The sequence below is a fragment of the Psychrobacter sp. genome (assembly GCF_030454045.1).
GTDB lineage: Bacteria > Pseudomonadota > Gammaproteobacteria > Pseudomonadales > Moraxellaceae > Psychrobacter.
The window spans coordinates 1-49063 of record NZ_JAKDJE010000016.1 but is presented as its reverse complement, the minus strand read 5'-3'; the positions used below and the strand labels follow the sequence as shown (position 1 = coordinate 49063).

43 protein-coding genes are annotated in these 49063 nt (G+C 45.7%); 27 read left to right on the top strand and 16 right to left on the bottom strand.

The window, feature by feature from the left end:
* Positions 1 to 425: 425 nt before the first annotated feature.
* From L0G63_RS04940 to L0G63_RS04910, 7 genes are all read left to right on the top strand, one after another.
* On the top strand, positions 426 to 749 hold the full coding sequence (locus tag L0G63_RS04940; RefSeq protein ID WP_301449632.1) for an H-NS histone family protein: 324 nt from the start codon (positions 426 to 428) through the stop codon (positions 747 to 749).
* Positions 750 to 979: 230 nt separating this feature from the next.
* Entirely contained in the window at positions 980 to 1807 is an 828-nt protein-coding gene (gspN, locus tag L0G63_RS04935; RefSeq protein WP_301449631.1) for a type II secretion system protein N, read from the top strand.
* Positions 1808 to 2704: a type II secretion system protein N gene (locus L0G63_RS04930; protein WP_301449630.1), complete on the top strand. Its 897-nt coding sequence runs from the start codon at positions 1808 to 1810 to the stop codon at positions 2702 to 2704.
* A 78-nt stretch (positions 2705 to 2782) separates the two neighbouring features.
* Positions 2783 to 5038, top strand: a complete 2256-nt coding sequence (gene gspD, locus L0G63_RS04925) for a type II secretion system secretin GspD (RefSeq protein WP_301449629.1) — start codon at positions 2783 to 2785, stop codon at positions 5036 to 5038.
* A gap of 513 nt (positions 5039 to 5551) precedes the next feature.
* A complete protein-coding gene (locus tag L0G63_RS04920) occupies positions 5552 to 6538 on the top strand; it encodes a TatD family hydrolase (protein ID WP_301449628.1) in 987 nt (328 codons plus the stop codon).
* A 69-nt stretch (positions 6539 to 6607) separates the two neighbouring features.
* Complete coding sequence (locus L0G63_RS04915) at positions 6608 to 7489, top strand: tRNA threonylcarbamoyladenosine dehydratase (protein WP_301449627.1); 882 nt, start codon at positions 6608 to 6610, stop codon at positions 7487 to 7489.
* Between the two features lie 21 nt (positions 7490 to 7510).
* A complete protein-coding gene (locus tag L0G63_RS04910; RefSeq protein ID WP_301449626.1) occupies positions 7511 to 9310 on the top strand; it encodes a GAF domain-containing hybrid sensor histidine kinase/response regulator in 1800 nt (599 codons plus the stop codon).
* Between the two features lie 218 nt (positions 9311 to 9528).
* On the opposite strand, the gene efp is transcribed toward L0G63_RS04910, so the two are convergent.
* Positions 9529 to 10101: an elongation factor P gene (gene efp / locus L0G63_RS04905; protein WP_058025610.1), complete on the bottom strand. Its 573-nt coding sequence runs from the start codon at positions 10099 to 10101 to the stop codon at positions 9529 to 9531.
* 162 nt (positions 10102 to 10263) lie between these two features.
* Between efp and epmB the strand changes: the two genes are divergently transcribed.
* The 8 genes from epmB (at position 10264) to L0G63_RS04865 (ending at position 21051) form a co-directional block, all read left to right on the top strand.
* Positions 10264 to 11271 (top strand): EF-P beta-lysylation protein EpmB, encoded by a 1008-nt coding sequence (gene epmB, locus L0G63_RS04900; RefSeq protein ID WP_301449625.1) that lies wholly within the window; start codon positions 10264 to 10266, stop codon positions 11269 to 11271.
* Between the two features lie 290 nt (positions 11272 to 11561).
* Entirely contained in the window at positions 11562 to 13310 is a 1749-nt protein-coding gene (locus tag L0G63_RS04895; RefSeq protein WP_301449624.1) for a hypothetical protein, read from the top strand.
* A 330-nt stretch (positions 13311 to 13640) separates the two neighbouring features.
* Entirely contained in the window at positions 13641 to 15728 is a 2088-nt protein-coding gene (locus tag L0G63_RS04890; RefSeq protein ID WP_301449623.1) for an EAL domain-containing protein, read from the top strand.
* 42 nt (positions 15729 to 15770) lie between these two features.
* Positions 15771 to 16232, top strand: coding sequence for a cytochrome c family protein (locus L0G63_RS04885; protein ID WP_301449622.1), 462 nt, complete (start codon positions 15771 to 15773; stop codon positions 16230 to 16232).
* Between the two features lie 69 nt (positions 16233 to 16301).
* On the top strand, positions 16302 to 17309 hold the full coding sequence (locus tag L0G63_RS04880) for a MoxR family ATPase (RefSeq protein ID WP_301449635.1): 1008 nt from the start codon (positions 16302 to 16304) through the stop codon (positions 17307 to 17309).
* A gap of 107 nt (positions 17310 to 17416) precedes the next feature.
* Entirely contained in the window at positions 17417 to 18433 is a 1017-nt protein-coding gene (locus L0G63_RS04875; protein WP_301449621.1) for a hypothetical protein, read from the top strand.
* On the top strand, positions 18430 to 20661 hold the full coding sequence (locus L0G63_RS04870) for a DUF3488 and transglutaminase-like domain-containing protein (RefSeq protein ID WP_301449620.1): 2232 nt from the start codon (positions 18430 to 18432) through the stop codon (positions 20659 to 20661). Before L0G63_RS04875 ends, L0G63_RS04870 begins: the two co-directional genes overlap by 4 nt.
* Before the next feature lie 102 nt (positions 20662 to 20763).
* A complete protein-coding gene (locus L0G63_RS04865; protein ID WP_301449619.1) occupies positions 20764 to 21051 on the top strand; it encodes a DUF4031 domain-containing protein in 288 nt (95 codons plus the stop codon).
* A gap of 92 nt (positions 21052 to 21143) precedes the next feature.
* Here L0G63_RS04865 and L0G63_RS04860 read toward each other — a convergent pair whose 3' ends face one another.
* Positions 21144 to 21341 carry a DUF302 domain-containing protein gene (locus L0G63_RS04860; RefSeq protein WP_301449618.1) on the bottom strand — a complete coding sequence of 66 codons (198 nt, stop codon included), beginning with the start codon at positions 21339 to 21341 and terminating at the stop codon, positions 21144 to 21146.
* Positions 21342 to 21451: 110 nt separating this feature from the next.
* On the bottom strand, positions 21452 to 22318 hold the full coding sequence (locus L0G63_RS04855; protein ID WP_301449617.1) for a LysR family transcriptional regulator: 867 nt from the start codon (positions 22316 to 22318) through the stop codon (positions 21452 to 21454).
* Between the two features lie 296 nt (positions 22319 to 22614).
* On the opposite strand from L0G63_RS04855, the gene L0G63_RS04850 reads away from it, so the two are divergent.
* Positions 22615 to 23739 (top strand): S-(hydroxymethyl)glutathione dehydrogenase/class III alcohol dehydrogenase, encoded by a 1125-nt coding sequence (locus L0G63_RS04850; RefSeq protein ID WP_301449616.1) that lies wholly within the window; start codon positions 22615 to 22617, stop codon positions 23737 to 23739.
* A 152-nt stretch (positions 23740 to 23891) separates the two neighbouring features.
* Here L0G63_RS04850 and L0G63_RS04845 read toward each other — a convergent pair whose 3' ends face one another.
* Positions 23892 to 24587 (bottom strand): haloacid dehalogenase type II, encoded by a 696-nt coding sequence (locus L0G63_RS04845; RefSeq protein ID WP_301449615.1) that lies wholly within the window; start codon positions 24585 to 24587, stop codon positions 23892 to 23894.
* A gap of 28 nt (positions 24588 to 24615) precedes the next feature.
* The gene (locus L0G63_RS04840) at positions 24616 to 25269 is read right to left on the bottom strand and encodes a DsbA family protein (RefSeq protein ID WP_301449614.1); all 654 of its coding nucleotides are present in this window, start codon (positions 25267 to 25269) and stop codon (positions 24616 to 24618) included.
* A 390-nt stretch (positions 25270 to 25659) separates the two neighbouring features.
* Between L0G63_RS04840 and L0G63_RS04835 the strand changes: the two genes are divergently transcribed.
* The 6 genes from L0G63_RS04835 (at position 25660) to L0G63_RS04810 (ending at position 32456) form a co-directional block, all read left to right on the top strand.
* Positions 25660 to 26316, top strand: a complete 657-nt coding sequence (locus L0G63_RS04835; RefSeq protein ID WP_301449613.1) for a 2Fe-2S iron-sulfur cluster-binding protein — start codon at positions 25660 to 25662, stop codon at positions 26314 to 26316.
* The gene (locus L0G63_RS04830; protein ID WP_301449612.1) at positions 26313 to 27305 is read left to right on the top strand and encodes a xanthine dehydrogenase family protein subunit M; all 993 of its coding nucleotides are present in this window, start codon (positions 26313 to 26315) and stop codon (positions 27303 to 27305) included. The genes L0G63_RS04835 and L0G63_RS04830 overlap by 4 nt, the downstream gene beginning before the upstream one ends.
* A gap of 2 nt (positions 27306 to 27307) precedes the next feature.
* Complete coding sequence (locus L0G63_RS04825) at positions 27308 to 29731, top strand: xanthine dehydrogenase family protein molybdopterin-binding subunit (protein ID WP_301449611.1); 2424 nt, start codon at positions 27308 to 27310, stop codon at positions 29729 to 29731.
* A gap of 124 nt (positions 29732 to 29855) precedes the next feature.
* Positions 29856 to 31130: an XdhC family protein gene (locus tag L0G63_RS04820; RefSeq protein WP_301449610.1), complete on the top strand. Its 1275-nt coding sequence runs from the start codon at positions 29856 to 29858 to the stop codon at positions 31128 to 31130.
* Between the two features lie 32 nt (positions 31131 to 31162).
* Positions 31163 to 31837 (top strand): nucleotidyltransferase family protein, encoded by a 675-nt coding sequence (locus L0G63_RS04815; protein WP_301449609.1) that lies wholly within the window; start codon positions 31163 to 31165, stop codon positions 31835 to 31837.
* A 16-nt stretch (positions 31838 to 31853) separates the two neighbouring features.
* The gene (locus L0G63_RS04810; protein ID WP_301449608.1) at positions 31854 to 32456 is read left to right on the top strand and encodes a GNAT family N-acetyltransferase; all 603 of its coding nucleotides are present in this window, start codon (positions 31854 to 31856) and stop codon (positions 32454 to 32456) included.
* A 5-nt stretch (positions 32457 to 32461) separates the two neighbouring features.
* On the opposite strand, the gene L0G63_RS04805 is transcribed toward L0G63_RS04810, so the two are convergent.
* From L0G63_RS04805 to L0G63_RS04780, 6 genes are all read right to left on the bottom strand, one after another.
* On the bottom strand, positions 32462 to 33139 hold the full coding sequence (locus tag L0G63_RS04805; RefSeq protein ID WP_301449607.1) for a methyltransferase: 678 nt from the start codon (positions 33137 to 33139) through the stop codon (positions 32462 to 32464).
* A gap of 376 nt (positions 33140 to 33515) precedes the next feature.
* On the bottom strand, positions 33516 to 34130 hold the full coding sequence (locus L0G63_RS04800) for a hypothetical protein (RefSeq protein ID WP_301449606.1): 615 nt from the start codon (positions 34128 to 34130) through the stop codon (positions 33516 to 33518).
* Between the two features lie 67 nt (positions 34131 to 34197).
* Complete coding sequence (locus L0G63_RS04795) at positions 34198 to 34827, bottom strand: hypothetical protein (protein ID WP_301449605.1); 630 nt, start codon at positions 34825 to 34827, stop codon at positions 34198 to 34200.
* 99 nt (positions 34828 to 34926) lie between these two features.
* A complete protein-coding gene (locus L0G63_RS04790; protein ID WP_301449604.1) occupies positions 34927 to 35676 on the bottom strand; it encodes a PhnD/SsuA/transferrin family substrate-binding protein in 750 nt (249 codons plus the stop codon).
* A gap of 3 nt (positions 35677 to 35679) precedes the next feature.
* Entirely contained in the window at positions 35680 to 36174 is a 495-nt protein-coding gene (locus L0G63_RS04785; protein ID WP_301449603.1) for a PAS domain-containing protein, read from the bottom strand.
* An 82-nt stretch (positions 36175 to 36256) separates the two neighbouring features.
* The gene (locus tag L0G63_RS04780; protein WP_071002172.1) at positions 36257 to 36619 is read right to left on the bottom strand and encodes a roadblock/LC7 domain-containing protein; all 363 of its coding nucleotides are present in this window, start codon (positions 36617 to 36619) and stop codon (positions 36257 to 36259) included.
* A 214-nt stretch (positions 36620 to 36833) separates the two neighbouring features.
* On the opposite strand from L0G63_RS04780, the gene L0G63_RS04775 reads away from it, so the two are divergent.
* Positions 36834 to 37586 carry an IS5 family transposase gene (locus L0G63_RS04775; protein ID WP_301449602.1) on the top strand — a complete coding sequence of 251 codons (753 nt, stop codon included), beginning with the start codon at positions 36834 to 36836 and terminating at the stop codon, positions 37584 to 37586.
* A gap of 131 nt (positions 37587 to 37717) precedes the next feature.
* Here L0G63_RS04775 and hutI read toward each other — a convergent pair whose 3' ends face one another.
* From hutI to hutU, 5 genes are all read right to left on the bottom strand, one after another.
* A complete protein-coding gene (hutI, locus tag L0G63_RS04770; RefSeq protein ID WP_301449634.1) occupies positions 37718 to 39013 on the bottom strand; it encodes an imidazolonepropionase in 1296 nt (431 codons plus the stop codon).
* 77 nt (positions 39014 to 39090) lie between these two features.
* On the bottom strand, positions 39091 to 40122 hold the full coding sequence (gene hutG, locus L0G63_RS04765; protein ID WP_301449633.1) for a formimidoylglutamase: 1032 nt from the start codon (positions 40120 to 40122) through the stop codon (positions 39091 to 39093).
* A gap of 42 nt (positions 40123 to 40164) precedes the next feature.
* Positions 40165 to 41727 (bottom strand): histidine ammonia-lyase, encoded by a 1563-nt coding sequence (hutH, locus tag L0G63_RS04760; RefSeq protein ID WP_301449601.1) that lies wholly within the window; start codon positions 41725 to 41727, stop codon positions 40165 to 40167.
* A 128-nt stretch (positions 41728 to 41855) separates the two neighbouring features.
* Positions 41856 to 43220 (bottom strand): YjiH family protein, encoded by a 1365-nt coding sequence (locus L0G63_RS04755; RefSeq protein ID WP_301449600.1) that lies wholly within the window; start codon positions 43218 to 43220, stop codon positions 41856 to 41858.
* A gap of 71 nt (positions 43221 to 43291) precedes the next feature.
* Positions 43292 to 45004 (bottom strand): urocanate hydratase, encoded by a 1713-nt coding sequence (gene hutU / locus L0G63_RS04750; protein ID WP_301449599.1) that lies wholly within the window; start codon positions 45002 to 45004, stop codon positions 43292 to 43294.
* 292 nt (positions 45005 to 45296) lie between these two features.
* Between hutU and L0G63_RS04745 the strand changes: the two genes are divergently transcribed.
* From L0G63_RS04745 to L0G63_RS04730, 4 genes are all read left to right on the top strand, one after another.
* Positions 45297 to 46049, top strand: coding sequence for a UTRA domain-containing protein (locus tag L0G63_RS04745; protein ID WP_301449598.1), 753 nt, complete (start codon positions 45297 to 45299; stop codon positions 46047 to 46049).
* A 342-nt stretch (positions 46050 to 46391) separates the two neighbouring features.
* The gene (locus tag L0G63_RS04740) at positions 46392 to 47228 is read left to right on the top strand and encodes an amino acid ABC transporter substrate-binding protein (protein ID WP_075106829.1); all 837 of its coding nucleotides are present in this window, start codon (positions 46392 to 46394) and stop codon (positions 47226 to 47228) included.
* The gene (locus tag L0G63_RS04735; protein WP_301449597.1) at positions 47228 to 47965 is read left to right on the top strand and encodes an amino acid ABC transporter permease; all 738 of its coding nucleotides are present in this window, start codon (positions 47228 to 47230) and stop codon (positions 47963 to 47965) included. Before L0G63_RS04740 ends, L0G63_RS04735 begins: the two co-directional genes overlap by 1 nt.
* 76 nt (positions 47966 to 48041) lie before the next feature.
* Positions 48042 to 48785: an amino acid ABC transporter ATP-binding protein gene (locus tag L0G63_RS04730; RefSeq protein ID WP_301449596.1), complete on the top strand. Its 744-nt coding sequence runs from the start codon at positions 48042 to 48044 to the stop codon at positions 48783 to 48785.
* Positions 48786 to 49063 lie beyond the last annotated feature (278 nt).

Sequence of the window (49063 nt, the reverse complement as noted above, 5' to 3'; positions counted from 1 at the left end):
TGTTTTATGATGTTTGCCCTAACCATAACAATTTTATTTTGAGCTGACTATATATTGAGTCATTTAATACCCATAAAAATACGTGCAAATTGAACGTCGTTATGATTTTTATTTTATTAAAGTTTGCGCTTGAAGATATTTATAAGCGGCTTTAATAATAAAAAATTGTTTGGTTTAAAAAAACCAAGCAATTACTATCGATTGATTTTTGTTATATCAGGTATAATGGGTGCTTGTGGTGATAAAGAATATTTTCACTGTCTATTTTTATCAAAAAGATAATGAATAATATTTGATTAATAAGAGACACATTGAGCGCTTAAAAAAGCATTTTCATTTAATGATGAATAAAGCATCATTCAGGTTCTCAATACAAACCATATTTTATTGAGATGATCATCTTTTATCCAACCTTTGGACTTACTATGAGTAAAAATAACGCAATTGATTTAGACAACTTGAACGTTGATGAGCTACGTGCCATCAGCGAAAATGCTCAACAGCTTATCGCTAAAAAACAACACCAGCGTTTGTACGATGCTTATATGCAATTTGAACAAATTGCAGAAGACAGCAATGCGACGATTGAAGAGATCTTAAAAGCAGGTGAAAAACTAGAGAAAAAACGCAGCATTAAATACCGTAATACCGCTAATAAGGAAGAGACTTGGACTGGTCGCGGACGTAAGCCAACATGGTTGGTAGAAGCGTTAGCAGCAGGTCGTGACCTTGAAGATTTTGCTATCTAATAACAATGGTTTGAGTCACAGCATCGAGCGCGGCTGAGATATCAACTATTATGGATAATGGTGTACTTACAATCATTTAGCCATAAAAGATAGCGATTGACAAAACAAAAAAGCCAGTATCTATATTACCAATACGTTGGTAATATAGATACTGGCTTTTTTTCTGTCATCTATAGGTCATTGTTTGTTATGATAATGACGTTTTTGTCTGATATAAGAGTTGTGCAACCGTGGCCCAAGTATCTGAGTTGTCTCATAAGCGTCCCCGCAAGCTTTGGTGGCTGATCGGATTCGTATTGTTTGCGCTATTTGCCCTATTGCAAATGCCAGCGGCATGGCTACTGCAAAAGTATGCACCCAATACGCCTTACGTGCAGCATGTGTCTGGTAATGTATGGCAGGGCTCTGCTATTTGGCAAATTCCTATATCCTCGACGCCGCTCACAGGGATGGCCGAATGGTCATGGCAGCCATGGCAACTGCTCACAGGCAAGCTTGGCGCAGATGTGAATATCAATTCAGAGCAAACGAGGCTAAACGGACAGGTAAAGCTGGGGCTGAACGCATGGCAAGTTGATGATATGAGCGGAAAGATTGCCCCTGAAACGTTAGCAAGTGTGGTTGATTGGCAACTGCCTAACACGCCCATTCAGGTCAATGGAGTGTCGTTAGAACGTCAATCTGGTGATAAAGCGTCATCTACGAGCGAATCTGCTAACAATGCGGCAGGGTTTCGTGAGGCATCAGGACAGCTGACATGGGTAGGCGGTGAAGTGGGCTATCCGAGTGGGGGTAAGGTTTTTTATATCACCATGCCTGCGTTACGTGCTGAGCTGAGTGCTGAGCAAAAAAACAATAAAAATCTGCTACATATCAATCTATTGAACAACCAAGATAAGCGCTTAGGCGATCTGTATATAGACGGGGACAATATGCTAGATGTCAGTCTGACTCAGCGCCTACTAGAAAATATGCCTGAATATAAAGGACAAGCACCGCAAGACACGCCAGTCGTTAGTGTGCGCCAGCCACTGCTCACTGGTCTGGGAGCGCCATAAATGTCTGATATTGCTGCAAGTCTAAAGCCTGTCGTGAATACTCTCAATCGTTTCTCAGGGTGGTTGTTGCTACTGGCAATTGCTTGGTTGTGTTGGACAGCGGCGCGTCTGTTATGGTTATTATTAGCAGCGCCCTTAGCACCTGCTTTGCCGCTAGCTCCTTTGCAAAACAATACAAAGTCTGCCAATGACTATAGTGGTTTGTTTGCGATATTTGCTGATCCTGCCCCTATTGCAGCGGCAGTCCAGCCACCACCTAATGTTGAGCTTAAAGGCGTACTACTCGCTATACCGGAGAGTATGTCTTCGGCGTTGCTGAACATAAATGGTGAGGTGAAAAATTACCGAATTGGTGATGGACTAAAAGACAGCGACTATATCCTTGTCGCGGTTGACTGGAATTCGGTTATTATCGCGGATGCCAATGATAAAGAAACCGTTATTAGCATGCCAGAGGCCATGCCGCTAAATCAAGGTGATATGCTAGCAGGCGCGGTTAGTAACCAGCGTCTACCCAATAACAATATGCTGCCGACAGCGCCCCAGACCCTACAATATACGCCTCCTGAGCCTGCAGAGACAACGGATGAGAACAATCCGCAATCAGCTATCGAAGAAGCCGTCACCGCGCTACAAGAAAATCCTGCCAGTTATTTGAGTAGAATGGGCGTGATGGCCTCAGGTGAGAGCTACCAAGTCACCGCAGCGATGCCATCGAAGTTACGCAATCGACTGGGACTGGAGCCAGGTGACAAAGTGTTGACAGTAAACGGGCAAAATGTAGGTAACAACCCTGCTCAGGATGCAAGCGTATTGCAGCAAGTACAGCAAGCAGGCGAAGCACAGATCGAGGTTCAACGTGGTGAGCAAGTGATTACAATCCGCCAGCAGTTTTAATCAGGCGGACGGTTAGTAAAGATTGCTCGTTAAACACTCAGTACATATGACGTAATATCACTGTAGGTAACTATCAATATGGTAAGTTTTCATCAATTTTCAGCCACACCGTTACACCGTATCCTGCCGCGTTTGATGCGCCTGTGTCGTCCTCTGTGCCTAGCGGTACCATTGTGGGCTGTTGGTATGGGCCTTGCGAATGCTGAAAGCTGGAAGGTAAACCTACAAGATGCCGATATCAAAGCCTTTATTAATGAGGTGGCAACCATCACTGATCAAAACTTTGTCCTTGATCCTCGTATCAATGGCAATGTGACTGTCATCTCAAACAAAGCCTTATCGCGTGATGAGATTTATCAGCTGTTTTTAAGTGTGATGCAAGTCAATGGGATTGCAGCGATAGAGACAGGTACGACAATCAAACTGGTACCTGACAATATCGCCAAGCAGTCTGGTGTCGCTGTTGATTTACGCGGCAATAGTGTCGGTGAGTCGCTCGCAACCCGAGTGATTTATTTAACAAACACTCAAGCAGCAGAAGTATTGGGCGTTATAAGACCTTTAATGCCGCAGTCTGCACATGCAGCAGCGGTGCCTGGTGTAAACGCGCTGGTGCTATCAGATCGTGCTGATAGCCTGAATCAACTCACCGCACTTATCCGTGATTTGGACAGCAACGTCAATGACAGTCTACAAGTGATACCACTACGCCACGTCGATGCCGAACGTATGATGGAGCTGATTAGTGCCTTGGTGGCAAGCGCTGGTAGCGGACAAGCACAAGGTGGTAATAATCAACTCAAAGTGATCGCTGATTCATCAAGTGATCGGTTGCTGGTCAAAGGCAGTCCTGAGATGATCGCGAAAGTACAGGAGATGGTTAATCAATTAGATACCACACCGACAAGACGATTAAGTGGGTTACGTGTCTTTCGCCTAAAGTATGCCAGCGCCAGTCATATTGCTGATATGCTACGAGGCCTTTTGGCCAATCAATCGATTAATAGTGCTGGAGCCACCTCAACGTTAGAGTCCGCTTCTTTAAATGATGCCAGCAGTACAGGTGCCGCTATCAATAATGCGGCGAGTGACAGCATCGGTAGTAGTAGCACAGCCGTTGTACCGACCAGCAGTACCAGTGGTGCGGGCACAGGCGTTGGTGGAAAACCCTTTAGTATCATCGCTGATGAGACGCAAAATGCCGTTATCGTCAATGCAGATCCTGAGCTCATGTTTGAGATTGAAGATGCGGTCAACCAATTGGACAGTCGCCGCGCACAAGTCTTAATTCAAGCTGCTATCGTTGAAGTCTCAGGTGATGATGCAACCCAGCTAGGCGTTCAGTGGGCGCTTGGTAATGCCAATAGTGGCTATGGCGTCGTCAACTTCAATAATGTCGGTGCTAGTGCGACCACCTTGGCCGCTGCCGCATTGGGTGGTAGTGCTGCTGCGGGCGCCGCAGGTATTAGCTCCGCTGCCAGCTCTATCGTTGGTGCATTGGTTGGGATTGGCGATAGCCGAAAAGACAGTCAGGGTAATACGGAATTTTATGGTGCCATTTTGCAGGCACTCGACTCTTCTACCAGTGCCAATCTATTGTCCATGCCGTCTATTTTGACATTGGATAATGAAAAGGCCAGTATCTTGGTTGGTCAAAACGTACCTTTTGTCACAGGTTCTTATACTACTAGTGGTAACAACTCAAACAACCCTTTCCAGACCATTGATCGTCAAGATATTGGTATCAATCTTAACGTTATCCCTCATATTGGTGATAATGGCACCGTACGTTTGGAGGTCTCACAAGAAGTATCTTCCGTCGTACCAGGTACTACTGGCAATGCTAGTGGTTTGACTACCAATAAAAGTCTCATTAATACAACGATTTTAGCCGATGATCAGCAGACCATCGCCCTAGGTGGTTTGATGCGTGACAATAGCACCACACGCCAGCAAAAAGTTCCGGGCTTAGGAAATGTACCAGTGATTGGCAGGTTGTTCCGCTCTGACAATGACAGTACTCAAAAGAGTAACTTGATCATATTTTTGCAGCCAACCATCTTACGTGATGGTGGCGCGGTTGCCAGTGTGACCGAGCGTAAATTTAACCAGATGCGTGTACTGCAATTGGTCATCGATAAAAATGGTACGATCAAACAGCTCCCTTTGAGCGGAACACAGGGCTGGGATGGTAATGTCGATGCAGACTATGAATTGATGCCGCTCAACCCCCTTATTCCTAAGCGCAATCAAACACCCAGATCAACCTCTCAAGGATTTACCAAGGTAGACAGTCCTAACAGTGGTATAACGACATATCCTCTAAATCGCTAAAACTGTCACAGATTGCTATTTTAATCCACTCATTCCTCTCAATTAGTACAAGCCAATGTACGGTGTAATAAATAAACGTTACATCGTACATTGGCTTGCGTATTCGTAACACAGCTAAACAGAGCGACCGTCGTATTTTACGTATACTAAACTTTAGTGAGATAAAAATAGGCATGCACATTTATATCCATAAAATTGTTGCTGTATCAATAGGTAGAGACAGTCATGGCAAATCATAAAAGGGGTAAAAGTTGGCTGGTCTTGGGTGCTGTGGCCACCGCCTTATTGATTATTCCTCGGCGTAGTAGTCGAAAATCCGATAAGGTGACTGACACTAATATCGCAAATTTAAAAAATAAGAATGCTCATCACGGGAATAAGGATACCCAGTAGGGGCGCATAGCGCTTTATAGTAAACGCTGCATCGCTTGAATAAGCTGTTACTACAACCATGTGTATAATATGATGGTTGATAAGGTATTTTGCTAAACACGTTGTTTTTGGAGTGTATTTATGTCTGGTCCTGAGTCATCAAATAGGGCAAATCAAGCCTTGAGCAATTGTTATCCGCTCATTGATACCCATACACATTTCGACGCGCCAGTATTTGATAATGATCGAGAGCAACAGGTTCAAAGCGCTTACCATCAAGGTATACGTCATCTTGTGCTGGTTGGTTATCTTTATCAGCACTTTGAGCGCATGTACGATACAGAGCAATTGATTGATCAGTTATCAAAGCGTTTTGACATAGACACTGGCGAGCATAACGAGTCTGATTTCTGTACCCATATTGCGCTAGGCTTACATCCTTTTTATATCGAGCAGCATACTGATGCTCATTTGATAGAATTGGCACAAATGGTTGCTGCCTGTCGACCATTAGCCATCGGTGAAATTGGCTTGGATACCTTTACTGACGCAATGAAAGAGCCTGATGTTTTTGATAAACAAAAGCGGTTCTTTGAGGCGCAGCTAGATACCGCTGTGACCCATCAGTTGCCAGTGATGCTTCATATTCGTAAGGCGCACGCCGAAGCGCTCGCTATATTAAAAGCGCATGAATACGATGCTCATACATTGGGCGGTATTGCGCATAGTTTTAGTGGCGGTGAGCAAGAAGCCAAAGCTTTTGTAAAACTAGGGTTTAAGCTTGGTGTCACAGGTCAGGTGACCAACCCAAATGCCAAAAAACTGCGCCGTGCTATTCAGGCCGCTGTGGATACATATGGTATCGAGTGCTTGGTGATTGAGACAGACTGTCCAGATATGACGCCGATTATGTGTCAAAATTCAAATAGTCAGCATTCAGCCGTTGGACAAAGCCCAGACAATGAATGGGAGGCAGCCCACGCACATGATAGGAATATTCCTGCTAATTTGCCTTGGGTATTGTCGAGTTTAAGTGAATTATTGGGTGTCTCACAGGATAAACTTGCTAAGCAGTTATGGCAAAATAGCTGCGATGCCCTAAAAGTAAACTGGGCCTACCCAACATAATTATTAAACTTATACTTAAACGATGAAGCAAGCACAGTCAAAATATTTAAAAAGAGTATTTAAAAAGCTATGAATGAAACCAGACAAATTGAGCACCCAGTCGTAGAGCCAGTCACTACCGAATATGATAATGTACAAGCTAGCGTAGATGAAAAAAATGAGCAGTATGACCGCCGCTTTCAAGGTACGCGCACGCTTTATGGCACATCCGCTGTCAATACGTTTGCAGCGTCGCATGTTTATATCATTGGGGTAGGCGGCGTTGGTTCTTGGGCGGCAGAAGCGCTGGCACGTACGGCAGTCGGTATGATTACCTTGATTGATTTGGACGTTTTGGTGGCCTCTAATGTCAATCGGCAGCTACCGGCGTTAGACAGTACGTTTGGTCAAAGCAAAATTGAGGCAATGGCGGCACGTATTAAGGAGATCAACCCTCAAGTCACCTTAAATCTCGTTGATGATTTCTTGACCGTCGAAAACGTCGCAGCGCTACTGCCGGGTCGCCACGAAGCGAAAGCAGCCGCTGATCAAGGTAGACCTACTGTAATTTTAGATTGCGTGGATGATATGAATGCCAAGCTGGCGATTGCCCTACATTGCCGTTTTAATAAATTAAAGCTGGTTTGTGCAGGCGGTGCAGGTGGTAAGATAGATCCAAGTCAAATAAGAGTGAGCGACTTGCGCGACAGCTATCAAGATCCATTACTTGCCAAATTGCGTAACAAGCTGCGCCACGAAAAAGGCATCAACCGCGAGCTAAAAGAGAAGTTTGGTATCAAATGTGTTTATTCTACCGAGCCACCACATGTGGATAAGAGCTGCCAAGTAGGCGGGCTACAATGTGGTGGTTATGGGTCGGCAGTGGTCGTCACATCGGTGGTCGCAATGATTATGGTGAATGAAGCGTTACAATTATTGATAAAGCAGACGAGTCACCAATCGAGCGTCTGATATTATTTAATGGAGTCGATCTTGTCTATATCTAACTCACCTAAAAGCAGCTACCCAGTAGCGGTAGATGAAGTAGAGCGTATCAACAAGTTGAAAAAATATCAGGTACTCAATGAAGATGAGGAGCCTGCATTTGATCGACTCGTTGCACTCGTAAAGCTGTTTTTTGATGTGCCAGTGGTAACGATCACTTTTATGGATGAGGAAACACAATATTTAAAAGCAGCCTGCAAATTCGATAGTATGCCTGAAAGTGTCAGTATGGCACCACGTGAGACGGCCTTTTGTAATTATACGATATTGTCCAATGAGATGTTGATAGTAGAAGATACATTAGAGGATAGTCGTTTTAGCCAAAACCCAATGGTTGTCAATGTGCCCTATCTACGATTCTATGTTGGTGCACCGATCATTTTGCATGAGGGCAATAAAAGTTACCGGTTAGGTTCATTATGCCTGATGGATACCAAGCCCAACCATAGCTTTAGTGACCAACAAAAAGAGATATTGGCGCAGTTTGCGATGATGGCAGCAGATGCGTTGAAGCTACAGGATAAAGAACGTGATGCCAAACATGCCAATGAGATGAAATCTAACTTTTTGGCCGATATGAGTCATGAAATACGAACACCAATGAACGGTATTATTGGTATGGTAGAGATGCTAGGTGACACTGAGCTTAGCGCTGAACAGCGAGAGTATGTAGATAACATCAAAGTCTCTAATGAGCATTTGATGGTGATTATTAATGGGATTTTGGACTTATCGAAAGTTGAGTCTGGAAAAATGACTATCGATTCTATCCCACTCAATTTATCTACATTATGTAATGAGGTGGTCAGTCTATTTTCTATTAAGGCACGTCAACGAGGTTTGACGCTAGATTACCATTATACCGAGTCGTTATCACCTTATGTAAAAGGGGATCCGGTACGTCTCAAACAAATCATTGCAAATCTTGTGAATAATGCAATCAAATTTACTCGTGAGGGCGGGCGAGTGAGCATTGATGTCAAGCATATGGATAACTGCTATTGTGATGCCATAGCAGAAACGGATGTCGATGAAGATAAGCAAGGTGATAGGGATGAGAGCGCGCAGCCTCATCATTCCAATAAAAATATGACGTTATGTATTGAGGTGACAGATACTGGCGTTGGCATCAAACCTGAGTCACTAGAAGCCATATTTGATGCTTATGGACAAGCCAATAAATTCACGCATCGTCTGTATGGTGGCACAGGTCTTGGACTGTCTGTCTGCAAGTCTTTAGTCGAACTGATGGGTGGTCATATCCGCGTCAATAGTACGGTAGGTGTCGGGACTACTTTTCAGGTTTTATTGCCGCTACCAACCATTGACGAATCTAAGTACGAAACGTGGCAAGGTTTGAATGATCTGACAATGGAAGAACCCAGTCACGAACGTGCAGGTCATATCTTATTGGTCGAAGATGATACCGTCAATGCAATCATTGCCAAAAAAGCACTGACCAATAGTGGTCATAAGGTTACTCATGTCACTGACGGTCAACAAGCGATTGAAGCTTTTGCCTTGTTTCCCAAACGTTATGATGTCATCTTGATGGATCATCACATGCCGATTTTGGATGGTGTACAGGCCACTATTAAGCTGCATGAGCTTTATGACCCTCAAGACCTACCACCTATTATCGCTTTGACTGCCAATGCGATGGATGGAGAGCGCGAGAAATACTTAAAAGTGGGTATGCAAGATTATTGCACCAAACCTTTTAAAAAGGAGCAGCTAAATGCTTTGGTACAATATTGGTTGATACAAAAGCAATTAGAAGAAGAGTAGGTCACAGGTTGTTATCATGATAATTGCCATGACAATGACTATTAAATATTAGGCGCGACTAACTAAATACTAGGCGCTACTAAACGTTAAAGGCGACTATGCGACAATAAATACAGCCGCTGTAAATACAAAAAAGCTTAACCGTTTATATAGCGGTTAAGCTTTTTTATTAGTGATCAACACAACAATTTTGGCGACCAATCACGCTTATCGCGCTATTAGTTTACGCGAGTTTGATAGTCACCAGTACGCGTATCAACACGGACGATTTCACCTTGCTGTACAAATAGCGGTACACGTACCACGGCACCAGTTTCTAGCTTAGCCGGCTTGCCGCCGCCACCTGAGGTGTCACCGCGTACACCAGGATCGGTTTCTGTGATTTGTAATTCAACAAAGTTAGGCGGCGTTACTGATAAAGGTGTACCATTGAACAAAGTAATGGTGCATAGAGCATTGCTGTTCTCTTTTAACCACTGTATCGCGTCGCCCATCGCGTTTTTGTCAGCTTGAATTTGCTCAAAGCTTTCAGGGTGCATAAAGTGCCAAAACTCACCATCATTGTATAGATAGTTCATTTCCGTATCCATCACATCAGCCGCTTCTAAGCTGTCGCCTGATTTGAATGTTTGCTCCAGTACTTTACCACTACGAAGATTACGCAGCTTAACGCGGTTAAAGGCTTGACCTTTACCAGGCTTAACAAATTCGTTTTCAAGAATGGCACAAGGGTTGCCATCAAGCATGACTTTTAGACCAGCTTTAAATTCATTAGTAGAAAAACTTGCCACAAGAGACTCCTAGGGGTTGTAGATATGGTAATAGAGAGAGATAGAGCTGACTGTACCAAAAGTTGCTGCCAAGCCAAGTGCTTACGTATTAGCGGTATACTTTGATAGGGTAGACACTAAGGGCGTATAATATCCGATTTTGGGTACAGGTAGTAGGCTGTCATGATAAACCATTTAATCACACAAAAAAACTGGCAAACACAATTATCGGAAGCCATTACGTCTGTTGACGAGCTGCTCAGTCTCCTAAAGCTCGACTCACTACGTGCAGAGGTCTATGTGCCTACGCATTTTGTGCTGCGTGTGCCGCGCGGCTTTGTGGCAAAAATGACTGTGGGCGACCGTCATGATCCTTTACTAAAACAAGTCCTACCAGATAAGCGTGAACAGATTGCGGTCACTGGCTATGTGGCGGACCCGTTAAGTGAATACAGCCAAAACCCTGTCAAGGGTATGCTCCATAAGTACCAATCAAGAGTGCTTTTGACGATTACAGGTGCTTGTGCGATTCATTGTCGTTACTGCTTTCGCCAGCATTTTGATTACAGTGCCAACATGCCCACGGCGGATGCAAAAGAAGCCATTATCCAATACATTAGCGCGCATCCTGAAATCAATGAAGTGATTTTGAGCGGGGGTGATCCTTTAAATGTGACCAATAGACGTCTGTTTGCATGGTTGGATACTTTGGAGTCTATCCCGCAGCTGACGACGATTCGACTACATACCCGTCTACCACTGGTCATACCAGCGCGATTGGATGGTGAGTTGTTAGACAGATTGTCCCAAAGTCGCTGCCGTATTGTGATGGTGATTCACTGCAATCATGCAAATGAGATTGATGAGCTAACCGCAGAGCACTTGCAGCGTGTTCGATCTGCTGGCGTGACATTATTGAATCAAGCCGTACTATTGAAAAATATCAACGATAATACTGAAGCTCAGGCTGCATTGAGTCAGCGTTTGTTCGACTCTGGTGTGTTGCCGTATTATCTACATGTTTTAGATAAGGTGGCTGGTGCAGCACACTTTGATAATGACGAGCGGTCTGCAATTGAGCTTTACTGGTCACTATTAGCAGCATTACCAGGTTATTTGGTACCCAAGTTGGTCAGAGAACTGCCGAATAGACCTTTTAAGGTGCCAATTGATATTTACAAACATATTTAATGCAGGCAATATAGGGTTGCAGAAAAAACCTGTTAAAAAGAGACGATTGTTGATAAAAATTGGTCAGTGACTGATTTTTTATAAGAAGGGGGTCACGGTATCAGGCATTATATTGATAGAACGGCTAAAATATATTGTCTAACAATAAAACGTCTATCGCTCATACCCATAGCCTCTTTAAAACAATACATAGTTTGCATGCTTTTTACCTGATATTGCTCTACTTTGCGTGGTTGCATATAGCCTCTTGTCAACTTACTCAGAGTGACCAACAGTGAGTAGGAATACTGATGATAACTTTCTCTATGTTTCAAGAGGCTCTCTCGTTTAAAGAGCCGTCATTATTACAACAAACATCGCAAGCAACAAATCGAATCGTGGATGGTGATGCCAAGCACTTGCTCAAACTGTTGACAATGCTGCCGCTACAAACCCAAGAACAACAAGCTGAGCATTTAAAAAACATTATGTCGGTATTACGCACGGCTAATATAGAGGAGGGGCAACGTCTCAAGTTGATGTTAGCTGCAACCGATGCAGCAGATAAGTTGATTGCGACGCTGCGGCAGCAATATATTTATGAAACAGGGGCGTTAAGTGATACCCATCTGGCATATGTTGCCGAAGTTAAATCGCTACATTATCTGATTATTTTAGCGTTTGATGAGGTGGTACGTCGTCAAAACCTAACTGCCAGCATTCGAAAAAAGAGACCCAAAAGAGGCTTGCCATGCTATTTTAATACCAATAAAAAGCAATCTAATCTCCTTGCTACTGCGATCTATCACTCGCTACAGAGGTATCATAAGTTACTGTGCGAAGATGCACTTTGCTATCAGCAGCCGTCAGATTATCTTTGGTATAACATCAATCAACTGTATCACCTGTCTTATCAGCAGCGTGTGTCTCATATTGATTTAGAAACACATATCGTCACACCGTACACAAATAATATTCATCAGCTCTATTGCCAAATCTGCTTACATGATTTGTTAAATGTACGGGCCATGCGGCGACCTAATATTTTATTGGTGCAGCGCTTGTTGCCTGAATGGTCGCAGCATATAGAGGCATCGATTGAGCCCACGACGGAGACACGAGTATTTGTCGACTTGCAAAGCAATCAGCCACCAAGATATCTGACGGCAAGCTCTGATATCAACCCTTATGAAGATCACTATGACTGCCTATTCTTAGAGCTGACCCCTATGGTGCAATATTTTGATTCACGTAGGCAGGTATCCATTGAGGGCAGTAGTATAGGCATCGGGCATGGCCTGCTGAATACGATATCGATGACCATCCGTTATCGTTACTTACAGCCGCAGCTCACCTTGCCCAATAAACATAGCATCAAACACCATGCAAGTTTGATGACTGGGTTTAACAGTATTTACCAGCGCATTGGCCGTTCAGTCAGCTTTGCAAGCTTAATTGCCGCAGAGTCCTTGCCGCTAGAAGAGCGCCCACGTTATGACACCCTGGATTCCGAAAAAAATAGTGATAACATACCGAATGTAGAGGTGTTCGGCGCTCATGACAGCTCATCGTTATTTCGAATAATACGCTTGGCATCAAAAGCAAACATTTTGAATCAGGAAAAGGTTGCCGAAGAAGGTATCGACATAGATACGGAAAAAGCTGAGCTGACTGCAAAGTTACCCTTACATATTATGAGCTTGTTTTTGCTCTCTCAGACTGAGGTAGCAGAGCAGCCCGACTGGTCAATAGGAGTCGTACGCTGGATGCACCTTGATACTCAACACAAAGAGGTTGAATGGCAACTGCTTGGTCATCAGCTCGTGGCGTGCGGGTTACGTCTGGAGGGAGAGGGAAAGCGGAGCCGTCATTTTGTGCCAGCGCTCCTTTTGGGTAAAGATGAACGGCTACAGACCATAAGCTCGCTGATCATACCATCGTCTTATTTTCAGACCAACGATAGAGTCGTTATGCGCATCGACCATAAACAAACCCATTTGCGTTTGGGCCGTAGACTGATACTGACTGATGAATTCAGTCAGTACGAAATAGCCCAATAATGACTCTTTAGAATATGGCCGAAAACCAGAGAATTTGAATCAATCAGCAAGACAGACCGTGTTTTATTTGGATATCAATATTAAACAAATCAGGTCATAAGTTAAACTGCAGGCAGAAGAATTATTGTCTATAATGATGACATTATTACTCTAATTGGTACGATATCTAGGGCGGTAAAAAATACCACGGCAACCAAAACTCAGTCAACATTATGATAATTACTGAGTCTACTTTTTATAGTGTTTTCTAGGCTAGGTGAATTTTTGGAAACAATGTAAAGTGTCGAGAATCAGAGATGAAGATACAACCATAAGATTAAAAGGTTACCTATGCACACTCAGTCCATCTTGAATTTATTAGTGATTAATGACGATCAGCTCTATGCTGAGCGTCTTGTACATTTGCTGAGTCATTATTATGAAAGCGTGAATTTAGGATTCTTGGACGACAAAGAAGAGCTGCTAAAATCATTGCGTCAGTCGTGGGATGTTTTGGTATTTGGTAATGCTTATGAAATGAGTTTCACCGATGTGGTAGGTATCATTCAAGAGCGAAGTATTGATTTGCCGATGATCTACTTGATGACCGATGAGCTGGTAGCAGCTGCCTTCAATGAAGAAGGTCTACCGGCCGTGATGAGCGGTACCATGGTCAAAGCACTCAAAGCTGACCAAGAGATAGCGGTTGTTATGGCTATCTGTCTACAGCATGATAGTCTACGTAGTCGCCGTGACCTTAAAAAACTACGCCATGTTCTCTCAGAAGCAGAACAACGTGCCAACGTACTCATCAAGAACTCAAAAAGTGCGGTCGCTTATATAGATGAAGGCATCCATATTTTTGCAAACGATCCCTATCTTCAATTGTTCGGCTTTCGCTCAATGAGTGATGTCATAGGGGTACCTGTGATTGATCTAATTTCAGGTGGCGATAGTGTCAAAGGATTTAAGCACTTTCTGCGTCAGTTTGACAAAGGCAGCCGCGAGGACGTGGAGTTCAATTTTGAAAGTGTGCGTACCGATGGCAGTACGTTTGAGGCAAAGCTCCAGCTGGCGTCGGCCACCTTAGAGGGTGAGCCAGTCACCCAAATTATTATCCAGCAAAATGCAAGCAACAGTGCAGAGGTTGCCAAACGTTTAGCGGAAGCTGAGCGTAAAGACAACCTAACAGGCGTCAATAATCGTCGCGGCTTTGAGGAGCAGATGGTCATTGTGCACCAACAAGCAACCCAAGGAGAGCTGACAGCAGCCTTGCTATACGTGCAGCTTGATAATATTGGAAAGATAAGAAGTAGTCTTGGTCTACAAGGCGTAGATGCAACGGTCAAACAAGTTGCCTACACACTCGATGAGTTGGTAGTAGATGGGCATATTAGCCGATTTAGTGATACGACCTTTATGATACTGGTCAAAGACCAGACGAGTGCAGAGCTTGAAAAGCTTGCTGAAAAAATTAGCGCACGTATCAGTGAGATGCTCATTGAAGTTGACAAGCGTACGACCAGTACGACCGTCAGTATTGCGATCGTCAAAATAGAAAAAAATACCGCAGCACCTGCCGTAATAATAGAGCGTGCTATGGATACGATCAGCCAGATTATGGTTGAAACCTCTAATCACGGTGGCACCTATCATTTATACGACCCAAGTGAGCATGCCAATAATGATGATCATGCGCTGGCTGAGTCTTTAATCGATGCCATTACCAATAACCGCTTTGAGCTATCGTTCCAGCCGATATATGACATCAATGAAGATCGCAGCGACTTTTTTGAAGTATATTTGCGACTGCCGTTGGCAGATGCTGATAATACAGTACTCACACCCGATCAGTTTATGGCCGTGGCCAAAAAGCACAAACTGCTTGAGAAGATAGATCGTTGGGTGCTCATCAATGCATGTAAAAAAATAAATGATGTACGTAAAGAGCATCCTGCAGCCAGATTATTGGTGCAATTAACCAGTGCTTCATTGATTGATAAAAAATTGCCGCATGTTGCAAGCCAATTAATAAAAGCTGTCGGTGGAAAGGAGGGTGTTTTAACCTTACAGTTCAACGAAAAAGACATCTCGGATCATCTCACGGTTGCAAAATCCCAGTTTTCTGCTCTTAATGAAGTCAGCTGTCAGATGGGCATTACTAATTTTGGTTCTTCTGCCAAATCTGTCGAGATTGCCAACTTAGTGCAGCCAAATGTTGTGCGTTTAGCGCGTAACTATGTACAAGACATACATTCAGCGGACAATTTGGACACAGTTAAGTCGCTTATTACGCGTACTAATGAGGTAAATGTCAATGTGCTGATGCCTTACATCGAGGACGCTGCTACCATGTCTGTCGCTTGGAGTGTGGGTGCGCGTTACTTGCAAGGATATTACTTAGAAGAACCGAGCAAAACGCTAAAGATCGCCAGTTAACCAATAGCGATGCTGTATAAGCTGTATTGTTCAAAGATTGCCATGATGTCTATTAGCAATAAATACCAAATAAGCAGTCTTCTCACCGCCGTTTTATTGCTCACTGCTTGTGAGCATACACCGCCTGATCATCGCGACCCTGTGACACTACCACTATATGTCAATGGAGATGCAGATAATGGCTCGTTAATTTATCAAGATGCTTGTGGTCAATGCCATCAGCTCAATGCTGGACTCAATAAAAAAGGCCCACAATTGATGAACATATATGGCGCGCCCGCTGCTGAGCTAAAAGATTATACTTATAGTAAAGGACTCACAGAGTCTGGTTGGGTATGGGATGCAAAAACACTGGACTCGTATATTGCCGATGCACAAAAAGCCATGCCAGATTCAAAGATGCTATCAGATCCTATGCCAGATGCAAAAGAGCGCGCAGATGTCATTGCCTATTTATCAACCCTTCGGGCTGATGCGCCGATCGCTGTAGATGAAAAAAACTGACCTTAATCCATGATTGTTATGACCCAAAAAATGAGCCGATAACTTACTATGACCTATGCAGCCAGTGATATAGCGCCATCATCTACCTATCAAAAAACCACGGAGACGTGTGATGACTCCATGCCTAGTACCGCCGATTTGCAAATCAATCAGCAGAAAATTGCGCAGTTGATGACGCAGTTGAATCAAGTCGTATTAGATAAGCCGCAAGCCGTCAAATTGGCAATCAGTGGCATACTCGCAGGTGGTCATTTGCTATTACAAGACTTGCCTGGCATGGGCAAAACAACGTTGGCTCAAGGGTTAGCGCAGTTATTAGGTCTAAGTTTTAGCCGAGTGCAGTTTACCAATGATATGTTGCCTGCTGATATCTTAGGCATGAGTATCTATGATCAAAGCAAGCTGCGCTTTGAGTTTCGTCCCGGTCCCATTTTTACTCAGTTGCTACTCGCCGATGAAATCAACCGCTCCAGCCCCAAAACGCAAAGCGCGTTACTTGAAGCCATGGAGGAGCGACAAGTGACGCAAGATGGACAAACCTATGTGTTGCCGCAGCCTTTCTTCGTCATCGCCACCCAAAACCCACTACAACAAGCCGGCGTCTATCCGTTACCTGAATCACAGTTAGATCGGTTTTTGCTGTGTTTATCCTTAGGGTATCCATCCGAGATGGCAGAGCGAGAGCTGCTAAAAGGTCAAGATCGCCGTGAGTTGTTAAAAGATTTAGATACGGTGCTTGATACTGAAGCTGTCCTCTTAGCACAACAAGGTGTAAAGCAGGTCTATGTGGCAGACGTGGTATTAGATTATCTACAAAGGCTGGTTGCAAAAACGCGCGCAAGCCAAGAGTATCATGGTTTATCACCACGCGGCGTACTATCACTACAGCGCGCAGCGCAGGCTTATGCTTATGTGTCAGGGCATATGGAGATGACACCTGAAGACATCCAAGCGGTTTTTGCTGCCGTCGCTGACCACCGTCTCGGGCAGCGTTTTGCCCCCGCACAAGTGACAGGCGGACAGGTATCGCAGACCATCGCCCAACGTATATTAGCGGAAGTGCCTGTTGTCCTCTAAGACCTCATACCCTGCCCAACAAGTATTCTACATTTTAAAGCTTTATCATCGCTCCCATCAGTCAAAGGCTAATATCACAGCCAATCATCAGCCAAAATAGGGTTGTCATGAGCTTGCTACCAAAAGCCTTAACAGGACCAACCACTTCAGCGATAGGGCGTTGGTTTGCCTCGCGTGCGCCCAAAAATGATCGCGCGACACTCAACCTGCGTAATGTTTATATTTTTTTTAGTCGTGAGGGTATGCTGTTTGCTGTGCTATTAGTGATTACTTTTATTGCAGGCATCAACTACGGCAACAACTTGGTATTGGGTTTGTGTTTTTATCTGGTCAGCGTCTGGCTAATCAGTTTTCATGTGACTTTTGCTCATATATCTGGCTTACAAGTGCGTTTGCTGGAGGTCACTATGACAGAGGCGGGGACACCTGCTTGGGTGACGCTACAACTAAATAGCGAAAGCCGTCAGCCACGGCGGCAATTGTGGTTCGAGTTTGAGCCATCAGTCGATCAAACAGATGAAACCAATAAAAAAGAGCAGCGCTCCGTACTCGTGACAAAGCTACAAGGTGAGCAAATCATCCGTCTACCTGTTCAAACGCGTCATCGTGGCCTACTTGAACTACCAAGGCTCACTATCAAAACAGTCTATCCTTTAGGTATCATGCGTGCTTGGTCTTACGTCTATTTTGCACGAAAATCTTGGGTATATCCAAAGCCTGAAGCGTTTGATTGGCAAGCGCAATATTCGGCTGCCAGTGTGGAGGATCTACCAGTCGGTGGCCAATATAAGCAAGGACAGGATGATTTTGAGCGGCTAGACAGTTATATTGAAGGGGAGTCGCTGGCCCGTGTCTCTTGGGGGCATGTGGCACGGGGTCAGGGCATGTTTACCAAGCACTTTGCCGACCCTGTGGGTCATGAGCAGACGCTTGATTATGCAGACATGCCAGGTGCTCATCATGAGCAGAAGCTGGCACAGTTGGCTCATGGAGCGCTGATGCTGGGTCAGCTATCTGTGCCTTTTAAAATGCGCTTACCTAATGAGACTACCACGAATGCAGAGATGGGTGAGGGTGATGCATTTGTGCAAGCTTGCTTGCTAAGGCTGGCAAAAGCACCATGAATGAATCTAACCAGTCCTCTATAAGCGAGTCTTCAAACACGCTAAGCTTTGCGCAGTTAGCACTCGGTCAAAGCACTCACGCAAAAAGCGGTACCGCCATTAATCATAGATGGTACCAGCGACTATTGGGGTTGCCAGCCTATTATTGGGTATTGATTGCCCAAATAGCGGTCGTGTTGCCACACGCAGCGCATCTGCCACTGTGGCTGATCGGCTTTGCTACGGTCAGTATTGTCGCCCAGTTACCCCGTATCAAGCGTCGACTTAAAAAAATATCGCATCTGAAACGTGTCTATCAAGGCATGCAAATGCTGGGCTTTTTGCTGGGTCTAGTAGGTCTATGGCTGACGTATAACACAGCGTTTGGGCTGGATATGGGTGTGGCATTTTTGGTGTTATGTCTCGCTAGTAAGCTTTGGGAGTTGTATCAGCGGCGCGATGCTTATGTGGTGTTGAATTTATCGCTATTTGTACTGGCGGCCTTATTTTTAATGGATCAAGGGTTGCTGACAACTTTAGAGGTGGTACTGGGCGCTGTTATTCTCCTGCTGGCGTTTATTGCCTTAAACGACGATAGCAATGATGACGGTGATGGGCGTCTGCGTACCTTGGGGGTGTTAGGGATTGGGGCGTTGCCATTATTGGTCGTGCTATTTTTATTCTTCCCTAGGCTGCCGCCACTCTGGTCAGTACAACTATCAGCTCAGCAAGCGACCACAGGTGTCTCTGACAGCATGTCCCCTGGTGATTTTGCCAATTTAGGTCAGTCGACTGAACTGGCTTTTCGTGTAGAGTTCGCCGATGATCGCCCGCCGCGTCAGCAGCTCTACTGGCGCGGTCTTGTGTTTAGTGATTTTGATGGAGTTACCTGGCGTCCAAGCAATCAGGTAAGTCAATGGTCAGTGAGGTCACAAGCCCCTACATGGATCCAAAATGCCTTTGCTACCGTGCCTGATCAAGTGCAAGCGGCACCTACTCGTTATCAAGTGATCCTAGAACCTACTCAGCAAAATTGGCTATTTGGACTCGACTATCCATTTACTCAGCAGCCAGATATCAACATCACCTCAAACTTTACATTATCAAAAGATCAGCCAGTCACGCAGCAGCTGCGTTATGATGTATTGCAGTTTGCGCCGATGCGTATTGACCCGATTATGACTGATGCATCAAGACGCCTAAATCTGGCACTACCAGCAGAGGGCAATCCGCAAGCACGCGCGCTTGCTAAGCAGTTATTTGTACAATCAGGCTCAGATCCAGTGCGCTACATGGCTGCTATCGAGCGCTGGATCAATCAAACAGAGTTTCGCTATACGTTGTCACCACCACGACTCAATACTGATCGTATCGATGAGTTTTTGTTTGAGACCAAAGCAGGGTTTTGTGAGCACTACTCTTCAAGCTTTACCTTTATGATGCGCGCAGCTGGTATTCCAGCGCGGGTAGTAGCAGGCTATCAAGGTGGTGAGCTGAGTCAAGGTGGTGATGTTTGGGAAGTGCGTCAAAAAGATGCGCATGCATGGACTGAAGTTTGGCTCGAAGGCCAAGGCTGGGTACGTGTCGATCCCACGTCATTTGTGGCGCCTGAGCGAGTTGAGCAGGGTATGAATGCGATGACCCAGCAGCAAGGCGCAGCCATGTTTGGCAGTGGTGCTAGCGCGCAAATCAGCTACCAGCAGTATCAAATGGTACAAACACTACGTCGCTTGTCTGACCAAGCCAGTTACTATTGGCAAAAAGACGTGGTTGGTTATGATCAAGACAAACAAGCAGATTCGCTACTAAAGTGGTTCAACATCAGCTCCATCATGCAGCAAGTGATTTGGTTAGCGGCCAGTGCTATTATCGTTATGACTACCTTAGTATTCATCATTTGGCAGCGCCGCCGTAAACGCTGGCATCCAGCAGATTTGCCGCTTGCACAGCTCTCAAAACGTATCGGCAAACGTGATAAATTGCTGGCTCGAGAAGTTAATGAAGGACAGTTGGCATGGCTTGAGCGTTTAGCATCTTCTATCGATAGTCGCTTAGATAACGATACTCACCGTCATGCAAGTCGTTTAACAGACAGTGAAAACCCGATAGCGATTCAGTCAAAACTGATTGAAATTAAGCAAAACTATCGTCAGTTACGTTATGGGCGTTTGAGTACGTTTAATACCAATCACAGTGAGTATCAAAAACTACTTAAGCAGCTGAAAAAAAATGTACGCGATCTACTGTGATTTTTCAATCACTTGGTATTGAGATTGGACGTCTTAATTATTATATGTCTGATAGATTGCTTTAGAACTGTTCAATAAAATGAGTTAGCAAGAGAGTGTAATATGGCGGTATATGTAGATTTTGTGCAGATAAAGTTCAAAGGCTATAAATGGTGCCATATGCTTGCGGATAGTTTGCAAGAGCTGCATGATTTTGCAGCATTGATTGAGGTAGATCCACGTTTATTCCACCGCACCGCAAGCTACCCGCATTATGATATTACCGTGCAAATGCGCGAAACAGCCCTTGAGAAGGGGGCGCTGCCTGCCGACAGGAAAAAAATTATTGAATGTGCCAAGAAGCTAAAAGTAGAGCTACAGTCCGAAATGTCGTTATCTGATAGTGACTGATGCAGCTTATAAGTTACACAAAGAAAAAGGTGGGTAGAGATTTTGCTCACCCACCTTTTTTTTTGCTTAGATGATACTTTTCTCGTTTGGTATTATTTGGCAACTGCCGCCGTGCTGACAGCGTTGAGCGCTTTTGAGGCATTATCAAGCTCAGTATCACAGCCTTTGATATGGTGGCGTGTCTTTAGGTAGTCAGGATTGTTGTATGAGAGCCAGACGTTTTTATTGGCATCTTCACTGATTAGGATTTTTTGTGGTAAATCAATGGCAACGGTTTGCTCGCAATTCATCAGAGACGATCTTAATCATGGCGATATCCTTGAGCGATTCATTAGTGAGTCATGGCGAATATCCATTGTGCGTCATCAGGCAGGGGATGGCAATATATTCCAATCGATCGTTACACCAAGCGCTCTGCCAAATAGTCGACCAGTAGTCTGATTTTTGGCGATAGTTGACGGTTGTGTGGGTAGAGCGCCCAAATGCTTTCTTTGGGTTCTCTATAGTCGTCGAGTAAGCTCACCAACGCACCCGATGCCAGATGTTTTTGTACGTAGTAATCGGGCAGTTGTACGATACCCAGCCCTTTTAACGCCGCATCAACCAGACTATAACCGCTGTTGCACTGTATGGTACCAGAGACGCGCAAGTTCTTTTCTGTACCATCTTCGACAAAGTGCCAATAGTCGCGCGTACCCAATAGGCAGTTATGTTGACTGAGATCGTCAAGCGTGCGCGGTACCCCGTATTGATTGAGGTAGGCTGGTGTCGCACAGACAAAATTGGTGCGCAGGCTAAGCTTTTTTGCCATCATCGTAGAGTCGCGCAACTTACCAATACGAATGGCCAAATCGTAGCCACCCTCGATTAAATCAATTTTTTGGTTACTCAAAAAAGCGGTCACCTCAATGTCCCGATATTGCACCATAAAATCATTGATTAAGGGCAGCAATTGTTGCTCGCCATAAGTCACAGGCGCAGTCAATTTGATTCTGCCTTGAGGTTTTGATTGTAAGCTACTCACGGCTTGTTCAGCGGCATCTAGACCATCAAGTACGCTGCGGCAATGCTGATAAAACACGCGGCCCTCTTCGGTGAGTGAGACCTTGCGCGTGGTACGATATAGCAGCTTGATCTTCAGTCGTTGCTCTAGTGCGCTGATCTGGCGGCTGACCTGTGCGGTCGAGATACCAAGCGCTTTTGCGCCGCGCGTAAAGCTCTCGTACTCTGCCACGCAGACAAACTCACTAATCCCTTCCCAGCGCATGATTATTACCAATATGTAAAAGATATTTGCAAATATAGCATATTGTTATCTTATCAGAAATAAATATAATGGTTAGTATCAATGTAAATAGAGGCTGCTTTGTTACCATCGGCGCTTGCCTACAAAGGGTAAGCAAGATAAGCTCTGTCTATCTTTATCCGTTTTAGTTATAAACATCAGGATGATTAAGACGAGCAGATAGCCTTATTGAACAAAAATAATGATTGGGCGTGAATGACGTTTTAAGTTTACGCTACGTCACAATCCATCAATAACAATCAAAAAGAGAGATTCCTATGTCAGATGAATTTATTAAATCAAAAGCCGCCATCGCTTGGGGCCCAAACGAGCCACTATCTATCGAAGAAGTAGACGTCATGCTACCGCGTAAAGGTGAAGTATTGGTAAAAATCGTGGCCAGCGGTGTGTGTCACACAGACGCCTTTACCTTATCTGGTGAAGATCCAGAAGGCGTGTTCCCAGCGATTCTAGGTCATGAAGGCGGCGGTATCGTTGAGCAAGTCGGCGAAGGCGTGACCAGCGTGCAGGTTGGTGATCATGTTATCCCGCTATATACCGCAGAGTGCGGCGTTTGCAAAATGTGCCGCTCAGGCAAAACCAATCTTTGCTCGGCGGTACGCGAGACGCAAGGTAAAGGGTTGATGTCAGATGGCACGACACGTTTTTATAAAGACGGCGAGCCTATCTATCACTATATGGGTTGCTCAACGTTTTCTGAATATACTGTGCTACCAGAGATTTCTCTAGCCAAAGTCAATAAAGAGGCCCCATTAGAAGAAGTTTGCTTGCTTGGTTGCGGTGTGACCACGGGCATGGGCGCGGTCATGAATACAGCAAAAGTTGAAGAGGGCGCAACGGTTGCCATCTTTGGTCTAGGCGGTATCGGCCTGTCAGCAGTGATTGGCGCTGCGATGGCAAAAGCCCAACGTATCATTGTCATCGATATCAATGAAAGCAAGTTTGAGTTGGCCAAAAAACTGGGCGCAACCGATTGTATCAATCCAAAAGACTACGACAAACCGATTCAGGAAGTCATCGTTGATCTAACCGATGGCGGTGTGGATTATTCGTTTGAATGTATCGGCAACGTCGATGTCATGCGTTCCGCGCTAGAGTGCTGTCACAAAGGTTGGGGTGAGTCGGTCATCATCGGTGTCGCTGGTGCTGGCCAAGAAATCTCAACCCGTCCGTTCCAGTTGGTGACAGGTCGCGTCTGGAAAGGCTCAGCGTTTGGCGGTGTGAAAGGTCGTACAGAGTTGCCAGGCTATGTAGAGCGCTATCTGGCGGGTGAGATTCCTTTACAGGATTTCATCACCCACACGATGCCAATCGAAGATGTGAACGAAGCGTTTGACTTGATGCATAAAGGTGAGAGCATCCGTACGGTTGTTAATTTCTAAGCGTCGTTACTGACAGTAATATCAAAATCACAGTTTTAACCTGATGACGCTACAATAAAAAAAGCTGCTTCAATTTTGAAGCAGCTTTTTTTTTGCGTTGTGGTTATTATAGCAACAACATAGGCTCAATGAGCACCCAGCTAGCGCATGATTTAAGCACGGTTTTTGTCAATGAGTTGATCCGTCAGCACGGACAGATCGTCTGCAATCAAATCTGGTGTGGGTACATTTGGCGCACTAAGTAGCTTATTATAAGGGCGAGTCAAAAACGCACCGTGGCAACCTGCCGCTTGCGCGCCGATGGTATCCCAAAGGTGACAAGCAACCAGACACAACTCTGAGGTATCAACACCAAGCGTATCAGCCACCATTTGATAAGTCTCAGGAGCAGGCTTGAACTTATTGACACTCTCAACACTAAAATGCTGGTCAAAATACTGACTGAGTCCCGCCTTTTCTAATGGGGTTGGCGATGGGCTACTCGCTGAATTGGTCAGTGTGACCAACCGAAACCCTGCCTCACGCAGACGAGTCAGTGCTGGCGCTGCGTCAAAGTGAGCAGGCAATGCACTCATTCTTTCTTTAAATTCGCTAATGTCATATGCCGTCAGCGTCACTTGCCCGATGTCCGCAATCATCTGTAATGCACCCACGCCAATCTCACCAAAGGGCGTATACAAATCAGACAGCGTCATGGTTTGAGAGTAAAGCACTAACTGAGCGAACCATTCACGCAGCACCGTTTGCTTACCAAACACCCGCGTAAAAAAAGGAGTGAGTGTGTTGATATCGAGTAGTGTTTCATTGACATCAAACACAATGATCGAGGGAAAAGATTCAGAAGACATAGCGCATCCTTTTTATACATAGGGTAATTTAGTCGGTCATATCTGCCAGTTGCTCTAATATGCTGACGTAGTTTTCAACCCCTTGCGCGCCGCTGACCAAATGGCGCTCATTAAAGACAATCGCGGGCACACTTTGAATGCCTTGCTGTTGCCAATGCTGCTCTTCTGCTCTCACTTCTTTTGCAAAAAACTGTCCTTCTAACACAGCCAGTGCTTCACTACGCTCAAGTCCAACTTCTGCGGCAATATCAGCAAGCACATTGATATTAGAGATGTCTCTGTTGTCGGTAAAGTGCGCTGCAAATAACGCTTGCTTGAGCTCATGCATATATCCTTGCTGATCAGCGAAATGCAGCAGCTGATGCAGATTAAAAGTATTGTGCATGCGCGTGTCGTCATTGAAGTTGAACTCAAAGCCAACCTCACGACCCGCTTCTGTCATTCTGATTCGGCTAGCATCTGACTCTTCTTTAGTCGAGCCGTACTTTTCGATGATGTGTTCACGCAAGTTTTGCCCCTCGCTTGGCATGTGAGGATTCAGCTCAAATGGGTGCCAATGAATGGTGTGTTTTGTGTTGGTTTGCTTTAGAGCTTCTGCCAATTGGCGATAGCCAATCACGCACCAAGGGCAGACGACATCTGAGACGATGTCTATTCGAAGTGGTTTTTGTGATGATTTCATATGTCCTCGCAGGCATTATTATTTATTTTTTATGAGGGTATTTTATAGCTAGGCATATCAGCCAAAGCGACTTGGTTGAATCAGCTTTGGATAATATCACTCAGTCAATATTAAGAGAATAAGGTCTATATTTAGGAGTTTGGTCAGTGATATCTAGTGATTATAAACCAATGAGCAGTATTGAGGTTTAGATAGGTAAATGATTATCAATAACTCTTCAGTCATTGCCGCCGCTCATATCCAACATGCGAGTGGATTAGAAACTACACTCTAACCACTACAAAATAAAAACAAAGCAAGTTTTTTGGTACGCCATAATGGATTTATTGCCGCCGTAGCTATAAGGCGCTTTTTTCACCCATTATATTCATCTGCCAGCGAGAAGCCAGCATGTCTACCTTGACGTTAACAATCAATAAGCAGGATTATCAGCTCGAGAATCTTGACGCCCGTACGACACTGCTCGACGTCTGTCGTCAACACTTACAAATTACTGGACCCAAAAAAGGCTGCGACCACGGCCAATGCGGTGCTTGTACCATGCTCATCAATGGTCGCCGAGTCAACTCTTGTCTCACACTTGCTATCATGCATGATGGTGATGAGATTACGACCATCGAAGGCATCGGTATGCCGGACTCACTATCGGCGCTGCAACAAGCGTTTAAAGACAACGACGCTTTTCAGTGCGGATATTGCACCCCAGGTCAAATTTGTTCAGCGACTGCCTTAATAGAAGAAGTAAAACAAAATTGGCCAAGCCATGTGAGCACAGACTTACAACATCCTGATAGCCTTCTGGTACAAGAAATCGCTGAGCGCATGAGTGGTAATGTCTGTCGCTGCTCCGCTTATCCCAATATCATCAAAGCCATCTCACAAGTGCTTGAGAATGAAGCATCAGCGTCTACTTCTAAAACAGTTGACAACGCTGCGCAAAACTCAAGCGTAACAGGTATTTGGTCACCGCCGTCAAGCGAGGCTCAGTTCCATAAAGCCTCAGCGAATAACAAAACAATAACAGGCAAGGCAGGAGACCACTCATGAAACGTTTTGAATATAGCCGCGCTGATGCACCTAAGCAAGCCGCAACCTCTGCTAGCAGCAAAGACGCTTCTTTTATCGCAGGTGGTACTAACTTATTAGATCTCATGAAACTAGAGATCGAAACCCCAATCAAACTGGTCGATATCACTCGTTTAGAATTAGAGAAAGTAGAAACGACTGCCGATGGTGGTTTACGTATTGGAACACTGGTGACTAATAGCGATTTGGCCGCGCATCCTGAGGTGATTGCAAACTATCCGGTATTGTCCCGAGCCATCTTGGCAGGAGCGACTGGTCAGCTACGTAACAGAGCGACAACGGGCGGCAACTTTTTGCAGCGTACTCGTTGCTATTATTTTTATCAAACAGACAGCGCTTGTAATAAACGTGAACCGGGCACAGGATGTCCTGCTATCAACGGGGAGAACCGTACCCTAGCTGTTTTAGGTACCAGTGATTCATGTATTGCTCAGCACCCATCCGATATGGCAGTGGCAATGCGCTTACTGGATGCCACGATAGAGACAGTTAAAGCAGATGGCTCGACTCGCGCTATCGATGTGAAAGATTTTTATTGTTTGCCAAAAGACACGCCGCATATCGAAAATGTGCTAGAAGCAGGCGAGCTGATTACTCATGTTGTATTACCTGCCCCTATTAAGGGCATGCATACCTATGACAAAGTGCGTGATCGCGCTTCTTACGCCTTTGCACTGGTATCTTGTGCCGCAGTCATCGATGCTGACGACAATGGCAACCTAAAGACAGTACGATTGGCGTTCGGCGGCATCGGTACCAAGCCATGGCGTAATGAAGAGGTTGAGGCACTATTAATGGATACCGATGGCAATAGCGACGTTATCACGCAGGCCGCTGATCTATTATTGCATGATGCCAAAGGTAATGGTCAGAACGACTTTAAAATACCGTTGACGCGTCGCCTACTAAAACAAGTTATTCAGCGCGCACTAGCGGGCGAGGGAGCATAATCATGGCACTATTAGAATCAATCACCCAGTCAGAACCAACCAAAAAACTGACCATGGATGAGCCTGTTGAAACGCTATTTAGCACAACGGCAAGCAAGCTAGTTGGTAAGCCAATCAACCGTGTTGATGGTTCCCTAAAGGTTAGCGGTCAAGCGAAATACAGTGCCGAAATACACTTGGACAATCAAGCCTATGGTGTATTGGTAGGCGCGACCATTGCTAAAGGTCAAGTTGAGAGTATCGATAGTGACTCTCTAAAAGGCATTCCTAATATTATTAAAGTTGTGACCGATCCTGAGCACTTTTTGCGTAACTCTCAACAAGGGACAAAAACTAAAGCACCCAAGCAAGGGGTTAGCGAGATTTTTTATCATGGTCAGCCTATCGCTGTCGTGGTTGCTGAGACTTTTGAGGCGGCAAGAGAAGGCGCTAAAGCGCTGAAAGTGACTTATAAGGATGAGACTGACCAAGCGGCACTGAACTTTACCCAAGAGCTCTCTAACGCCCATGCGGTAGATGAAAAAAAAGGCTCTGATAAAAATAATGTCCAAGGCGATCCAGACCAAGGCTTAGCTGATGCGGCAGTGACCGTTAATCGCTTTTATCATACCCCAAGTCAGAGCAACTCACCGATGGAGCCCCATGCAACGTTGGCTCATTGGGAAGGCGATAAGCTCGTTCTGTATACTTCCAATCAGATGCTCGCTTCTTGCAAACAGCAAGTCATGGATGCTCTGGACCTAAATAAAGATCAAGTACAACTGATCGCACACTATGTGGGTGGTGGGTTCGGTAGTAAGCTCGGTATTGCTCCTGAATCTATTGCAGCGGCGATTGCTGCGAAAGATCTGGGTCGTCCTGTGCTAATCACTATGACGCGTTCACAAGTGATGGAAGCAACGGTCAGACGCTCAAACACGCGTCAGCGTATCGCAATCGGCGCGAACAATGACGGCGTGATCGATACATTGATTCACGATACGATCTCTAGTAATTTGCCAGGTGAGGCTTTCTTTGAGCCAACTGCTCTATCTACGCACCATCTATATAGCGGCAAAAACCGCCGTGTGAATTATGAGATGGTAGACATGAACCAAGTGTTGTCAGGTTCTATGCGTGCGCCTGGCGAAGGGGTAGGTATGATCGCGCTTGAATGTGCCATGGATGAGCTTGCCACACAGTTGGAGATTGATCCGGTTGAACTACGCCGTCGTAATGAGCCAGAGCAAGATCCGAGTCAAGATATTCCTTTCTCAACGCGCCAATTGATTGCCTGTATGGAACAAGGTGCTGAGCATTTTGGTTGGAGTGAGCGAAACGCTAAGCCTGCCAGTCAATTAGAAGGTGACTGGTGGATAGGTACAGGCATGGCGGCGGCTGCCCGTGGTAACCAACTACAGCCATCTGAAGCACGTGCAACCCTACAGGTAGATGAGTCAAAAGCACTTGGTATCAAAGCAGTTATCGAGACAGACATGACAGACATCGGTACAGGGTCTTATACGGTGTTTTCTCAGGTAGCGGCAGACCTGTTAGGACTGCCTATCGACCATGTTGAGATGAAACTAGGTGACAGTGCATTGCCACCAGGATCAGGCTCAGGTGGCAGTTGGGGTGCTGCGAGTGCGGGTAGTGGTGTCTATCTTGCTTGTGAGCAGCTGCGTGAAATGCTAGCAGAAAAAGTTGGTCTGTATCCTGACAACATTCAGTTAGACAATGGTCAAATCAAGAAAACAGGCGAGCATGCTTTAACGGCAATGGAAGCTGCCAAAAAGAGCGGCCAATCATTTGCTGACAGCACTATTGATAAGCTATCGCAAACCACAGGGCTTACGCTATCAGGACAATCAGCATCACAAGAGTATGATTTTGATAATACAGAGTCTTATGCGCTTGCGGATGTGGTCGCTGACTATGATGAGCAAAAAATCACTGCCAAAGGCCAGATAAAACCGGGTAAGAACGGTAAGAGCCATCGCCAAGCCTCTTTTGGTGCGAACTTCGCTGAAGTGGCTGTTCACAAAGTCACTGGTGAGGTTCGGGTGAAACGTATGACAGGTGCATTTGCCGCTGGTCGTATTCTGAACCACAAAACTGCAACGTCGCAATGCTATGGCGGTATGGTGTTCGGTATTGGTTCAGCGTTGATGGAAGAAGTGATTCATGACAAACGTGACGGTCGTCTCTGTAACCATGACCTTGCCGAGTATCATGTGCCAGTTAATGCGGACGTACCGCAGTTAGATGTCATATTGGTAGAAGAAGATGATCCTTATACCAATCCAATGCACATCAAAGGTATCGGTGAGACGGCTATTGCAGGTGCTGCTGCCGCGATTGCCAATGCTATCTATAATGCGGTCGGTGTGCGTGTTTATGACTTCCCGATTACCCTCGACAAGCTGCTTTATGAGATGCCAGAGTAGTTTTATCAGCTTATGTATGACAAGAACCCGCTTACTGAGCGGGTTTTTGTAACTGAGTCGGTAGTATATTTTATTACTAGCAAAAAATTCACTAACAAAAAACAATTATTAAATAAGAGGCATTATGAATCAAGTCGCTGACATTCTGAAGCTGGCAAGCGAGGCTCAGCAGCAAGGTGTTGATGCTGTATTGGCCACTGTCGTTCATACAGAAGGCTCAGCGTATCGCCGTGCTGGTGCCATGATGCTCATCTGTGAAGATGGTCGTTCGGTCGGAATGATCAGCGGTGGCTGCTTGGAGCCTCACATCATCAAACGTGCCTTTTGGCTCACGCGTGACGGTGCCAATGTGCAGGTTTATCAGACGGGTGATGACATTGAATATGCCGAAAATGGTCAAGCGCAGGTAGCGATCAACAAAGAAGCTGGCGATACAGACGACTTGGATGGCCTGGACTTTGATGAGTTGAATTTTGGGCTTGGTTGTAATGGACGTGTACATGTGCTGTTTGAGCGTCTGGCAACAGCTGCACCATTTTTAGAATTAATTCGTCAGGTTCGGCGCATGCAGCAGCCAGTTATGGTCGCTACTTTGATTCGCAACAACGGTTGTCAGAATACCGAGCTGCAAGTTGGCCTGCGTATCAATCTAGACGAATATCACAATTCGGAAAATTCACCAAAACAAGAGATAATAAACCCTTCGAATATAATTGCCGATATTGTAGAAAAGTTAGCAGAGTACAAGCTGTCTGAGAGCAATACTGAATACGTGACCATAAAAACGGATGAGGCAACCACCGAGTGGCTTGTACAACGCTTACAACCTCAAGTGCGCCTGCTCGTTTGCGGGGCAGGAAACGATGTGATGCCATTGGTGACCATGGCCAAGCTACAAGATTGGCATGTCACAGTCATAGATAGCCGCGCACAATATGCGACCCGTATGCGTTTTCCTCAAGCAGATGCAGTGATGGCGCTATCTTTAGAGGATAGTGATACCCTGCTAAAGCTGAGTAATAACGCAGCGGTCGCTCTTATGTCACATAGTCTGACCCAAGACCGCGCTCGCTTGGCGATATTGCTAGCACATGCGCAAAACTATAGATACTTAGGACAGTTAGGGCCGCGCTATCGTACCGAACGCTTAATCAATGAGATAAGCGCTAACATGGATCATCCTGCTATCTTGGATACTGGCGTTCAAAAACTGCATTATCCGATTGGCTATAAGCTAGGAGGAGATGGTCCAGAGGCACTCGCACTGGGTATCATGGCACAGATAAATGCAGTCATGCACGATCAAACTGCATCAGTAGAAGGCTCTCACAGTAGGGTCTCGAATTCAGAAGCAAGCGTTGGTAATACGGATGCTGATATTGTGCCGAGTACCGTATGAGTAGTATCGTCTTAGAAGACAAGGACAGATAGGTGCAAAATCATGCGGTCATCATGTTGGCAAGTGGCCTCAGTCAGCGCCTTGGCCAACCTAAGCAGCTGCTCGTTAAGAATGGCGAGCTATTAATTGTGCACATGATCCGATCGGCAATGAGCACCAATCCGCAAGCCGTCATCATTGTGATTCCTGATAAGCATCCTGCAATTGCTAGTGTAGTTACAGAGTTGGCTGTGCAATATCCAGCGGTTCAAGCGGTAGTAAACCCAAAACCTGAAACTGGTATGGCGGACAGTTTGCGTTTGGGTATTGAGAGCATAGCGAGTCTTGGAAATTCGTCAATCGAGCGCGTACTTATCATGGGGGTTGATCAGGTTCTATTAGATCAGTCGCATTTAACCGCATTGCTGGTTGGTGATCGGTCTGTGGTAGCCAGTAGTTATCATAGCTGGACGTATTCAGATGAATTAAGCACTACAGAGCCAAAAAATATCATCGGCTTACCGCTAGTGATTGATACAGGTTTACTCAGACAATGGCAAACTGAATTGACAGGTGATAAAGGCTTGCGTCATTTAATCAGAGCATTACCGCCAGGCCAAATACATACAGTGATCAATAAGCAGCTCAGTTATGATATCGATACGCCAGCACAGCTAGCGTTTGCTCAAAAAAAAGGCTGGCTTGATCAGCACTCTGAACGAATATGAATAGTAAGCGACTGACATGACAAGCATGATAGAAACCAAACGTCTGTACCTAAGACAGTGGCAAGCAAGTGATCTTGCGCGGTTTGCCGAGGTGAATGCTGATCCTGAAGTGATGGCATATTTCCCTAAACTATTAACCCCTGCATTGAGTAATACCATTAAACTATTAACCCCTGCATTGAGTAATACCATTGCCAATAAGTGTCAAAAATTAATTGAAGAACATGGCTGGGGATTTTGGGCGGTGGCTCGTAAAGATGGCGCAGATAAAAGCGATGACTTTATCGGTATGGTTGGGTTAAATAACGTTCATGACGAAATGCCCTTTGCTCCTGCTGTCGAGATCGCTTGGCGTTTGTACAAGGATTATTGGGAGCTAGGCTATGCCACCGAGGCGGCGCGTGCAGCGCTGGATTTTGCGTTTACCGAACTGGCACTGGAGGACGTGGTATCATTTACGGCGGTCATCAATCAGCGCTCGCAACTGATTATGCAGCGTATTGGTATGACTGATACGCAGGACAACTTCCCTCATCCGATGCTCGATGCTGATCATCGACTGGCTGAGCATGTGCTGTACAAGATTACGCGTCAAGAGTGGCAAGCGCTGAGCGTATAATGGCTTTATTGATCAGATACGGCCGATCTTGAAAACGTCAAAATATGCCCTTTAAAAGGTAACGCTAGATAAGCGGTGTTTTCAGGTTTGACGTGCTGACTGCTAAAGCCAAACTCAATCATCTTATTGGTTAGCTTGTTTTTACGCCCGCGTCCAGGGTCAACGACGATGACCTCACAAGTTGGCAGCGCATGACGTTCGATAAACTCGGCCAATATTCCAATATGTTGGTCTTCGTAGAGCAGGTCGCTACCGATAATAATATCAAATTTACCAAGGTGGCTATTGTTCTCTGCCCAATCCAAACGCTCAAAATTAATCTCTTTGTTATTATTTAGCGTGGTATTTCTATCAAGGAAATACTCAACGGTCGGATGATAATCCGTCGCTGTAATGTCTGCTTGTCTATGATTGAGCAACAGACTCGATAGCGCCATGCCGCAGCCCACCTCCAATATCCGTTTGTCCTTAATATCATATTCCAACATATGATTGGCTAATACCAAGCTTGACAGCCAGATTACCCCAAACATCGGCCAAGAAGCGGAGCAAATACCCAAGTTTAATGCCTCATCATCGGGGTCACTAAATTGTTGATTGTCACGCAGGGTGCAGAGGTGAATGTCGGTGTTGCCAATTTCAATCGTTTGATAGCGCACGCGCACAGTGGTCAGCGAAGTCATAAACTGTCCTAAAAAATAAGCAAAAGTGCAAAGGTTGGCAAAGGTTGCCACTGTCGATGAGGTAGAACGTTGGAATAGGGTATCTAAATCTTAGAAATAGTAGAAAATGAGCGTTTGTAGAAGTTATTGTTTTAGAAAAGACTAGGCAGCGCCAAGAAAAGCGTCTTACAAGTGTGAGGAGAGTATGACCTAAATGATGACAAGTTATTGTTAATTCTGAAGGTATTGTTATTGCTGGATAAAAGGGCTGGTGAAAGCGGACGGTAAAAGAAGCGTATGAGAGATGTTGAATGGCTTTTATGCTGGCATGATAGGCTTGTCGTTTATTTTGACAAGCCCATACAAGAGAGGATTAAAGCTGGCGTGTGCTGCTGAATCAATTTAGAAATTTGAGTCCAGAGGTCTTAAGTGCCCAGACCAGCTCTACAAAGGCGCGACTGTTGGTTAAGGGTTCGCCATCGATGATGAGCACATAACCTGCACTATCAATCCATAAAAACACAAAGCTGGTTTCAGGAATGAGCAAGTCAACTTGCTGAAAAAACGAGATCGCTTGGCTTTCTACTGCCCAGCCGCGCTGCTTTTGGCGCAGCATAAACCCTGAAAAGTCAGCGGCGGCAACACTGAGCATGTCCGCTTCTTCTTGACTGTAGCCAATGCGAGCCAGACAAAACCCTTCATCAGAGCCAATTGCGGCACGGCGTTTGCCAGATAAGCTCGCGACTACGTAAGGCAAAAACTGATCCAATGGTAGATTGGGCGCTGGCAATAGCAAAGACAGTTTTTCGATCCAGCCTTGCTCGATAAAGCTTTGTAGCCAAGTATCAGAGTAGCGCTGTAACCAATCAGCGGCGAGTAGTGTCTGTCCATAAGACAACAAGTCTTGTAGCGCCAATTGCTCATCAGTCGGCTCATTCTGTGAAAACGCCTCAAAAATACCAGCAGGCGTTAAGGTTAGATAGGTCTTATCGGCATTCAAATAAGAAGACATAGCGGCTACCTTAGCGATGAAAAAGTGGTAAAAAGTGATAGAAGTTAAGTTATAAACGCATGACAGTTTATGATGTCGTGGTAGGCTTGATGGTCTGATCCAAATGCTGTTGGCAGTTATCCCAGCGTTGATCAAATTGCCAATCACTTTTGCCTAAGCTAAACCATACTAAGGAAAACGCCAGACGATCATTACGGACAGTACAATAGGCAAAAAACTCATTTTCAATTTGCTCAATGGTGCCCCAGTCTTGGCTAGCACGTGCTTGCATCAACTCGCTTGTGATGTCTCTTGCGATCTCTCTGGCGTCATCACTACTGATACGCAAGCGTTGCTTTTGCTCATTGAGCGAAGGCGATATAAGGACACTCCAGCGAGTGGCCAGCATACTGTTACGCTGAATGTATCTTTTTTTGTCAATACACTCGCGAAACCCTTGCTTGGCCTCAGGGGTCAAACGGTCTTTGATACGCGTAAACAAATTATTGACATCGTATGGAATGTCAAACCAGCACCCATAGAAAAAATCTGCTACCGCGCCCTGTAGGGGTTCTTTTTCGGTAAGTAATAAAGCGGCGTTGATGCGCTGCTCATGAAAATGACGGTTGTTGGGTGCCAAAAACACTTTGCGTGAATAAAACCGAAAGACTCGGTGCGCCACTTTCTCGTTTTCTTTGATCAGGTCTGAATCAGACATAATGGTCTCCTTGTGTCATAGCCGTGACGACAACCAGCGCCTCAGGCTATGAGCTCATTCAGCAAAACAACCTCTGATAATATGAGTGTCAATGAGCCATCAATCCAGCAATGTCTGCATCAAATCAATCATAAATTCAGCATCCTCTTCACTCATTGCCTCAAACCCTTCAGGCATACCAAGCTCAGTTAAGGCTTCTTTTCCATCATCATCGCTATGCAAATCCAGAATGGATTCTATAAAAATTTGCGCATCTGGAAAGTCGTCTTTGATGAGAAGCACATGACTGATATCAGCCAAATCACTTTCGATCAGTACCGATAGCTGATCTTTGGTCAGACGAGAAAAACCGTGAAATACCTCTGCCAAAAAGAACGCTGCCTGCGCATCGCCTTTGATGACTTTACGCGCAGCTGCTTGATAGGTCTCAGTGACATCCCAGCTCAGATCAGACTCTTCTATATCGACAGCCTCAAGCAGGCGCAAACCGATCAGCTTGACATCTCGGTTGTTTGCCATCGCGATGGTGGCACCAGCTTTGATATCTTCTAAGACATTGATGTCGCTGTTGGCACCAGCGGCGATGACCATTTCGTCAGATTTGCCGATAGGACGTGCAACCGCACGGTAGCCTTGCTCACGGATGAGAGCAGCGGCATCAAAAGGGTTGGCGTAGATAATTTGAATATCACCTGCCTCAATCAAGGTCTCTTGCTCAGCATGTGAGGCTGGCGTATTTAGGTGCATGTTTAAGTTGGCACGCTTTTGAATCAAGGTGTTAAACATATGCCAACCTGCAAAACGCTCAGGCGAAAAATCAGGGGCGATTAACATATTGTGTGTCGTCATGATTTAGCCTTCCTCATTTTGTTTCATATCAGCGTACTGCGCCTGCATGGCTTCGATTTTGCTACGTGATGGCTTGCGGCGTACTGAGGTATAGCCCACGGTTTCACCGCGGCGTACGTTTGGCACCACAGTGGCATAAACCCAGTAGTGACTGCCGTCTTTACATAGGTTTTTGACATAGCCATGCCACTTTTTTCCAGCTTTTGCTGTGTCCCACAAGTCTTGATAAGCCGCTTTTGGCATATCAGGATGGCGCAGGATAGACTGCGGCTGGCCAAGCAGCTCGTCTTTGGTGTAACCACTAATCTCGACAAAGGCGTCGTTGACGTGAGTGATAATGCCGTCTAAATCGGTACGCGAGACAATGAGCTTACCATCTGGGTAGGGACGCTCTACACCTGTATCATAGACAGTCCGAGAGGTGCCATCATGATAGGTCAGGGTGATTTGCTCAGCAGGCAGGTCAGGCTTGTGTGCATCAGGGATTGGAGAACCCATGGTCATCTCCTTCGTTGGTCGTTGTATTTATAATGAGTAAATCGAGTACATAGGGCACTCGTCAAAAAGCCAAAGCCACCAATCAAATGAGTTTTGCTAGGGCTTCTGAGGCGCGCTTGATGTCCAAGAATATCAAACCAAGCTTGGCATTGGGTTTTGCCATGATAGTGAGTACCGCTTCATCGCCTGATGACGTCATGATTACGTAGCCCATCTCGCCTTGAATCATGATGCGATCGATACTACCGCGTGCCAATTCGCGGCCTGCACGGTCGCCCAATGATAGCAGTGCTGCTGACATCGCACCCACGCGATCTTCATCAACGCCGGTTGGTAGAGCTGAAGCAATCATCAGACCATCGTTAGAGATTAGGGCAGATGCTTCAACATCTGCTGATGAGCTGTTTAAGTCTTCCAATATCTGTTGAAATGAATCTGTACGCATATCGCTTTCTCTGTACTGTTGGTGGATTTTTATTTATGAACCAGTCAAAAATGTCCTTGTCTTAAGTAAGGTATTATAATTCCTTGCCACAAATATTGATATAGCAAAACCCTATTTAAAATAGGGCGTGTTGAACATTGGCGACAAATTGATGGCAAAAAAAATAGCGAACGGTTAATCTTTAAGTTCTCACACAAAAAAGATATCGTTCGCTATGCCTCGCACAATGCTCAAAGATGAACACTGGACAAGACTAAGACCTATCTTACTAGAGTTGAATATCTATGACAAAGGAAATCTTAGAAATACGGTTGAAGGTGTGTTGTATCGGATGCGCGTTGGTTGCCCTTGGCGTGACTTACCACCGTACTTTGGCAAGCCCAATACCATCTATAAAGCTTACCAGCGCTGGTCTCGCAGTAATAAGCTGATTGCGCTTTTTACGTTACTGATCAAGGACGCAGACCTTGAATGGGTCTTTATCGATGGCACTCATATTAAAGCGCATCAGCACAGCAGTGGTGGCAATGAGAATGCGCAGGCTATTAGTAAAAGTATTGCAGGACGCGCGACCAAGATTCATTTGGCAGTTGATGCTCATGGCAATCCACTCACTTTTATCTTGTCAGATGGTACAACCCACGATGTTAAAGTCGCTCCTGACTTAATAGACAAGGTTGATTTGAGCGATACAGAGGTTTTATGTGCCGATAAAGGCTATGATTCTGATGCGCTACGAGCCCATATTGAACAAGCAGGGACGTGTGATAACATCCCTCGGAAACGAAATACAAAGTCCTCTAACGACCATATGGACTGGAACTTGTACAAGGTACGCCACTTAGTAGAAAATGCTTTTGCTAAGCTAAAACAGTATAGGGCAGTTGCCACCAGATTTGATAAGCTCAAGCAGAGTTATGAGAATACGGTCGCTCTTGCTTGTGCTTATATCTGGCTGAAATTATGAATGTTCAACACGCCCTAAGGTTATGATAAATTTTTTCTGTTATTTCATAAAACTTGTGACGTAACGACCAAAAAGCCCCCATCATTCAATGATAGGGGCTTTTTTAGTGACGATAAATCAAGGCGTATTCGTTAAGCTTTATCATGCCATTGACCTTGAAACATAGTGCCTGCAATAGGGTTCAGTCCCATCTGATAGGCCAAATCAGCAGGGCGGGCGATATCCCACAGTACCAGATCAGCATCATAGCCCACTTCTATTTTGCCTTTATTAGATAGACCCAAAGCCTTGGCTGCATAAACGGTTGATCCTGCCAATACTTCTTCAGGCGTGAGGTAAAACAGCGTACAGCCCATATTCATTGCCAACAACAGCGACGTTAACGGTGAGGTACCAGGGTTACAATCGGTTGAAATCGCCATAGGAACTTGATGCTTGCGCAGTGCCTCAATCGGTGGCAGCTTGGTGTCACGTAAGGTATAAAACGCTCCGGGCAATATCGCCGCAACCGTGTTGCTAGCAGCCATTTTCTCTATGTCAGTTTCTGATAAGTGTTCTAAATGGTCACTAGATAACCCTTTGTATTCGGCAACTAAGGCGCTACCGCCGATGTCAGATAACTGCTCAGCGTGTAGTTTGACCGGCAGGTCTAAGGAGCGTGCAACCTCAAAAACGCGTCTAATCTGATCGCTACTAAACGCGATGTTTTCACAAAAACCATCCACCGCATCAACCAAACCTTCTGCATGCAGAATGGGCAGCCACTCACAGACTTGCTCGATATAGTCGTCCGCACGGTCCTGCAAGTGAGACTTATATTCAGGCGGTAAGGCGTGCGCTGCAAGATACGTGGTGCTGACGTGGATGTCGTATTTTTCGCCAAGCTGGCGCGCGACGGTAAGCATTTTGCGCTCAGTGTCTAAGTCGAGACCATAACCTGATTTGATTTCGATGCTGGTGACGCCTTCTTTCATCAGCGCAAGTAGGCGCTTTTCACTTTGGGTAAATAGCGTCTCAATACTGGCGGCGCGGGTGGCACTCACGGTTGCGACAATACCGCCGCCTTGTGCTGCGATGTCTTGGTAACTGGCCCCTTGCAACCGCGCTTCGAATTCATTGCTGCGGTTGCCACCGTAGACAATGTGCGTATGACAATCGATGAGCCCAGGCGTTAGCCATTTGCCATCGGCGTCTGTAACCTGATTGTCTTGATAATGTGGCAGATGCGTCGTGATTTGCTCTTGTGCCCCAATCCATGCAATCTTGCCGTCTTTAATACCGATAGCCGCGTTCTCTAACTGACCATATGGGATACTACGAGCGTCTTCATTCTTATTATTATTAAAACCATAGTGCGCTGAAAACGTCGCAATATTGGCATTGATAATAAGGTGGTCAAATGAGGTCATGATTACTTCATCAGGCATTTGCCCTGTAGAGTTTATAGTATTATTCATAATGTGCTCCTAATTATTGGGAAGCCCGTGGCCTTTGTTTGTAAGATCTAAGTGACAAATAAGTGCTGTTCTACAATCGTTGCCAGCAATCGAGCAGCGACTTTGCAGCTACGACTATCCACATCAAAGGTCGGGTTGATCTCAGCAATATCTGCCATTTTTACTTTGCTTGATGACATAATCAGCTTGACCATACGCTCAACAAAACCAAGCTCAATACCAAAAGCAGCAGGCGCACTGACACCCGGAACGACACTAGAGGGGAGACAGTCCATATCAATAGTGAGATAAATAATATCAACCTGATCTATGAAGCTTTTGACCTGCTCGGCAATGGTGTCCCAAGGCTGATAATGACAGTCTTCATCACTAATAATCTGTACACCCAGTTGCTCAGCGCGATCAAAGAGCGCGGCGGTATTAGAAAAGCGACTGACGCCAATACAGCAATAATGAAAGGGCTGATCGTGTGCGTCAAGATGCTCGGCAATCTGGCGAAACGGTGTACCAGAGGTTGCTACATCAGACTGACGAATATCAAGATGGGCATCGAAATTAATAATCCCGATAGTAGGCGCTGTGTTTGTGCTGATAGTTGTATCGTTTGCCTTTTCTAAGGCCTGCCATAATCCCAAAAAGCTACCATAAGCAATGGCATGACCACCGCCAAGCCCGATGGGTAATCCACCTTGCTTGACGATAGTGCTCACTGCATCGGCATATTTGATCTGAGCTTGCTCAAGAATACTGTCGGCAAAGCCATCATTATCATCACAATGAATGTCGCCAGCATCACCCAATAAGGTTGATAATTGACTATCAAAGCGTTGTTGCAAATCAGCGATGACTGGCAGCGTAGCAAAAGCTCGACGAATCAATGACGGTGCAGCTCTAGCACCCACGCGGCCTTGATTGCGTCTGACGCCTTGATCACAGGCAAAGCCAATTAGCCCAATATGTTGAGCCTCATAAGGCTGAGCAAGCTGATACCAATAACGGGCGCGTGCAGTCTCAAATGGCTCTGCGCGTCCTGTCCACTGAGTCATATCAGCAGGTGTATGGCTAATGGGTGTGGTCATGTTTGTGACTGCCATCATTGCTCTCCTTTTACCAATTAACCGTTACTTAGACTCGTACCAGTTTTGACGTAGTTCTTGCCAATGCTCAGCAAGTGTACCGTCTAATACTAACTGCTTGGCCGCTTCGATATCAGGGGCGAGGTAGCGATCTTTATCATAGAACGTCACTTTCTCACGTAGTTTTTGATGTGCCACAGTCAACGGCTCTGAAGTATCTAATCCGCGATGAAAATCAATACCTTGACCAGCGGCCAATAGCTCAATACCTATGATAGTCGCAGTGTTTTGCGCCATCTCATATAGGCGGCGTGCGCAATAGGTAGCCATGGATACGTGATCTTCTTGGTTGGCGGAAGTCGGGATGCTATCGACGCTACCAGGATGGGCGATAGATTTGTTTTCTGAAGCCAGAGCCGCTGCGGTCACATGAGCAATCATAAAGCCTGAGTTTACCCCAGCGTTATCGACTAGGAATGGTGGCAGACCACCTGACAAAGTTGCATCGATCAGCAAAGCGACACGGCGCTCAGACATCGAGCCAATCTCAGCGATAGCCAATGCTAAAATATCCGCGGCAAAAGCGACTGGCTCAGCGTGGAAGTTACCACCTGAAATAGCGACCGGACCATCTTCGTTATTGAAGATTAGTGGGTTGTCTGTTACTGCATTCGATTCGATGAGCAGCGTTTTCCCTGCTTGGTTGATGATATCAAGACAAGCACCCATGACTTGTGGCTGGCAACGTAAGCAGTAAGGATCTTGTACTCTATCATCTTGTTCGCCATCGTGCGATGCACGGATAGCACTGCCTTTGATCAATTGACGGTGTGCTTTGGCGATCTCTATTTGACCATGATGACCACGTACTTCGTGAATACGCGCATCAAATGGTGAATCTGAGCCTTTGGCGGCATCAATTGACAGTGAGCCGACGATAGTAGCAGTCTCAAGTAAATCACGCGCTAAGAAATAACCACGTAATGCTAGCGCAGTTGAGACTTGCGTACCGTTGATAAGCGCAAGGCCTTCTTTGGCTGCAAGAGTAATAGGCTCAAGTCCATGCTTTGCTAGGGCATCAGCAGCTGGCACTTTTTTACCAGCGACAAACACATCACCTTCGCCCATCATCGCAAGTGTCATATGTGATAATGGCGCTAAGTCACCAGAGGCACCAACTGAGCCTTTGGCTGGGATATTTGGGGTGATTTGATTGTTGATTAAACCAAGTAAACTATCTACCACCTCGCGACGTACGCCAGACACACCTTGTGCTAGGCTAGCAACTTTCATTACCATAATCAGGCGCACCACGCCCTCTGGTAGCGCGTCACCCGTACCTACCGAGTGAGAAATGATTAGGTTACGCTGTAGCAGCTCAAGCTGGTCATCACTGATGCGGGTTTTGGCAAGCAGACCAAAGCCGGTATTAATGCCGTAGGCGCTCTTATCACGCTCAATAATGGTTTTGACATTGTTATGCGAGGCGTCAATATCCGCGTAAGCACTCTCAGGCAAGCTCAATACCACGGGCTGATCGTAGATGTCGCGTAGCATCTTAAAGCTAAGCTGGCGTGGGTGTAGGGTTAGTTGTTTGATGTTGCTCATAAGGGTAATCCTAGGGTTGTAAGCGGTGTTAATGGTATTATTTTTAAGGCAAATCGTTATAAGGTTGAGCTATCTAGGTGTTTTTAGGTACTTTAATATTTAATACGTCTCATTTGATGTCACTGCTATCAACCAATCCAGTTAAGGTAGATGGCCAATTGACCAAAGCCCGCCGCGAGCAAAATACTGAGCACCACGCGCTCAAACCAAATGATGACCATTTTACCAACAGAGATTGGAATCTCGGTTGCAAGGACACAAGGAATCATGGCGGAGAAAAACAGCACGCTACTAATGGAGATGACCCCTGCGACATAGCGCGTCAGTACATCTGCGTCACTCAGTAGTAGTGCTGGCAAGAACATTTCAGCCAATCCTGCTGACATTCCTTTGGCAGCGACGAGAGGGTCTGGTAGGCCGCCAAGCCATGTGAACGGATAAAGCAGTAACCCTAAGGCATCGAACACGGGTGTATATTTTGCTAATAGCAATCCAGTCAAACCGACCGCAATGATAGAGGGCACAATAGCCGCTGCCATCGTCAGGCCATCACGAAAATTAGACCACAAAATTTGTTTGAGATCAGTGGCTCGGCGTGAGGTGGACAAACCCAAATCAAATGCTGCTGCTAGTCGTTTACCTCTTGCGTGATCGAGGGTTGGACGCTCCACCTTATCATCAAACAGACTAATGGGCGGAATCCGAGCAGTAATCGCAGTGACCAAAAAGGTGATGATTAGTGTTGACCAAAAAAAGAGGTTCCAAAATTCCATAATCCCAAGTGTTTTGGCAACAATTACCATAAATGCGGCCGATACCGTCGAAAAGCCAGTGGCGATAATGACGGCTTCACGCGCTGAATACTGTTTTTGCAAATACACACGATTGGTAATGAGCAGACCGATAGAGTAGCTACCGACAAAGGAAGCAACGGCATCAATCGCCGATGATCCCGGCGTTTTCCAAATGGGTTTCATGATGGGTTGCATCAGCACGCCAACCATCTCGAGCAGCCCAAAGCCCACCAAAAAGGCTAAAATCAGCGCACCAATGGGTACAATCATTCCGACGGGTAGTGCCAGTTTTTCAAATAAAAACGGCAGCATATCGGCTTCCATTATAAAGGAAGGTGCCGCGCCAGAAACATACATTACCGCCAATATCAGACCAATGACTTTAAAACCAGTCATAATCATATGAGTGATATTCTTACGCCACGAGCCATCGATAAATGGTTTACTCACGCCGTAGAGCATGAGTAAAAACAATAGCGTGACAGATAAAGTATGCTGCTGCGTCACCAAGTAGGTCGCGCCATGATCGAACAATATCGTGCTTTTTTCACCAATGGTAAACGGCACAAAGAACATCACCAGACCGATAGCGCTAAAGACAATGAGCTGTATCAGTGCCACAGGCGTCGAGAGCAGTTTTTTTGACGATGTCGTTGCATGGTTATCGTGCAGATCAGATGTCGTATTTTGCTCAATCATATTATCCTCCTTGATAAATAGGCGATTATGTCCTTATGCCTAGCTACAAGCTCATAAGGACAGAGGGCAAATTATTTGATCATTGGCAGATTTAAACCATAATCTTTCGCTGTCTTAATCGCCAACTCATAACCTGCATCGGCATGACGCATAACGCCTGAACCGCAGTCATTGACGAGCACGCGTGACAAGCGTTTGGCTGCGGCATCTGTACCGTCCGCCACGATGACCATGCCTGAATGCTGCGAGTAGCCCATGCCGACACCGCCGCCATGATGTAGTGATACCCACGTCGCGCCGCCTGCGACATTGAGCATGCCGTTCAATAGTGCCCAATCAGATACCGCATCTGAGCCGTCTTTCATGCTTTCGGTCTCGCGGTTGGGGCTGGCAACAGAGCCTGTATCCAAGTGGTCGCGCCCAATCACGATTGGGCCTTTTAGCTCACCGTTTTTGACCATTTCATTAAATGCCAAACCTGCTTTGTCACGCTCGCCCAGACCTAACCAGCAGATACGTGCAGGCAAACCTTGGAATTGAATACGCTCTTTTGCCATATCGAGCCAGCGGTGGACGTGGGTGTTTTCTGGGAACAGCTCTTTGATTTTTTGATCAGTCTTATAAATGTCTTCTGGATCACCTGAGAGCGCCACCCAGCGGAATGGGCCTTTGCCTTGGCAAAACAGCGGACGAATATAAGCAGGGACAAAACCGGGGAAATTAAAGGCATCTTTGACGCCTTCATCAAACGCCACCTGGCGGATATTGTTACCGTAGTCAGTCGCTGGAATATCCATCGCTTGTAGATCTAAAATCGCTTGGACGTGTACCGCACAAGACTCAGCAGCGGCTTTGGTCAATGCTGCATGCTGCTCTGGATCTTCTTGAGCGGCCTTCCATTCTTCGACCGTCCAGCCGCTTGGCAGATAACCATTGATCAGGTCATGCGCTGAGGTTTGATCGGTCACCAAATCAGGTTTGATGTCTCCTTCACGAGCGCGCTTAACGATTTCAGGCAAGATATCTGCAGCGTTACCAAGTAGCGCGATTGAAACCGCTTCGCCCGCGTCGGTATGTTGTTTAATCAACTCATAAGCATGGTCGAGATCGCGCGCTTGCTTATCGACATAACCCGTGCGCAAACGGAAATCGATGCTTGATTGCTGGCATTCGATGTTCAATGAGGTTGCGCCTGCAAAAGTCGCGGCTAGTGGCTGCGCGCCGCCCATACCGCCAAGACCCGCGGTCAAAATCCAGCGACCTGCCCAGCTGCCATCATAATGCTGACGACCTGCTTCGACAAAGGTCTCATATGTGCCTTGCACGATGCCTTGCGTACCGATATAAATCCAGCTACCCGCCGTCATCTGCCCGTACATAAACAAGTCTTTACGATCCAGCTCATTGAAGTGCTCCCATGTCGCCCAGCGCGGTACAAGGTTTGAGTTGGCAATCAATACGCGCGGTGCGTTTTCATGGGTTTGAAAGACACCAACAGGCTTGCCAGACTGTACTAGCAACGTCTCATCATCTTCTAATTCTTTTAATGACTCTAAGATTTGATCATAGCTTTCCCAATTACGGGCGGCGCGGCCGATACCACCATAGACGACCAGACTCTTTGGGTTTTCTGCTACATCAGGATGTAGGTTGTTTTGCAGCATGCGATACGGTGCTTCGGTCAGCCAGCTTTTGCAATGCAACGTGCTGCCTATAGGCGCGGCGATATCGCGAGACTCATCACGGCGGGTAAGTTTATTGTTGGTTCCGTTTTCAGTAGTCATGGTCATATCCTTGTGGTAACTAATAGGGCGATAAAATAATCAGAGTAGGTGTTTTACAGTCAGTCTATAAACGCATCGAAATATAGAGTAGCTAGATCAAGATTTTTAGACTTGCTATAAGTTGTATATACAAATTATCAAAGATACTTTTTTCATGCAAGGGTTTTTTAAAAAAATCAGAATTAATGAAAAAAAGAGCATAACTGATAGAGTGATATGAATAAGAGTTTGCATGATTGTCGTGATATTATGGCGCTACCCTTATTAGCGGAACTGACGGTTTAAAACGAATATGACAAAAACGATTCCGGCGTATCAGCGGATTAAAAATGCGATATTAGACAATATTCACTCTGGCAAATGGCAAGCAGGCAATGCGATCTCTACAGAAATGGCACTGGCGACAGAGTTTGGCGTCTCACGGATGACGGTGAATCGCGCGCTCAAAGAGCTAAGCGAGGAGCGTGTATTGGAGCGGCGTCAAGGCTCAGGAACCTTTGTCGCGCAGCAGCAGTTCAATCATACCTTTGTAGAAGTGCGCAATATCGCAGAGGATCTCAAATCTGCCAATCGCGATTATGAAGCAAAAGTGGTGAGTAAGCGCGCGGTCACAGCCTCGCTTCTCGATGATGAGTTGCGCCGCAAGTTTGGTATTGAAGAGACGACCAATACGCCCGATACAACGCTAGATAACCGCAGTGATACGCCCGTTTTATACGAGGTGAAAATCATTCACGTTGCAGATGGTCAGCCTATACAATTCGAAGAGCGCTGGGTTGATGCCAAAAAAGTGCCACATTTTATTGATCAGGATTTTACCGTGGTCAATACCAGTGATTATCTGGTTGCCAAAATACCGCTAGAGAGTGGCAGCTACACCATACGTGCGCTTGCAGCACCAAACGAGGTGGCAGATGCGTTGCAGATTGCAGCGCAGTCACCAACGCTTGTATTGCGTCGCCAGACTTATTCAGCCGGTCAGGTCGTCACTTTTGTGAAGATGTGGCATGCAGGAGATCGCTATCAATTCTCAGGTGAGTTGTAGTTTTGCGCTAATGGCGGTCATTACCTGACGCACGCTCACGGAGTTTGTACGCTTTTTTATCTAAAGTAAGATATTATATTTATGAGCGGCGATTGATCCAGTAGCAACTATGAACGTCTGATCGGCTGCCTATTGAATAATCATACGCTATAAAAGTTCAAAAATAATAGGGAAGCCGCATTGAAAAATATGCTGAGCATCCTCAAATCGAGCAGCCAAAGCCGAATATTGCAGGGCGATTATTATATTGCCCTCTTGTATCGGTTTTTCCCTATTTATTAGCGCTAACTGTTTTCATGTAAACCCTTTTATCTCATTCATCTACTTTTATAAGGACGTCTTATGAAACGTCGTACTCTTTTAGCCCTTGCTGCTAGTACTGTGTTACTTGCTGCTTGTGGTCAGTCTAATACTAATGAAGCTGATACTACTGCCACTGACACTGCGTCAACAGGCGGTTCTGATTTGCTGCAACGTATCAATAACGGCGGCACCATTAACGTCGGTACAGAGGGTACATATCCTCCATTTACCTATCATGATGAGAGTGGCAAGCTGACAGGCTATGACGTCGAAGTGACGCGTGCGGTCGCTGACAAGCTAGGCGTAGACGTTGAGTTTAAAGAGACTCAGTGGGATGCGATGCTGGCAGGCTTGGACTCAAAACGCTTCGATATGGTGGCGAACCAAGTCAGCTTAACGACGCCTGAGCGTCAGGCCAAATATGATAAATCCATGGCTTATAGCTGGTCAGGCGCGGTTGCATTGGCACCGACTGATGACAACCGTTATAGCTCTTGGGATAACCTAAAGGGTTTACGTACGGCTCAATCACTCAGCAGTAACTACGGCGAGCTGGCAGAAAAATACGGCGCAGAGATTGTCCCTGTTGATGGTATGGCGCAAGCGATCCAATTGGTCAAGCAAGACCGCGCTGACTTTACAATGAATGACAATCTAGCCGTACTCGATTATCTCAAAAAATTCCCAGATTCTGATCTTGAGATCAAACTGACAGCCCCACCAAGTGAACAAACAGGCTCAGGTCTCGTGCTTATCAAAGGCAACGATGAAGTGGTAGCAAAATTGGATGAAGCAATGGCTGCACTCGCCGCTGATGGTACACTCACCAAGCTTAGCGAAGAGTTCTTTGGTGCTGATGTAAGTCAGCAGAAGTAATGTTGGCTTCTATCACGTCTGTGCTCGCAGAACTATTGGCATTATTGCCATTTATGAGCCCTGATCGGGCGCAGATCGTCATCTCGTCGTTTTGGCCAATGCTCAAAGGCGGTATCTATTATTCGATACCGCTGGCGCTGATATCGTTTTCTATCGGTATGGCCATTGCCTTGACCGTTGCTTTGATTCGAATCGTACCGCGTACTGGTTGGTTCCATGAGATTATTTATCGCTTGGCTCGTATCTATGTATCCGCGATTCGCGGGACACCGATGCTGGTGCAGCTGTTTATTATTTTCTACGGTTTACCAAGTGTGGGCGTCAAGCTCGATCCGTTTCCTTCAGCGATCATTGCATTCTCGCTCAATATCGGTGCGTATGCATCTGAGACCGTGCGTGCCTCGATTTTGTCGATTCCGAAAGGGCAGTGGGAAGCGGGTTCAACGGTTGGTTTGACTTATCTACAGACATTTCGTCATGTGATTTTGCCGCAAGCACTGCGCGTGTCAGTGCCGCCATTGTCTAACACCTTTATCAGCTTGGTAAAAGATACCTCGCTTGCTTCATTGGTATTGGTCACTGAACTGTTTAAACAAGCGCAGATCATTACGGCCCGTAACTATGAATTCATGCTAGTGTATACCGAAGCGGCGTTTATTTATTGGGGTATCTGTCTATTCTTGACCTTTATCCAAGGCAAGCTTGAAACCAGATTAGACCGTTACGTGGCAAAGTAAGTCATAGCCGAGCTGCTTGACAAGAGCGCTTAGCAACAGACCATCGTACATATAGACCAGTACAATAGGAATTTTTATGATCAAAGTCACTAATATTCATAAAGCCTTTGGTGGCAATCAGGTGCTAAAAGGCATCGACTTGACCATCAATAAAGGTAAGGTGGTCGTCATATTAGGACCTTCAGGATCGGGTAAAACCACGTTTTTGCGCTGTCTCAATGCGCTGGAGATTCCTGACAAAGGTGTCATTGCATTTGATGATGACAGCCTAAAAGTTGATTTTGCGACCAAGCCGAATAAAAAAACGCTATTAGCACTACAGCGCAAATCAGGCATGGTATTTCAGTCTTATAATTTGTTTCCGCACAAGACTGCGATCGAAAATCTCATGCTCGGCCCGACAGTGGTACAAGGTAAAAACAAGGCTGAGATGCGTAAAGACGCGCTGGTATTGCTTGAAAAAGTCGGACTGGCGGACAAAGCTGAGCTGTACCCGTTCCAGCTATCGGGTGGTCAGCAGCAGCGTATTGGCATCGCCCGTGCGCTGGCGATTGAGCCTGATTTGCTATTATTTGATGAGCCAACGTCTGCGCTTGATCCAGAGCTGGTACAAGATGTCCTTGAGACGATGAAGCAGTTGGCGTCAGAAGGTTGGACGATGGTGGTGGTCACTCACGAAATCAACTTTGCCCGTGATGTGGCAGACCACGTAGTCTTGATCGAAGACGGCGTCGTCGTCGAAGAGGGCAGCGCTAAGCAGCTGTTTGAAGACTCAACGCATCCGCGTACGCAGGCATTTTTGCAGCGTATCGAGCAGTAAGCGATTTATATCGTTGCAATATGTTTAGTTAGAAAGAAGCCCATTGAGGGCTTTTTTTGTGTTTATAATTTTAGTTTGACGGTTTGGGATAAATTTTATATAGCCTCTGTCAGCGGAGATACAGCAAGCGAGAAAAATACCTTTTTTAAAAGCCAAGTCGGTAAGGTTAAGAATACATATACTCATACTTGACTATTCTAAGCATCATAGCCACCTTAACAAAATAGTAGGGGCTGTATAGAATTGAGAAAACATTGAAAAAAATAAGCAACACCTTA

Excerpts from the sequence above, each read along its gene's own strand:
- L0G63_RS04940 (WP_301449632.1), top strand. The coding sequence starts at position 426 with ATGAGTAAAAATAACGCAATTGATTTAGACAACTTGAACGTTGATGAG.
- L0G63_RS04930 (WP_301449630.1), top strand. The coding sequence starts at position 1,808 with ATGTCTGATATTGCTGCAAGTCTAAAGCCTGTCGTGAATACTCTCAAT.
- gspD (WP_301449629.1), top strand. The coding sequence starts at position 2,783 with ATGGTAAGTTTTCATCAATTTTCAGCCACACCGTTACACCGTATCCTG.
- L0G63_RS04920 (WP_301449628.1), top strand. The coding sequence starts at position 5,552 with ATGTCTGGTCCTGAGTCATCAAATAGGGCAAATCAAGCCTTGAGCAAT.
- L0G63_RS04915 (WP_301449627.1), top strand. The coding sequence starts at position 6,608 with ATGAATGAAACCAGACAAATTGAGCACCCAGTCGTAGAGCCAGTCACT.
- epmB (WP_301449625.1), top strand. The coding sequence starts at position 10,264 with ATGATAAACCATTTAATCACACAAAAAAACTGGCAAACACAATTATCG.
- L0G63_RS04895 (WP_301449624.1), top strand. The coding sequence starts at position 11,562 with ATGATAACTTTCTCTATGTTTCAAGAGGCTCTCTCGTTTAAAGAGCCG.
- L0G63_RS04890 (WP_301449623.1), top strand. The coding sequence starts at position 13,641 with ATGCACACTCAGTCCATCTTGAATTTATTAGTGATTAATGACGATCAG.
- L0G63_RS04885 (WP_301449622.1), top strand. The coding sequence starts at position 15,771 with ATGATGTCTATTAGCAATAAATACCAAATAAGCAGTCTTCTCACCGCC.
- L0G63_RS04875 (WP_301449621.1), top strand. The coding sequence starts at position 17,417 with ATGAGCTTGCTACCAAAAGCCTTAACAGGACCAACCACTTCAGCGATA.
- L0G63_RS04870 (WP_301449620.1), top strand. The coding sequence starts at position 18,430 with ATGAATGAATCTAACCAGTCCTCTATAAGCGAGTCTTCAAACACGCTA.
- L0G63_RS04865 (WP_301449619.1), top strand. The coding sequence starts at position 20,764 with ATGGCGGTATATGTAGATTTTGTGCAGATAAAGTTCAAAGGCTATAAA.
- L0G63_RS04860 (WP_301449618.1), bottom strand. The coding sequence starts at position 21,341 with ATGAATTGCGAGCAAACCGTTGCCATTGATTTACCACAAAAAATCCTA.
- L0G63_RS04855 (WP_301449617.1), bottom strand. The coding sequence starts at position 22,318 with ATGCGCTGGGAAGGGATTAGTGAGTTTGTCTGCGTGGCAGAGTACGAG.
- L0G63_RS04850 (WP_301449616.1), top strand. The coding sequence starts at position 22,615 with ATGTCAGATGAATTTATTAAATCAAAAGCCGCCATCGCTTGGGGCCCA.
- L0G63_RS04845 (WP_301449615.1), bottom strand. The coding sequence starts at position 24,587 with ATGTCTTCTGAATCTTTTCCCTCGATCATTGTGTTTGATGTCAATGAA.
- L0G63_RS04840 (WP_301449614.1), bottom strand. The coding sequence starts at position 25,269 with ATGAAATCATCACAAAAACCACTTCGAATAGACATCGTCTCAGATGTC.
- L0G63_RS04835 (WP_301449613.1), top strand. The coding sequence starts at position 25,660 with ATGTCTACCTTGACGTTAACAATCAATAAGCAGGATTATCAGCTCGAG.
- L0G63_RS04830 (WP_301449612.1), top strand. The coding sequence starts at position 26,313 with ATGAAACGTTTTGAATATAGCCGCGCTGATGCACCTAAGCAAGCCGCA.
- L0G63_RS04825 (WP_301449611.1), top strand. The coding sequence starts at position 27,308 with ATGGCACTATTAGAATCAATCACCCAGTCAGAACCAACCAAAAAACTG.
- L0G63_RS04820 (WP_301449610.1), top strand. The coding sequence starts at position 29,856 with ATGAATCAAGTCGCTGACATTCTGAAGCTGGCAAGCGAGGCTCAGCAG.
- L0G63_RS04810 (WP_301449608.1), top strand. The coding sequence starts at position 31,854 with ATGACAAGCATGATAGAAACCAAACGTCTGTACCTAAGACAGTGGCAA.
- L0G63_RS04805 (WP_301449607.1), bottom strand. The coding sequence starts at position 33,139 with ATGACTTCGCTGACCACTGTGCGCGTGCGCTATCAAACGATTGAAATT.
- L0G63_RS04800 (WP_301449606.1), bottom strand. The coding sequence starts at position 34,130 with ATGTCTTCTTATTTGAATGCCGATAAGACCTATCTAACCTTAACGCCT.
- L0G63_RS04795 (WP_301449605.1), bottom strand. The coding sequence starts at position 34,827 with ATGTCTGATTCAGACCTGATCAAAGAAAACGAGAAAGTGGCGCACCGA.
- L0G63_RS04790 (WP_301449604.1), bottom strand. The coding sequence starts at position 35,676 with ATGACGACACACAATATGTTAATCGCCCCTGATTTTTCGCCTGAGCGT.
- L0G63_RS04785 (WP_301449603.1), bottom strand. The coding sequence starts at position 36,174 with ATGGGTTCTCCAATCCCTGATGCACACAAGCCTGACCTGCCTGCTGAG.
- L0G63_RS04780 (WP_071002172.1), bottom strand. The coding sequence starts at position 36,619 with ATGCGTACAGATTCATTTCAACAGATATTGGAAGACTTAAACAGCTCA.
- L0G63_RS04775 (WP_301449602.1), top strand. The coding sequence starts at position 36,834 with ATGCCTCGCACAATGCTCAAAGATGAACACTGGACAAGACTAAGACCT.
- hutI (WP_301449634.1), bottom strand. The coding sequence starts at position 39,013 with ATGCCTGATGAAGTAATCATGACCTCATTTGACCACCTTATTATCAAT.
- hutG (WP_301449633.1), bottom strand. The coding sequence starts at position 40,122 with ATGACCACACCCATTAGCCATACACCTGCTGATATGACTCAGTGGACA.
- hutH (WP_301449601.1), bottom strand. The coding sequence starts at position 41,727 with ATGAGCAACATCAAACAACTAACCCTACACCCACGCCAGCTTAGCTTT.
- L0G63_RS04755 (WP_301449600.1), bottom strand. The coding sequence starts at position 43,220 with ATGATTGAGCAAAATACGACATCTGATCTGCACGATAACCATGCAACG.
- hutU (WP_301449599.1), bottom strand. The coding sequence starts at position 45,004 with ATGACTACTGAAAACGGAACCAACAATAAACTTACCCGCCGTGATGAG.
- L0G63_RS04745 (WP_301449598.1), top strand. The coding sequence starts at position 45,297 with ATGACAAAAACGATTCCGGCGTATCAGCGGATTAAAAATGCGATATTA.
- L0G63_RS04740 (WP_075106829.1), top strand. The coding sequence starts at position 46,392 with ATGAAACGTCGTACTCTTTTAGCCCTTGCTGCTAGTACTGTGTTACTT.
- L0G63_RS04735 (WP_301449597.1), top strand. The coding sequence starts at position 47,228 with ATGTTGGCTTCTATCACGTCTGTGCTCGCAGAACTATTGGCATTATTG.
- L0G63_RS04730 (WP_301449596.1), top strand. The coding sequence starts at position 48,042 with ATGATCAAAGTCACTAATATTCATAAAGCCTTTGGTGGCAATCAGGTG.